General features: G+C 67.4%; 53 protein-coding genes (1 of these 53 cut by a window edge). 34 read left to right on the top strand and 19 right to left on the bottom strand.

The genetic code is table 11. The features are described from left to right. The 6 genes from MKD38_RS27180 to MKD38_RS27155 form a co-directional block, all read left to right on the top strand. Positions 1 to 240, top strand: partial view of a DUF2917 domain-containing protein gene (locus MKD38_RS27180; protein WP_252681957.1) — the 3' portion only. It extends 108 nt beyond the left edge of the window; the window shows 240 of its 348 coding nt (coding positions 109–348); the start codon falls outside the window, past its left edge; it ends in the stop codon at positions 238 to 240. A 265-nt stretch (positions 241 to 505) separates the two neighbouring features. Next, entirely contained in the window at positions 506 to 3,796 is a 3,291-nt protein-coding gene (gene icmF / locus MKD38_RS27175) for a fused isobutyryl-CoA mutase/GTPase IcmF (RefSeq protein WP_252681955.1), read from the top strand. A 157-nt stretch (positions 3,797 to 3,953) separates the two neighbouring features. After that, positions 3,954 to 4,391: an HIT family protein gene (locus MKD38_RS27170; RefSeq protein WP_252681953.1), complete on the top strand. Its 438-nt coding sequence runs from the start codon at positions 3,954 to 3,956 to the stop codon at positions 4,389 to 4,391. Continuing rightward, positions 4,388 to 5,290, top strand: a complete 903-nt coding sequence (locus tag MKD38_RS27165; protein ID WP_256506557.1) for a 3-hydroxybutyryl-CoA dehydrogenase — start codon at positions 4,388 to 4,390, stop codon at positions 5,288 to 5,290. Before MKD38_RS27170 ends, MKD38_RS27165 begins: the two co-directional genes overlap by 4 nt. 207 nt (positions 5,291 to 5,497) lie before the next feature. After that, complete coding sequence (locus MKD38_RS27160) at positions 5,498 to 6,517, top strand: virulence RhuM family protein (protein WP_252681949.1); 1,020 nt, start codon at positions 5,498 to 5,500, stop codon at positions 6,515 to 6,517. 128 nt (positions 6,518 to 6,645) lie between these two features. Then, positions 6,646 to 6,996 carry a hypothetical protein gene (locus MKD38_RS27155; RefSeq protein ID WP_183292621.1) on the top strand — a complete coding sequence of 117 codons (351 nt, stop codon included), beginning with the start codon at positions 6,646 to 6,648 and terminating at the stop codon, positions 6,994 to 6,996. A gap of 40 nt (positions 6,997 to 7,036) precedes the next feature. Here the strand turns inward: MKD38_RS27155 and MKD38_RS27150 are convergent, their stop codons facing one another. Continuing rightward, positions 7,037 to 7,459: a DUF3293 domain-containing protein gene (locus tag MKD38_RS27150; protein ID WP_252681947.1), complete on the bottom strand. Its 423-nt coding sequence runs from the start codon at positions 7,457 to 7,459 to the stop codon at positions 7,037 to 7,039. A gap of 1 nt (position 7,460) precedes the next feature. Further along, positions 7,461 to 8,129 carry a Crp/Fnr family transcriptional regulator gene (locus tag MKD38_RS27145; protein ID WP_252681945.1) on the bottom strand — a complete coding sequence of 223 codons (669 nt, stop codon included), beginning with the start codon at positions 8,127 to 8,129 and terminating at the stop codon, positions 7,461 to 7,463. Positions 8,130 to 8,366: 237 nt separating this feature from the next. Here MKD38_RS27145 and MKD38_RS27140 point away from each other — a divergent pair, with 237 nt between their 5' ends. The 7 genes from MKD38_RS27140 (at position 8,367) to MKD38_RS27110 (ending at position 17,027) form a co-directional block, all read left to right on the top strand. Next, a complete protein-coding gene (locus tag MKD38_RS27140) occupies positions 8,367 to 10,325 on the top strand; it encodes an AMP-dependent synthetase/ligase (RefSeq protein WP_252681943.1) in 1,959 nt (652 codons plus the stop codon). A gap of 22 nt (positions 10,326 to 10,347) precedes the next feature. After that, positions 10,348 to 11,310 carry an ABC transporter ATP-binding protein gene (locus tag MKD38_RS27135; RefSeq protein WP_252681941.1) on the top strand — a complete coding sequence of 321 codons (963 nt, stop codon included), beginning with the start codon at positions 10,348 to 10,350 and terminating at the stop codon, positions 11,308 to 11,310. An 11-nt stretch (positions 11,311 to 11,321) separates the two neighbouring features. Further along, entirely contained in the window at positions 11,322 to 12,236 is a 915-nt protein-coding gene (locus MKD38_RS27130) for a branched-chain amino acid ABC transporter permease (protein WP_252681939.1), read from the top strand. Positions 12,237 to 12,260: 24 nt separating this feature from the next. Continuing rightward, positions 12,261 to 13,337: a branched-chain amino acid ABC transporter permease gene (locus tag MKD38_RS27125; protein WP_252681937.1), complete on the top strand. Its 1,077-nt coding sequence runs from the start codon at positions 12,261 to 12,263 to the stop codon at positions 13,335 to 13,337. A gap of 94 nt (positions 13,338 to 13,431) precedes the next feature. After that, the gene (locus MKD38_RS27120) at positions 13,432 to 14,769 is read left to right on the top strand and encodes an ABC transporter substrate-binding protein (RefSeq protein WP_111521793.1); all 1,338 of its coding nucleotides are present in this window, start codon (positions 13,432 to 13,434) and stop codon (positions 14,767 to 14,769) included. A gap of 108 nt (positions 14,770 to 14,877) precedes the next feature. Next, a complete protein-coding gene (locus MKD38_RS27115; RefSeq protein ID WP_018003769.1) occupies positions 14,878 to 15,693 on the top strand; it encodes an ABC transporter ATP-binding protein in 816 nt (271 codons plus the stop codon). 83 nt (positions 15,694 to 15,776) lie between these two features. Next, entirely contained in the window at positions 15,777 to 17,027 is a 1,251-nt protein-coding gene (locus MKD38_RS27110; RefSeq protein ID WP_252681935.1) for a phenylacetate--CoA ligase family protein, read from the top strand. A 90-nt stretch (positions 17,028 to 17,117) separates the two neighbouring features. Here MKD38_RS27110 and MKD38_RS27105 read toward each other — a convergent pair whose 3' ends face one another. From MKD38_RS27105 to MKD38_RS27070, 8 genes are all read right to left on the bottom strand, one after another. After that, positions 17,118 to 17,561, bottom strand: coding sequence for a YbaN family protein (locus MKD38_RS27105; protein WP_252681933.1), 444 nt, complete (start codon positions 17,559 to 17,561; stop codon positions 17,118 to 17,120). 42 nt (positions 17,562 to 17,603) lie between these two features. Next, positions 17,604 to 18,581 (bottom strand): NAD(P)H-dependent flavin oxidoreductase, encoded by a 978-nt coding sequence (locus tag MKD38_RS27100; RefSeq protein ID WP_252681931.1) that lies wholly within the window; start codon positions 18,579 to 18,581, stop codon positions 17,604 to 17,606. Between the two features lie 98 nt (positions 18,582 to 18,679). Continuing rightward, positions 18,680 to 20,137 carry a two-component system sensor histidine kinase CreC gene (creC, locus tag MKD38_RS27095; RefSeq protein WP_252681929.1) on the bottom strand — a complete coding sequence of 486 codons (1,458 nt, stop codon included), beginning with the start codon at positions 20,135 to 20,137 and terminating at the stop codon, positions 18,680 to 18,682. Positions 20,138 to 20,146: 9 nt separating this feature from the next. Next, entirely contained in the window at positions 20,147 to 20,839 is a 693-nt protein-coding gene (creB, locus tag MKD38_RS27090; protein WP_305882537.1) for a two-component system response regulator CreB, read from the bottom strand. Positions 20,840 to 20,848: 9 nt separating this feature from the next. After that, entirely contained in the window at positions 20,849 to 21,976 is a 1,128-nt protein-coding gene (locus tag MKD38_RS27085; protein WP_252681925.1) for an NAD(P)/FAD-dependent oxidoreductase, read from the bottom strand. Positions 21,977 to 22,224: 248 nt separating this feature from the next. Next, positions 22,225 to 23,550: a sigma-54-dependent transcriptional regulator gene (locus MKD38_RS27080; RefSeq protein ID WP_252681923.1), complete on the bottom strand. Its 1,326-nt coding sequence runs from the start codon at positions 23,548 to 23,550 to the stop codon at positions 22,225 to 22,227. An 8-nt stretch (positions 23,551 to 23,558) separates the two neighbouring features. After that, entirely contained in the window at positions 23,559 to 25,556 is a 1,998-nt protein-coding gene (locus MKD38_RS27075) for a sensor histidine kinase (RefSeq protein ID WP_252681921.1), read from the bottom strand. A 79-nt stretch (positions 25,557 to 25,635) separates the two neighbouring features. Further along, entirely contained in the window at positions 25,636 to 26,937 is a 1,302-nt protein-coding gene (locus tag MKD38_RS27070) for a dicarboxylate/amino acid:cation symporter (protein WP_252681920.1), read from the bottom strand. A 390-nt stretch (positions 26,938 to 27,327) separates the two neighbouring features. Between MKD38_RS27070 and MKD38_RS27065 the strand changes: the two genes are divergently transcribed. The 5 genes from MKD38_RS27065 (at position 27,328) to MKD38_RS27045 (ending at position 31,487) form a co-directional block, all read left to right on the top strand. After that, on the top strand, positions 27,328 to 27,648 hold the full coding sequence (locus MKD38_RS27065; RefSeq protein ID WP_012351580.1) for a (2Fe-2S) ferredoxin domain-containing protein: 321 nt from the start codon (positions 27,328 to 27,330) through the stop codon (positions 27,646 to 27,648). Between the two features lie 155 nt (positions 27,649 to 27,803). Then, positions 27,804 to 28,445 (top strand): alpha/beta hydrolase, encoded by a 642-nt coding sequence (locus MKD38_RS27060; protein WP_252681918.1) that lies wholly within the window; start codon positions 27,804 to 27,806, stop codon positions 28,443 to 28,445. Between the two features lie 64 nt (positions 28,446 to 28,509). Then, positions 28,510 to 29,709, top strand: a complete 1,200-nt coding sequence (locus tag MKD38_RS27055; protein WP_252681916.1) for a D-alanyl-D-alanine carboxypeptidase family protein — start codon at positions 28,510 to 28,512, stop codon at positions 29,707 to 29,709. A gap of 61 nt (positions 29,710 to 29,770) precedes the next feature. Further along, entirely contained in the window at positions 29,771 to 30,079 is a 309-nt protein-coding gene (locus MKD38_RS27050; protein WP_252681914.1) for a YbeD family protein, read from the top strand. A gap of 211 nt (positions 30,080 to 30,290) precedes the next feature. Then, entirely contained in the window at positions 30,291 to 31,487 is a 1,197-nt protein-coding gene (locus MKD38_RS27045; protein WP_252681912.1) for a class I SAM-dependent rRNA methyltransferase, read from the top strand. Between the two features lie 52 nt (positions 31,488 to 31,539). Here MKD38_RS27045 and MKD38_RS27040 read toward each other — a convergent pair whose 3' ends face one another. The 3 genes from MKD38_RS27040 to MKD38_RS27030 form a co-directional block, all read right to left on the bottom strand. After that, complete coding sequence (locus tag MKD38_RS27040; protein WP_252681910.1) at positions 31,540 to 33,702, bottom strand: ATP-dependent helicase; 2,163 nt, start codon at positions 33,700 to 33,702, stop codon at positions 31,540 to 31,542. A 104-nt stretch (positions 33,703 to 33,806) separates the two neighbouring features. Beyond that, positions 33,807 to 34,340 (bottom strand): TlpA disulfide reductase family protein, encoded by a 534-nt coding sequence (locus MKD38_RS27035; protein ID WP_252681908.1) that lies wholly within the window; start codon positions 34,338 to 34,340, stop codon positions 33,807 to 33,809. 134 nt (positions 34,341 to 34,474) lie between these two features. Continuing rightward, complete coding sequence (locus MKD38_RS27030) at positions 34,475 to 34,987, bottom strand: thioredoxin fold domain-containing protein (protein WP_252681906.1); 513 nt, start codon at positions 34,985 to 34,987, stop codon at positions 34,475 to 34,477. A gap of 131 nt (positions 34,988 to 35,118) precedes the next feature. On the opposite strand from MKD38_RS27030, the gene MKD38_RS27025 reads away from it, so the two are divergent. From MKD38_RS27025 to MKD38_RS27015, 3 genes are all read left to right on the top strand, one after another. Beyond that, positions 35,119 to 35,721 (top strand): hypothetical protein, encoded by a 603-nt coding sequence (locus tag MKD38_RS27025; protein ID WP_252681904.1) that lies wholly within the window; start codon positions 35,119 to 35,121, stop codon positions 35,719 to 35,721. An 80-nt stretch (positions 35,722 to 35,801) separates the two neighbouring features. After that, positions 35,802 to 36,443, top strand: a complete 642-nt coding sequence (locus MKD38_RS27020; RefSeq protein WP_115679238.1) for a LysE family transporter — start codon at positions 35,802 to 35,804, stop codon at positions 36,441 to 36,443. A gap of 77 nt (positions 36,444 to 36,520) precedes the next feature. After that, entirely contained in the window at positions 36,521 to 36,709 is a 189-nt protein-coding gene (locus MKD38_RS27015; RefSeq protein ID WP_252681902.1) for a hypothetical protein, read from the top strand. Here the strand turns inward: MKD38_RS27015 and MKD38_RS27010 are convergent. Continuing rightward, positions 36,691 to 37,413, bottom strand: a complete 723-nt coding sequence (locus MKD38_RS27010) for a GntR family transcriptional regulator (RefSeq protein ID WP_252681900.1) — start codon at positions 37,411 to 37,413, stop codon at positions 36,691 to 36,693. The genes MKD38_RS27015 and MKD38_RS27010 overlap by 19 nt on opposite strands. Positions 37,414 to 37,985: 572 nt before the next feature. On the opposite strand from MKD38_RS27010, the gene zwf reads away from it, so the two are divergent. Beyond that, positions 37,986 to 39,473: a glucose-6-phosphate dehydrogenase gene (gene zwf, locus MKD38_RS27005; protein WP_252681898.1), complete on the top strand. Its 1,488-nt coding sequence runs from the start codon at positions 37,986 to 37,988 to the stop codon at positions 39,471 to 39,473. 13 nt (positions 39,474 to 39,486) lie between these two features. Here the strand turns inward: zwf and MKD38_RS27000 are convergent, their stop codons facing one another. Further along, positions 39,487 to 41,028: a YifB family Mg chelatase-like AAA ATPase gene (locus MKD38_RS27000; protein WP_252681896.1), complete on the bottom strand. Its 1,542-nt coding sequence runs from the start codon at positions 41,026 to 41,028 to the stop codon at positions 39,487 to 39,489. A gap of 91 nt (positions 41,029 to 41,119) precedes the next feature. Beyond that, positions 41,120 to 41,398: an accessory factor UbiK family protein gene (locus MKD38_RS26995; RefSeq protein ID WP_012351595.1), complete on the bottom strand. Its 279-nt coding sequence runs from the start codon at positions 41,396 to 41,398 to the stop codon at positions 41,120 to 41,122. A 389-nt stretch (positions 41,399 to 41,787) separates the two neighbouring features. Between MKD38_RS26995 and MKD38_RS26990 the strand changes: the two genes are divergently transcribed. The 12 genes from MKD38_RS26990 to mnmH all read left to right on the top strand — a co-directional run bounded on the left by MKD38_RS26990 (position 41,788) and on the right by mnmH (position 53,427). Beyond that, on the top strand, positions 41,788 to 42,570 hold the full coding sequence (locus tag MKD38_RS26990; protein WP_111521809.1) for a TorF family putative porin: 783 nt from the start codon (positions 41,788 to 41,790) through the stop codon (positions 42,568 to 42,570). 52 nt (positions 42,571 to 42,622) lie between these two features. Further along, positions 42,623 to 42,961: a P-II family nitrogen regulator gene (locus MKD38_RS26985; RefSeq protein WP_010814843.1), complete on the top strand. Its 339-nt coding sequence runs from the start codon at positions 42,623 to 42,625 to the stop codon at positions 42,959 to 42,961. A 32-nt stretch (positions 42,962 to 42,993) separates the two neighbouring features. Further along, positions 42,994 to 44,553 carry an ammonium transporter gene (gene amt / locus MKD38_RS26980; protein ID WP_252681895.1) on the top strand — a complete coding sequence of 520 codons (1,560 nt, stop codon included), beginning with the start codon at positions 42,994 to 42,996 and terminating at the stop codon, positions 44,551 to 44,553. 557 nt (positions 44,554 to 45,110) lie between these two features. Further along, on the top strand, positions 45,111 to 46,406 hold the full coding sequence (gshA, locus tag MKD38_RS26975) for a glutamate--cysteine ligase (protein WP_252681893.1): 1,296 nt from the start codon (positions 45,111 to 45,113) through the stop codon (positions 46,404 to 46,406). An 8-nt stretch (positions 46,407 to 46,414) separates the two neighbouring features. Then, positions 46,415 to 47,380, top strand: a complete 966-nt coding sequence (gene gshB / locus MKD38_RS26970) for a glutathione synthase (RefSeq protein WP_252681891.1) — start codon at positions 46,415 to 46,417, stop codon at positions 47,378 to 47,380. A gap of 77 nt (positions 47,381 to 47,457) precedes the next feature. Further along, positions 47,458 to 47,913: a PTS sugar transporter subunit IIA gene (locus tag MKD38_RS26965; protein WP_062796549.1), complete on the top strand. Its 456-nt coding sequence runs from the start codon at positions 47,458 to 47,460 to the stop codon at positions 47,911 to 47,913. Then, complete coding sequence (locus MKD38_RS26960) at positions 47,882 to 48,151, top strand: HPr family phosphocarrier protein (RefSeq protein WP_252681889.1); 270 nt, start codon at positions 47,882 to 47,884, stop codon at positions 48,149 to 48,151. The genes MKD38_RS26965 and MKD38_RS26960 overlap by 32 nt, the downstream gene beginning before the upstream one ends. Positions 48,152 to 48,200: 49 nt before the next feature. After that, entirely contained in the window at positions 48,201 to 49,973 is a 1,773-nt protein-coding gene (gene ptsP, locus MKD38_RS26955; protein ID WP_252681887.1) for a phosphoenolpyruvate--protein phosphotransferase, read from the top strand. A gap of 214 nt (positions 49,974 to 50,187) precedes the next feature. Beyond that, a complete protein-coding gene (locus MKD38_RS26950; protein ID WP_252681885.1) occupies positions 50,188 to 50,493 on the top strand; it encodes a (2Fe-2S)-binding protein in 306 nt (101 codons plus the stop codon). 123 nt (positions 50,494 to 50,616) lie between these two features. Then, complete coding sequence (bfr, locus tag MKD38_RS26945; protein ID WP_115686677.1) at positions 50,617 to 51,096, top strand: bacterioferritin; 480 nt, start codon at positions 50,617 to 50,619, stop codon at positions 51,094 to 51,096. Positions 51,097 to 51,277: 181 nt separating this feature from the next. Beyond that, positions 51,278 to 52,321 (top strand): selenide, water dikinase SelD, encoded by a 1,044-nt coding sequence (gene selD / locus MKD38_RS26940; protein ID WP_252681883.1) that lies wholly within the window; start codon positions 51,278 to 51,280, stop codon positions 52,319 to 52,321. After that, the gene (mnmH, locus tag MKD38_RS26935; protein WP_252681881.1) at positions 52,321 to 53,427 is read left to right on the top strand and encodes a tRNA 2-selenouridine(34) synthase MnmH; all 1,107 of its coding nucleotides are present in this window, start codon (positions 52,321 to 52,323) and stop codon (positions 53,425 to 53,427) included. The genes selD and mnmH overlap by 1 nt, the downstream gene beginning before the upstream one ends. Positions 53,428 to 53,434: 7 nt before the next feature. Here mnmH and MKD38_RS26930 read toward each other — a convergent pair whose 3' ends face one another. From MKD38_RS26930 to MKD38_RS26920, 3 genes are all read right to left on the bottom strand, one after another. Next, a complete protein-coding gene (locus MKD38_RS26930) occupies positions 53,435 to 54,352 on the bottom strand; it encodes a T6SS immunity protein Tli4 family protein (protein ID WP_252681879.1) in 918 nt (305 codons plus the stop codon). Between the two features lie 89 nt (positions 54,353 to 54,441). Continuing rightward, entirely contained in the window at positions 54,442 to 56,103 is a 1,662-nt protein-coding gene (locus tag MKD38_RS26925) for an esterase/lipase family protein (RefSeq protein ID WP_252681878.1), read from the bottom strand. Between the two features lie 7 nt (positions 56,104 to 56,110). Next, positions 56,111 to 56,860, bottom strand: a 750-nt coding sequence (locus MKD38_RS26920; RefSeq protein ID WP_252681876.1) for a DUF2345 domain-containing protein, incomplete at its 5' end; no start/stop codon positions are given.

Here is a 56,860-nt window from a genome sequence, read left to right as displayed (position 1 = left end):
GTGGAAGGCAACCCCAACGATATCTGGCTGGAACCGGGCCAGGAACTGGCGCTGCCCGAGGGCTATCGGGTCTGGCTGTCCGGCGATGGCGCGGACGCACGTTTCACGCTGGCGCAGACGCCGGCACCGTGGTCGATGCAGCGGCTGGCCGCGTGGCTGCGCGCGCTGCGGCATCGGGTGGACGAGCACAGCACCGATGCCTTCGGCGAGTGCCCGCGGATCGGGGCGCTGTGCCGGTGAATCGGCCGGCAGTCGATCCCGATGCGCCGCAAAGGCCACCGACATGGTGGCCTTTTGTTTGCCCGTAGCCCGCGGACACCTACTCTATAAGGACGCCGGCGCCCCGCCGTCCGGGTTCCGCCCCATTGATTTACGTTAACGTCAACGTCATACAATCGATCCGCCCCAACCCCGGGGCGCAGTCCGCGCGTTTCCAGCCAAGCCGGCACAGAGCGGCGCCGGCGGACGCCGCGGTCGCCGCCAACACCCCGACACGGTGGAGACAATGACCGACCTTTCCGATGTCCATGATGTGCGCCGCGGCGCGCCCCAGCCCAAGCCGGTGCAGCCGGGCACAGGGCCGGCCAACAAGGTACGCTTCGTCACCGCCGCATCGCTGTTCGACGGCCACGACGCCTCGATCAACATCATGCGCCGCATCCTGCAGTCGCATGGCTGCGAGGTGGTCCACCTCGGCCACAACCGCTCGGTCGAAGAGATCGTGACCGCGGCGCTGCAGGAAGACGCGCAAGGCATCGCGATCTCCAGCTACCAGGGCGGCCATGTCGAGTACTTCAAGTACATGGTCGACCTGCTGCGCGACAAGGGCGGCGAGCACGTGCAGGTCTTCGGCGGGGGCGGCGGCGTGATCGTGCCCGACGAGATCCGCGAGCTGCAGGCCTACGGCGTGGCCCGCATCTACAGCCCCGAGGACGGCCAGCGCATGGGCCTGGCCGGCATGATCGCCGACATGGTGCAGCGCTGCGACCTCGACCTGAGCCGCTATGCCCCCACCTCGCTCGAGCCCCTCGCCGCCGGCGACCGCCGCGCGCTGGCGCAGCTGATCACCGCGCTCGAAAACGGCAAGGCCGATGCGGCGCTGGTGGCGGCGATGCATGCGCAGGCGCAGCAGGCATCGATTCCCGTGCTGGGCATCACCGGCACCGGCGGCGCCGGCAAGTCGTCGCTGACCGACGAGCTGATCCGCCGCTTCCGGCTGGACCAGCAGGATGCGCTGTCGATCGCCGTGATCTCGATCGACCCGTCGCGGCGCAAGTCGGGCGGCGCGCTGCTGGGCGACCGCATCCGCATGAACGCGATCAACCACCCGAACATCTTCATGCGCTCGATGGCGACGCGCGAGGCGGGCTCCGAGATCTCGCAGGCGCTGCCTGACGCGATCGCCGCGTGCAAGGTCGCGGGCTTCGACCTGGTGATCGTCGAGACCTCCGGCATCGGCCAGGGCGACGCCGCCATCGTGCCGCACGTCGACCTGTCGCTGTACGTGATGACGCCCGAGTTCGGCGCTGCCAGCCAGCTCGAGAAGATCGACATGCTGGACTTCGCCGACTTCGTCGCCATCAACAAGTTCGACCGCAAGGGCGCGCAGGATGCCTGGCGCGACGTCGCCAAGCAGGTGCAGCGCAACCGCGAGCAATGGCACGGCAAGCCGGAAGACATGCCGGTCTATGGCACGCAGGCGTCGCGCTTCAATGACGATGGCGTCACCATGCTGTACCAAGGCCTGCGCGAGGCGCTGGCAGAACGCGGGCTGCAGTTGCAGCCCGGCATGCTGCCGGCGCTGGCCGGCCGCATCTCCACCGGCCAGAACGTGATCGTGCCGCCGGCACGCAGCCGCTACCTGGCCGAGCTGGCCGACACCGTGCGCGCCTACCACCGCCGCGTCGCCGAGCAGAGCCGCATCGCGCGCGAGCGCCAGCAGCTGCGCGAATCCAGCCGCATGCTGCGGGCCGCGCAGGGCGATGGCGCCGCGCTGGACGCGCTGGCCGCGGAGCGCGACAGCGCGCTGGGCCAGGTCGAACGCAAGCTGCTGGCAATGTGGCCGCAGATGCGCGAAGCCTACAGCGGCGACGAATACGTGGTGAAGATCCGCGACAAGGAAATCCGCACCGGCCTGGTCACGACGACGCTGTCGGGCACCAAGGTGCGCAAGGTGGTGCTGCCGCGCTTCGAGGACGACGGCGAGGTGCTGAAGTGGCTGATGCGCGAGAACGTGCCGGGCAGCTTCCCGTACACCGCCGGCGTGTTCGCCTTCAAGCGCGAGAACGAAGATCCCACGCGCATGTTCGCCGGCGAAGGCGATGCCTTCCGCACCAACCGGCGCTTCAAGCTGGTGTCCCAGGGCATGGAGGCCAAGCGCCTGTCGACCGCATTCGACTCGGTCACGCTGTATGGCGAAGACCCGCACGTGCGCCCCGATATCTACGGCAAGGTCGGCAACTCGGGCGTGTCGATCGCCACGCTTGACGACATGAAGGTGCTTTACGACGGCTTCGACCTGACCAGCCCGAGCACCTCGGTGTCGATGACCATCAACGGCCCGGCGCCGACCATCCTGGCGATGTTCATGAACACCGCCATCGACCAGCAGCTCGACAAGTTCCGCGCCGACAACGGCCGCGATCCCACCGCCGACGAAGAGGCCAAGATCCGCGCCTGGGTGCTGCAGAACGTGCGCGGCACGGTGCAGGCCGATATCCTCAAGGAAGACCAGGGCCAGAACACCTGCATCTTCTCCACCGAGTTCTCGCTCAAGGTGATGGGCGACATCCAGGAGTACTTCGTGCACCACCAGGTGCGCAACTTCTACTCGGTGTCGATCTCGGGCTACCACATCGCCGAGGCCGGCGCCAACCCGATCTCGCAGCTTGCGTTCACGCTGTCCAACGGCTTCACCTATGTGGAGGCCTACCTGGCGCGCGGCATGCATATCGACGATTTCGCGCCCAACCTGTCGTTCTTCTTCTCCAACGGCATGGACCCCGAGTACAGCGTGCTGGGCCGCGTCGCGCGCCGCATCTGGGCCGTGACCATGCGCGACAAGTACGGCGCCAACGAGCGCAGCCAGAAGCTCAAGTACCACATCCAGACCTCGGGCCGCTCGCTACATGCGCAGGAGATCGACTTCAACGATATCCGCACCACGCTGCAGGCGCTGATCGCGATCTACGACAACTGCAATTCGCTGCACACCAACGCCTACGACGAGGCCATCACCACGCCCACCGGCGAATCGGTGCGCCGCGCGCTGGCGATCCAGCTGATCATCAACCGCGAATGGGGCGTGGCCAGGTGCGAGAACCCCAACCAGGGCAGCTTCCTGATCGAGGAGCTGACCGACCTGGTGGAAGAGGCGGTGCTGCAGGAGTTCGAGCGCATCGCCGAGCGCGGCGGCGTGCTGGGCGCGATGGAGACCGGCTACCAGCGCGGCAAGATCCAGGAGGAATCGCTCTACTACGAGCAGCTCAAGCACGACGGCACGCTGCCGCTGATCGGCGTGAACACCTTCCGCAATCCGGATGGCGACCCGGTGCCGCAGAAGCTGGAGCTGGCGCGTTCCAGCGAGGCCGAGAAGCAGAGCCAGCTCGACCGGCTGCAGGCATTCCAGCAGGCGCATGCCGACGAAGCCCCGGCGATGCTGCAGCGGCTGCGCCAGGCGGTGATCGACAACCAGAACGTGTTCGCGGTGCTGATGGACGCGGTGCGGGTTTGCTCGCTGGGCCAGATCACGCATGCGCTGTTCGAGGTCGGCGGGCAGTATCGGCGCAATATGTAGAGCCCGATCCACGCGCTGACCGGTAATCGCGCAGGGCGGCCGCGGTGAAGGGCCGCCCTGCGTTACACTCGGATGCTGCGCCGCACCGTCATCGCAGGCAAGCCGACAACCCGGCGCCCGGCGGCAACAAATCCCGAGACCACCGCAACACAAGACCATGGACACCCAGTACAGCCCGAACAACATCTTTGCCAAGATCCTGCGCGGCGAAATGCCGTGCATCAAGGTGTACGAGGACGACGACACCATTGCCTTCATGGACATCATGCCGCAGGCCGACGGCCATACGCTGGTGGTGCCCAAGGAAGCCGCGGTCAACCTGTTCGACCTGTCGGAGCGCGGCGCCCAGGCCGCCATCGTCGCCACCCAGCGCGTGGCGCGCGCGGTGCGCGCGGCCTTCAACCCCGACGGCATCTCGATCGGCCAGTTCAACGGCGCCGCGGCGGGCCAGACCGTGCCGCACGTCCATTTCCACATCGTGCCCCGCTACAACGACCAGTCGCTGCGCGGCCACGCGCGCGACATGCAGGAGCCGGAAGTGCTCCAGGGACATGCCGAGCGCATCATCGCTGCGCTGCGCGAGCTGGCGCCCTGAACCACGCATTCAAGCATTCAACCAAGCAAGCAGAGGAAGACAAGATGGCAATCAAGACTGTAGGCATCGTCGGTGCCGGCACCATGGGCAATGGCATCGCGCAGGCCTGCGCGGTCGTGGGACTGAAGGTGGTGATGGTCGACATCAGCGACGCCGCGGTACAGAAGGGCGTAGCCACCGTGGCGGGCAGCCTGGACCGGCTGATCAAGAAGGAAAAGCTGACCGAGGCGCAGAAGGCCGACGCGCTGGCGCGGATCAAAGGCAGCACGTCGTATGACGATCTCAAGGCCACCGACATCGTGATCGAGGCCGCCACCGAGAACTACGACCTCAAGGTCAAGATCCTCAAGCAGATCGACGGCATCGTCGGCGACAACGTCATCATCGCGTCCAACACCTCGTCGATCTCGATCACCAAGCTGGCCGCCGTGACCACGCGCGCCGACCGCTTTATCGGCATGCACTTCTTCAACCCGGTGCCGGTGATGGCGCTGGTCGAACTGATCCGCGGCCTGCAGACCAGCGACGCCACCCACGCGGCCGTGGAGGAACTGGCCAAGGCACTGGGCAAGTATCCGATCACCGTCAGGAACAGCCCGGGCTTCGTCGTCAACCGCATCCTGTGCCCGATGATCAACGAGGCCTTCTGCGTGCTGGGCGAAGGCCTGGCCTCGCCGGAAGAAATCGACGAAGGCATGAAGCTCGGTTGCAATCATCCGATCGGGCCGCTGGCGCTGGCCGACATGATCGGGCTGGACACCATGCTGGCGGTGATGGAAGTGCTGTACACCGAGTTCGCCGATCCGAAGTACCGTCCGGCGATGCTGATGCGCGAGATGGTGGCCGCGGGCTACCTTGGGCGCAAGACGGGGCGCGGGGTGTACGTGTATAGCAAGTAAGTCGGACCGGGACCGGCCCGTGCAATGGGCTGGTCGGGTCTGAGCGAGGCCGGCGGCTGGGTTTTGGGTCAGCGCCGGCCTTTTTCGTTTGTGCTGCCGTTCGACACGGTATCGGCACACTCTGCAACAAACCGGGCGATCCCTTCGGGTAGTCTATGGGGTCGTTCGCGATGACGCGATCAAGAAACTGGTAGAGGAATCCCGCCTATGCGTACTGGCGAACTCATCTTGTACACCACCGAGGACGGGGGGGCGCGGATCCGGCTGCGGGCCGAAGGTGGGACGGTCTGGCTGTCGCAGCTTGAGATGGCGGATCTATTTCAAACGTCTGTTCCCAATATCAATATGCACGTCAAGAACGTGCTTGAAGAGGCCGAGCTAAGCGAGTCAGCAACGATTAAGGAATCCTTAATAGTTCGTCAGGAAGGCACCCGGCAGGTACGGCGCGCGGTCAAGCTCTACAACCTCGACATGATCCTGGCAGTAGGCTATCGGGTTCGCTCCCATCGTGGCACCCAGTTTCGCCAATGGGCCACCACCCACCTGCGCGAATTCCTGGTCAAGGGCTTCGTCATGGATGACGAACGGCTCAAGGACCCCGGCGGCTGGGATTATTTCGATGAACTGATCCAACGCATCCGGGACATCCGGGCGTCCGAAAAGCGGTTCTACCAGAAGATTCGCGATATCTATGCGACGGCCGTCGATTACGACGGCACTACCGAACAGGCGCAGCGCTTTTTCGCCAGGACCCAGAACAAGATGCTGTGGGCCATTACCGGCCATACCGCCGCGGAGCTGATTGCAGCCCGATCCGATTCGAGTCAGCCGAATATGGGGCTTACGAGCTGGAAGGGCGGCAGGGTGCGGCGGAGCGATGTGGGCGTTGCCAAGAATTATCTGCAGCAGCCGGAAGTCGACGCGCTCAACCGCATTGTGGTGATGTATCTCGACTACGCCGAAAGCATGGCCCTGCGTCGCAAGACGATGACCATGCAGGAATGGGCGGACAAGCTGGATGCGTTCCTGGCGTTCAACGAACGCGAGGTCCTGACGCATGCCGGCAAGGTCTCAGCGGAAGTGGCAGAGCGCCTGGCGCTCGAGCGCTATACCGAATTCGAGGCAAAACGGCGCGACGCCGAGCGCCTCGCCGCCGACGCCGAGGATGTCGCGGCGCTGGAACGACTCGAGCAGCAGCTTGAGGGTACCGTGGTCAAAAAACCGTGACCATCGCCTTTTCCCCAGGCTCGCCGTAATCCCGCTTACACCGCGTTATATACCGAAACAATCCGCCGCATCTGGTAACAGGAATGCGCGGTAGAGTGCACCCATTCCGTTTACGACAACACCGCATCATGGCTCATCCGGTTCTCTTTGCAGCGCTGCTCGCTGGCGTCATGTCTTTGCTGGCGGCGCGTTCGGCGATGGCGCATGTCGACGTGGGGGTGCATATCGGCACCCCGGTCTATGCCGCGCCGGCGCCGGTGTATGTGGCGCCGCCGCCTCCCGTGGTGTACGCACCGCGCTATCACGGCTGGCATGGCGATCGCTACTGGGACGGCCGGCGCTGGTATGGGCGGCATGAATGGCGCGGCCGGCATCACCATTACCGGCACCATCACCACCGGCATCACCACTATCGCCACCACGGCCATGGTCATCGTGGCCATCATGGTCACCATGGCCATCGGGGCCACGGGCACTGATCGTCCTGACGGTCGGCGTTGACCGGTCCAGCCGCCGCGGTTAGCGCAACAGCACCAGTCGCGGCACCGCGTCGGCGCCGCTCCACACGACGGCGTTCTGCTGGTATGCCTGGCCCAGCGCCCGCGCCTCGGCCAGCGACAGTCCGGGCACCAGGAAGCTCGGTTCGGCCGGCCAGCCGTTGTCGGGATGCTCGCCGGCGGCTTCGATCGCGCGCAGCCCCAGTGCGCCGAGATCCTGTGCCAGTGCCTGTTGCCGGCGCGCGTTGGCGGCATCGTCGCAGCGCTGGCTGAAGGGATTGGCCGCGGTAATGAAGGCGCTGCAGTCCACCCCCAGCGCCCGGTGCAGCGCGGCCAGCGCGGCGCTGGGCTGGTCGATGCGCAAGGTCATCGGCATGTCGCCCAGCACCCGGTAGTGCGTTTCGCGATACGCCCGCAGGGTCTCGGCGTCGATGGCGCTGGCCACCTTACTCCCCGTACTGCCGCAGTCCGTCGAGGTCCAGCACCTCGATCACGCCGTAGTCCACCCGCACCAGCCCCTGCTGTTCCAGCACCTTCAGCGCCTGGTTGGCGCGCTGGCGCGAGATGCCCGCGAGCAGGCCGATTTCTTCCTGCGAGATTTCCAGCGTCTTGCCGATGCCCGGATACAGGTGCTCGTTGAACAGTGACGACACCGCGCGCGCCACGCGCGAATCGATGTCGAGCAGCCGTTCATATTCCACCGCCGCAATGAACTGTCCCAGGCGCTCGTTGAACTGCGTCAGCAGGAAGCGCGAGAACGGCAGGCTGGTATCCAGCAGCCACTGAAAAGTGTCGCGCGGCAGGAAGGCGATGGTCGAGCGGCGCAGCGCCATCACGTCGTACTTGCGGATCTCCGACTTCAGCACCGCGCCTTCGCCGAACCAGCCGCCGGTGGGCACGCCGGTGAAGGTGACCGACTTGCCCGACGGCGACACCGTGGTGATCTTGACGATTCCTTCGAGCACGCCCAGCCAGTGTTCGGCCTTGTCGCCCTTGTGGCAGACGTAGTCGCCCTGGCTGTACTCGTGCACGAACATGGCGCGGCGCACGCGCTCGCGCTGCTCCGGACTCAGGTCTGCTGCCCACACGCAGCGGTCGACAAAATCGTTGAGCATGGCCTGCGGAAGCTCCGGTAGGGATTAACCCGGAATTGTCACCGGCGTGACAACCGGGGTGGGAGGCATGGGCTATCTTACGATCACCACGGAGCCGGGAAGTGCCGCAAAACAAGGCACGACGGGCTTGATGCGCTGCGGCATGACTGCCGCCAGGCAAAACAAGCCAAGTATAACCACCGGACCGACGCTTGACACCGGGCGTGGACCCCCACGCCGGAGGGACAGGAGACAGCGATGCAGGAATCGTCGGCGACGACCTTCCCGCGATGGCTGCTGGCGCACGCCCAGCAGCGGCCGGAGCATCCGGCCTACCGCGAGAAGGATCTCGGCATCTGGCAGACATACAGCTGGGCCCAGGCGGCACAGCAGGTGAGGGCGCTGGCATGTGGTCTGGCCGCGCTTGGCTTCAAACGCGGCATGAACCTGGCAGTGGTGGGCGACAACCGTCCGCGCCTGTACTGGGCCATGACCGCGGCGCAGGCCTTGGGTGGCGTGCCGGTGCCGCTGTACCAGGACGCCATCGCCAACGAGATGGTCTACGTGCTCAACGATGCGGAGATCGAGTTCGCCATCGTCGAGGACCAGGAGCAGGTCGACAAGCTGCTCGAGGTCGAGGCGCAGCTGGCCGAGTCCGGCCGCGCCGTGCGCCACGTCATCTTCGAAGACCCGCGCGGCCTGCTCGACTACGACCATCCCTCGCTGATGTCGTACGAGCGCCTGCAGGAACTGGGGCGCGAGTTCGACCAGGCCCACCCGGGCTTCTATGACGAGGCCATTGCCGCCGGGCAGCCCGACGACACCGCGATCATCCTCTATACGTCCGGCACCACCGGCAAGCCCAAGGGCGTGTGCCATTCGCACCATGGCCTGATCGGCTCGGCGCGCAACGGCTGCGCCTTCGACAAGCTCAACGCCGACGACGACGTGCTGTCCTACCTGCCGATGGCGTGGGTCGGCGACAACCTGTTCTCGTATGCGCAGGCGATGGTGGCGGGCTTTACGGTGAACTGCCCGGAATCGCGCGAAACGGTGATGACCGACCTGCGCGAGATCGGCCCCACCTACTACTTCGCGCCGCCGCGCATCTACGAGGGGCTGCTGACGCAGGTGATGATCCGCATGGATGACGCCGGTTGGCTCAAGCGCAAGCTGTTCCACTGGGCCATGGACGTCGCGCGCCGCTGCGGCACCGATATCCTCGACGGCCAGCCGGTGCCGCTGTTGGAGCGCGCGCGCTACGCCCTGGGCGAAGCGCTGGTCTACGGCCCGCTGCGCAATGTGCTGGGCATGAGCCGCATCCGCGTGGGCTATACCGCGGGCGAGGCGATCGGTCCGGACCTGTTCCGCTTCTACCGCTCGATCGGCGTGAACCTGAAGCAGTTCTACGGCCAGACCGAGACCTGTGCCTATGTGTGCCTGCAGCCCGACGGCAAGGTCAAGTTCGATTCCGTGGGACCGGCCGCGCCGGGCATGGAGATCCGCATCGCCGACAACGGCGAGGTGCTGGTGCGCGGCGTGGGCCTGCTCAAGTCCTACTACAAGCGCGACGATGCCACGCGCGAGGCCATCAACGACGAGGGCTACTTCATGACCGGCGATGCCGGCGTGATCGACGCCGACGGCCACCTGAAGATCATCGACCGCGCCAAGGACGTGGGCAAGCTGGCCGATGGCTCGATGTTCGCGCCCAAGTACATCGAGAACAAGCTCAAGTTCTTCCCGTACATCAAGGAGGCGGTGGCGTTCGGCAACGGCCGCGACCAGGTCTGCGCCTTCATCAACATCGACTTCGAGGCGGTCGGCAACTGGGCCGAGCGCCGCCACCTGCCATATGCCGGCTACGTCGACCTGGCCGCGCAGCCGGACGTGCTGGAGATGATCGGCGAGTGCGTGAACCAGGTGAACGCGGACCTTGCCAACGACCCGATGCTGGCGGGGTCGCAGGTGGCGCGCTTCCTGGTGCTGCACAAGGAGCTGGACCCGGACGACGACGAACTGACCCGCACGCGCAAGGTACGGCGCGGCTTTATCGCGGAAAAGTACGGCGTGCTGGTCGACGCGCTCTATGCGGGCAAGTCCGAGCAGTTCATCGAGACGCGCGTCAAGTTCGAAGACGGGCGCGAGGGCAGCGTGTCGGCCACGCTGAAGCTGGTGGATGCCAGGCGGCTGCCGATAGCGGCGCGCGCGGCATAAGAGCACAGGTGGAGGCAGCAACATGACACAAGTGGCCTGGCAAGGCGCCGGCAAGCGCGAATGGACCGCGGCGGCACGCACCGATGCGAGCGGCGCCGGCGGTGGCGGTGCGATGGCGCCGGCGGGACCGTTGCCCCCGGCGGGGCTGGCGGATGACAGCGAGGTGCATCCCGGTACGCGCCATGCGCAGCGCACCGGCGCGCAGGCGCGCACCGGCGGCGAGGTGATCCTCGACCTGCAGCACATCTCGCTGTCGTTCGGCGGGGTCAAGGCGCTGACCGATATCTCGTTCGATGTGTGCGAGCACGAGGTGCGCGCCATCATCGGCCCGAACGGCGCCGGCAAGAGTTCGATGCTGAACGTGATCAACGGCGTCTACCACCCGCAGCATGGACGCATCGTGTTCCGCGGCGAGGAGCGCAAGCAGATGCACCCGACCGCCGCGGCGCGCCAGGGCATTGCGCGCACGTTCCAGAACATCGCGCTGTTCAAGGGCATGACGGTGCTGGACAACATCATGACCGGACGCAACACGCAGTTCCGTACCTCGTGGTTCGCGCACGCGCTGTGGTGGGGGCCGGCGCGCAACGAGGAGATGCGGCACCGGCAGAAGGTGGAGGAGGTGATCGACTTCCTGGAAATCCAGTCGATCCGCAAGACCCCGGTGGGGCGCCTGCCGTACGGCCTGCAGAAGCGCGTCGAGCTGGCGCGCGCGCTCGCCGCCGAGCCGTCGATGCTGTTGCTCGACGAGCCGATGGCCGGCATGAACGTGGAAGAGAAGCAGGACATGTGCCGCTTCATCCTCGATGTGAACCGCCAGTTCGGCACCACCATCGTGCTGATCGAGCACGACATGGGCGTGGTGATGGATATCTCCGACCGCGTGGTGGTGCTGGACTATGGCAAGAAGATCGGCGACGGCACGCCGGAAGAGGTCAAGGGCAACCCTGACGTGATCAAGGCATACCTGGGCACTTCGCACTGAGGGTCTGAACCATGACGTTCTTCTTTGAAATCCTGCTCGGCGGCCTGCTGTCCGGCCTGATGTACTCGCTGGTGGCGCTGGGCTTCGTGCTGATCTACAAGGCTTCGGGCGTGTTCAACTTTGCCCAGGGCGCGATGGTCTACTTTGCCGCGCTGGCGGTGGTGGGGCTGATGGACAAGGGCATGCCGATGTGGGCGGCGGTGATCGGCGCCTTCGTGGTGATGATCCTGGTGGGCATGAGCACCGAGCGCTTCGTGCTGCGCAAGCTGGTCAACCAGCCGCCGATCACGCTGTTCATGGCAACCATCGGGCTGTCGTTCTTCCTGGAAGGGCTGGGACCGCTCTTGTTCGGCAATGAAGTGCGCCCGATCAACCTTGGCATCGTCGACGAGCCGATCGAGTCGATCCTGACCAACTTCAACATCGTCATCTCCAAGTTCGACCTGGCCGCCGCTGCCATCGCCGGCGCGCTGGTGGGCTCGCTGGCGCTGTTCTTCCAGTACACCAAGGTCGGCCGCGCGCTGCGCGCGGTGGCGGACGACCACCAGGCCGCGCTGTCGCTGGGCATCCCGCTGCAGAACATCTGGGCCATCGTCTGGGGCGTGGCGGGCTTCGTTGCGCTGGTGGCGGGCATGCTGTGGGGCTCGCGCAATGGCGTGCAGTTCGCGCTGACGCTGACCGCGCTGAAGGCGCTGCCGGTGCTGATCCTGGGCGGCTTTACCTCGGTGCCCGGCGCCATCGTCGGCGGGCTGATCATCGGCGCCTCGGAGAAGCTGGCCGAGATCTATATCCCGCCGGTGTTCCAGTCGATGTTCGGCGGCAACTTCGGCGGCATCGAAGGGTGGTTCCCGTATGTGTTTGCGCTGTTGTTCCTGCTGGTGAGGCCAGAGGGGCTGTTTGGCGAAAAACATATCGATCGCGTCTGACCGACTTCGCACAGGAGAGTTGCCATGTTTTATCGTGAAGCCGGCCAGTTCAAGACCAGCTACGTTACCGACAGCCAGATCTTCCCGATCCGCCAGGACCGCATCGGCTTTGCGGTGCTGATGGCGATCGCCTTCGTGGCGATCCCGTTCACCGGCTCGGAATACTGGTTCTCGGCCATCCTGATCCCATTCCTGATCTTTTCGCTGGCGGCGCTGGGGCTGAATATCCTGACCGGCTATGCCGGCCAGCTGTCGCTGGGCACCGCGGCCTTCATGGCGGTGGGCGCGTATGCGGCCTACAACTTCCAGCTGCGCATCGAAGGCATTCCGGTGCTGCTGTCGTTCCTGCTGGCCGGGCTGTCGGCGGCGCTGGTTGGGGTGGCGTTCGGCCTGCCGTCGCTGCGCATCAAGGGGTTCTACCTGGCGGTGGCGACGCTCGCGGCACAGTTCTTCGTGGTGTGGGCACTGACCAAGTTCCCCTGGTTCTCCAACAACAGCTCGTCGGGCGTGATCACGGCGCAGCGGCTCGACCTGTTCGGCTATGCCATCGACACCCCGGTGAAGAAGTACCTGTTCGTGCTGGCCATCGTCACGGTGCTGGCGCTGGCGGCCAAGAATATGGTGCGCTCGGCCACCGGCCGCGCCTGGATGTCGGTGCGCGACATGGACGTGGCGGCGGAAGTCATCGGCATCCCGCTGATGCGCACCAAGCTGCTGGCGTTCGCGGTCAGCTCGTTCTACTGCGGCGTGGCCGGCGCGCTGTATGCGTTCTGCTACCTGGGTTCGGTCGAGCCGGACGGGTTCTCGCTGGACCTGTCGTTCCGCGTGCTGTTCATGATCATCATCGGCGGCGTGGGCAGCATCATGGGCTCGTTCCTGGGGGCCGCCTTCATCCTGCTGTTGCCGATCTTCCTGGACAACGTGCTGCCGCCGCTGGCATCGCTGCTGCACCTGCCCTTTACCAATGCCACCGTGTCGCACATCCAGCTGATGGTGTTCGGCGGGCTGATCATCTTCTTCCTGATCGTCGAGCCGCACGGGCTGGCCCGGCTGTGGCAGATCGCCAAGGAGAAGCTGAGGCTGTGGCCGTTCCCGCACTGACGGAGCGGGGTCTTATTGTCTGAACGCAGGTCCTGAGTGAAGTACTGAAGCCTACGCATAACGAAACGCCCCACCGAGGGCGAAGGAGACTGTCATGACCAACCTGATCCGTAACGTGCAACGCGCCGCCCTGGTGGTCAGCGCCGCGGCTGCACTGCTGGCGCCGGCGGTGCCGGCACTGGCGCAAAGCAACGAGCAGTTCATCGCGCTGCCGAGCTATCGCGTGGGCCCCTATGGCGCCAACGGGCAGTCCTGGTATGGCGGCTTCATCGACTACCTCAACTACGTCAACCTGAAGGATGGCGGCGTCAACGGCGTCAAGCTGAGCTGGGAAGAGTGCGAGACCGAGTACAACAACGCCAAGGGCGTCGAGTGCTATGAACGCCTGAAGTCCAAGAACGCCACCACCAAGGGCACGGCCTACCACGCCATGTCCACCGGCATTTCCTATGCGCTGGTCGACAAGACCGCGGCCGACAAGGTGCCGCTGGTGATGATGGGCTACGGCCGCACCGACGCGGTCGATGGCTCGGTGTTCCCGTACGCATTCCCGCTGGTGACCACGTACCAGATGCAGGTCTCGGCCATCGTCAAGTACCTGGCCAGCAAGAGCGGCGGCTCGCTGGCCGGCAAGAAGATCGTCTACCTGTACCACGACTCCGCCTATGGCAAGGAGCCGATCGTGGCGCTGCAGGCCGAGGCGCGGCTGGGCAAGTTCAACCTGGTCGAGATCCCGGTGGCGCACCCGGGCAACGAGCAGGGCGCGCAATGGCTGAAGATCCGCCAGGAGAACCCTGACTACGTGATCTTCTGGGGCTGGGGCGTGATGAACCAGACCGCGCTGAAGGCGGCGCAGAAGGTGGGCTTCTCGCGCGAGAAGATGATCGGCTCCTGGTGGGCGGGCTCCGAGGAAGACACGGTGCCGGCCGGCGATGCCTCCAAGGGCTACATGAGCGCCACCTGGAACGTGGCCGGCAAGAGCGTGCCGCTGATCGCCGATATCGAGAAGGTGGTGTACGGCGCCGGCAAGGGCAATATGCAGGACAAGAACAAGGTCGGTTCGGTGCTGTACAACCGCGGCGTGTCGGCGGCGGTGGTGACGGTGGAAGCGGTGCGCGTGGCCCAGGCCAAGTTCGGCAAGGGCAAGCCCATGACCGGCGAGCAGATGCGCTGGGCCTTCGAGAACCTGAATCTGACCAATGCCCGCCTGCAGCAACTGGGCGCCACCGGCCTGCTGCCGGAGATCAAGACCAGCTGCGAGAACCACGAGGGCTCGGGCAAGGTGAAGATCCAGCAGTGGGACGGCAGCAAGTGGGTGGTGGTGTCGGACTGGATCGAGGGCAACAAGAGCCTGATCCACCCGCTGTTCAAGGCCACCGCGGCGCAGTACGCGAAGGAGAAGGGCATTACGCCGGGGTGCTCGAAGAGCTGAGGTCGGACCAATCCCGATTGGTTTCCCCCTCTCCCGCTTGCGGGAGAGGGGAGCAAACCACCGCACTGTGAAGCCCCGAATTACCGCCACACCACCACGAGCCGCACCATGAGCCTCCTGTCCGTCAACAATATCGAAGTCATCTACGATCACGTGATCCTGGTGCTCAAGGGCGTCTCGCTCGAAGTGCCGGAGGGCAAGATCGTGGCGCTGCTGGGCGCCAACGGCGCGGGCAAGACCACCACGCTCAAGGCCATCTCCAACCTGCTGCAGGCCGAGCGCGGCGATGTCACCAAGGGTTCGATCGAGTACCGCGGCGACCGCGTCGATCAGCTCACGCCCAACGACCTGGTGCGCCGCGGCGTGATCCAGGTGATGGAAGGGCGCCACTGCTTCGCGCACCTGACCATCGAGGAAAACCTGCTCACCGGCGCCTACACGCGCGGCCTGTCGCGCGGCCAGACCCGCGACGAGCTGGAAAAGATCTACGAATACTTCCCGCGCCTGAAGACGCGCCGCAAGTCGCAGGCGGGCTATACCTCCGGCGGCGAGCAGCAGATGTGCGCGATCGGCCGGGCCATGATGGCCAAGCCCGCGATGATCCTGCTCGACGAGCCGTCGATGGGGCTGGCGCCGCAGATCGTCGAGGAGATCTTCGAGATCGTGCGCGGCCTGAATTCGCGCGAGAACGTCAGCTTCCTGCTGGCCGAGCAGAACACCATGGTGGCGCTGCGCTATGCCGACTACGGCTACATCCTCGAGAACGGCCGCGTGGTGATGGACGGCGACGCCGAGTCGCTGCGCACCAACGAGGACGTCAAGGAGTTCTACCTGGGCGTGGCCGCCAACGACGCCGACGGCCCCGGCCGCAAGTCGTTCCGCGACGTCAAAAGTTACCGCCGCCGCAAGCGCTGGCTCGCCTAAAAGCGACCGTTTTTCACCCGGCTTGTCACCACGCGCACCTCGGCGCGGGGCAGGCCGCATCCCCTTCCCTGACGCACAGCACCATGCCAGAACACTTCGATCCGCTCGAAACCCGCGCGCCGGAAGTCCGCGAGCAGGCGCTCCTTGCCGCCCTGGCACGCCAGGTGGCCCACGCGCGCGACCAGGCGCCATACTTTGCCGAGCTGCTGGGCGGCGTCGATCCGCGCCTGCTGACCTCGCGCGCGGCGCTGGCCGAACTGCCGGTGACGCGCAAGTCGGATCTGACCGCGCGCCAGCGCGCGCTGCCGCCGCTGGGCGGGCTCAACGCGACGCCGCTGGGCAAGCTGCGCCACGTGTTCCAGTCGCCCGGCCCGATCCACGAGCCCGACGGCCACGACCCCGACTGGTGGCGCACCGCGCGCGCCATGCACGCCGCGGGCTTTCGCGCCGGCGACCTGGTCTACAACACCTTCTCCTACCACTTCACCCCGGCCGGCATGATGATGGAAAGCGGCGCCCACCGCCTGGGCTGCTGCGTGTTCCCGGCCGGCGTCGGCCAGACCGACTCGCAGGTGCAGGCGCTGGCGAGCCTGCAGCCGGCCGCCTATGCCGGCACGCCGTCGTTCCTCAAGCTGCTGCTGGAGCGCGGCGACGAGCTCGGCACGCCCTGCACCAGCCTGGCCAAGGCGCTGGTGTCGGGCGAGGCCCTGCCGCCGTCGCTGCGCAACTGGTTCCGGGATCGCGGGGTGCGCGTGCAGCAGATGTACGGCACCGCCGATGTCGGCCTGATCGCCTATGAAACCGAAGGCGGCGACGGCTGGGTGGTGGACGAGGGCGTGCTGGTCGAGATCGTCGAGCCCGGCGGCTCGCGCCCCATGCCCGAAGGCGAGACCGGCGAGGTGGTGGTGACGGTGCTGGGCAACGGCGACTACCCGCTGATCCGCTTCGGCACCGGCGACCTGTCGGCGGTGGTGCCGGCGTCGTCGCAGCGGCCCAGCCCGTGCGGCCGCACCAATATCCGCCTCAAGGGCTGGCTCGGCCGCGCCGACCAGGCCACCAAGGTCAAGGGCATGTTCGTGCATCCCGGCCAGGTGGCCGACGTGCTGCGGCGCCATCCGGAAATCCGCGCAGCGCGGCTGGTGGTGACGGGCGATCCGGGCGCCGACGTGATGACGCTGCGCTGCGAGGCGACGCGTGAGGATGCCGAGCTGCAGCGCGCGGTGGCGGAGTCGCTGCGCGAGGTGATGCGGCTGCGAGGCGAAGTGGCGTTCGTGGCGGCGGGGTCGTTGCCGCAGGATGGGCGGCTGATCGAGGATGCGCGCAAGTACGATTGACGGTTTGCTCCCCTCTCCCGCCTGCGGGAGAGGGGCGGGGGTGAGCGCCGGAGCATCAACGAAGCAAGGGCGTCGATAGTCCGGAAAGCCTCATGTCTTCCCACCCCCAGCCGGCCGCGTCGGCAACCGCACCATCCACACACTCACCCCCACCGCGCAAGCCAGCAATGCCGCCGACACCAGCGGCCGCCCGCGCAGCAGCCACGCCGTGGTCCCCATCGACAGCCACATCATCGACAGCGCCAGGCATTTCGCCTTGAACGGGATGCTGCGATGCCGCTGCCAGTCGCTGACCAGCGGCCCGAAGCGCGGATGCCCCAGCAGCCATTCGTGGAAGCGCCGCGAACCGCGCGCGAAGCAGGCCGCGGCCAGCAGCACGAACGGCGTGGTCGGCAGCACCGGCAGGAAGATGCCGAGCACGCCGAGCAGCAGGCAGAGCCCGCCCAGCGCCACCCAGACGGCGCGCAGCACGCGCTGGCGGTGGCTCGGCACGGCTTCGGGATCGCGCGAAAGGTCAGGGTTGGAAGGGGGCAAGGGTCGAACAAAGGGCCGCAAGGCGGCCCGGTGATGGATCGGTCAGCGCGCAATCCCCAGCCGCGCCTTGGCGGCATCGTACTCCGCCTTCATGCGCGCGACGATCTCGCCGGCGCTGGGAATGTCGTGGATCTGCCCCACGCCCTGGCCGGCGCCCCAGATATCCTTCCATGCCTTGGCCTTGGAGCTGCCGCTGGCAAAGTCCATCTTGCTCTTGTCGGCCACCGGCAGGTTGTCGGGGTCCAGGCCTGCGTTGCTGATGCTTTCGCGGATGTAGTTGCCGTGCACGCCGGTGAACAGGTTGGTGTAGACGATATCGGCGGCGGCCGAGCTGGTGATCGACTGCTTGTACGTCTCTGCCGCATGCGCCTCCTGCGAGGCGATGAAGCGCGTGCCGACGTAGGCGAAGTCGGCGCCCATGGCCTGCGCGGCCAGCACGGCTTCGCCGGTGGCGATCGAGCCCGACAGCGCGATCGGGCCGTCGAAGATCTTGCGCACCTCGCCCACCAGCGCGAACGGCGACAGCATGCCGGCATGGCCGCCGGCGCCCGCGGCGACCAGGATCAGGCCATCGACGCCGGATTCGATCGCCTTCTCGGCATGGCGCATGCTGATCACGTCATGCAGCACGATGCCGCCGTAGCTGTGCACGGCGTCGATCAGTTCCTTGGGCGGCGCGCGCAGCGAGGTGATGAAGATCGGCACCTTGTGTTCGACGCAGACCTTGATGTCATGCTCGAGGCGCGCGTTGGAGGCGTGCACGATCTGGTTGACCGCGACCGGACCCACCGGTGCGCCGGGGTTGGCAGCCTTGAAGGCGGCCAGTTCGTCCCCGATCTTGGTCAGCCATTCGTCGAGCAGCTCGGCCGGGCGCGCATTGAGCGCCGGGAAAGAGCCGACGATGCCGGCCTTGCACTGCGCCAGCACCAGTTCCGGGTAGCTGACGATGAACATGGGCGAGGCAATCACGGGCAGGGCCAGGTTCTGCAGGGCCTGGGGCAGTTGCTTGGCGGCGGGCATGGTGTCTCCTGAACTACTGGCGGGCACGTTGGCGTGCCCTAAATGAACGGTCGTTCGATTATAGGGAGTTTCAGCGCGGTCACGTTAAAAGCCCCAGTCTATGCCGCTCCGGCCGGCGTGGGGCGCCAGGCCGCCGGCAGCACCAGCTCGGCCAGCGCGCCGCCGCCCGGGCGGTTGGCCAGCGTCACGTCGCCATGATGCAACGTTGCGACCTCGCGCGCAAAGCACAGGCCCAGGCCGGTGCTCTTGTCCGCACCGTGCGGACGCGGCAGCGAGTAGAAGCGCTCGAACACGCGCGGCAGCGCGTAGTCGGGAATGCCGGGCCCCTGGTCGGCCACGGCAATGGCCAGGGCGTCGCCGCGGCGCTCCAGGAGCACCGTGACCGCGGTGCCCGGCGGGGCGAAGTCGATGGCGTTGTCGAGCAGGTTGGCGATGGCCTGGCGCAGCAGGAACGGGTCTCCGGCGACGTGGCCAGGGCCGGCCCCGGCGGCGCACTGCAGCGCGACGCCGCGCTGCAGTGCGCGCGGCTCCAGTTCGGCGCACAGCTGCGCCAGCAGCGGCGCCAGCGGCACCGGCTCGCGCACTTCCAGGCGCTGGCGCTGTTCCACCTCGGCCAGCGCCAGCAGCTTGCGGATCATGGTTTCCAGCCGTCCCGACTGGGTGCGGATATTGGCGACGAAGCGCTGGCGGTCGGGCGCCGGCATCTCTTCCTGCAGCAGCTCCGCCGCGCCGCCGATGGCGGCCAGCGGGCTCTTCATCTCGTGCGTCAGCGTGTGGATGTAGTGCTCGACATACTGCTTGTCTTCCAGCCGCTCGCGCATGCCCTGCACCGCGCGCCCCAGCTCGGCCAGCTCGCCCGCGCCGCGCAGCGGCATCTCGGCGCGCTCGCCGGCCGCCACCGCGCGCGCGTAGCCGCGCAGGCGGCTCAGGCCATGCACCAGCCACAGTGTGCAGGCCAGCCCGATCACGCAGGCGGTGCCGATCAGCAGGCCGCCGTAGAGCAGGATCTTGCGCTGGCTGCGCGCGATGAACGGCGCCATCGCCGCATTGGGCTTGGCCACGGTCAGCACGCCGATGATGCGCTCGCCATCGCGCACCGGCGCGGCCACGTGCATCACGGTGCTGGCCTCGTCGGCGGGGTCGGCGCGGGTGCTGCGCGCGCCGTACTTGCCGCGCAGCGTCAGGTAGACGTCATTCCAGCGCGAGTAGTCGCGGCCCACGTCGGTGCCGGTGGAGTCGAAGCGCACGATGCCGCTGGCATCGGTGACGTAGACGCGATAGCCGATGCTGTCCTTGTGCAGCCCCGAGACCTCGGCATTGACCGGCACCTCGCGCAGCGCCGCCATATGCCGCGCGAAAGCGCCGTCGGCGATGCGGCCCGCCTTGAGGTCGTCGGCGGCCAGCGCGGCCAGCACGTGCGCGGTATCGATCAGCGTGTCTTCCATGGCCTGGCGCACGCCCGGCTTGACCTCCTGCACGAACACGCGCAGCGTCAGCACCGTGGCCAGGCCCACGATCAGGAAAAAGCCGAAGAAAATGCGCAGGCCGATATGCATGGCGCGCGCTCAGGGCTCCAGCGAATAACCCATGCCGCGATGGGTGCGGATGCGCTCGGCGCCCTCGGCAGACACCTCGCGCAGCTTGGCGCGCAGGGTCTTGATATGGGTGTCGACGGTGCGGTCGCTGGAATCGAGCGCGCCCGCCCACACCCCGTCCATCAGCTGCGCGCGCGAGTAGATGCGGCCCGGATGCGCCACCAGCAGGGCCAGCAGCAGGTATTCGTAGCGCGTCAGCGTCAGCCAGTGGCCGTGGTAGGCCAGGCGCGCGCCGTCCTGGTCGTGGGTGAAACCGGCGGCCTCGCCTTGCTTTGCCGCGGCGGCGCCGCGCGCCCGGCGCAGGATGGCGCGCACGCGCGCGGCCAGCTCGCGCGGCGAGAACGGCTTGACCACGTAGTCGTCGGCGCCGATCTCCAGCCCGACGATGCGGTCGATTTCTTCATGGCGAGCGGTCAGGAAGATCACCGGCGCATCGCTGAAGGTGCGCAGCGTGCGGCAGACCTCGAAGCCGCTCAGGTCCGGCAGCCCCACGTCCAGGATCACCAGGTCGGCTTGCGCGGCGCGCAGGCACGCGAGCGCGTCGCCGCCCAGCGTGCAGTGCTCGGCCAGCATGCCGTCGGTGCGCAGGGCATAGAGAATGGTGTCGGCGATGGCCTGCTCGTCTTCCACCACCAGGATGCGCGGTTGTTCCATGCCCGGCATTCTAGCCCTTCAGGCGCTGGCCGCCGCGCGCTCCGCCGCGGCAGCCGGTTCCGCGCCGCGCCGGTGGAAATAGATCTGCTCCGCGGCCCGCCGCAGCGGCGGCGAATACAGCATCAGGTCGAACGGCCAGTCGCACTGGAAGCGCTCGAACATCCAGCGCAGCGCGCGCTTGGCGCGAAAGCGTGGCGCGCTGGCGCTGGCCACGGCTTCCGGCGCGGGCCCGCCGCGCAGCAAATGCGCGGCCACCGCTTCGCCGACCGACTCGCCGTGGGCAAAGGCATAGTGGATGCCGCCCGCGGTCAGCGGCGACACGATGCCCGCGGCATCGCCGGTCAGGATCGCGCCGTCGCGCGCCAGCGGCAACACCGGGCCGCCGCACGGGATCAGCCCCGCGCGCGTCGCCGCCGGCTGCGTCAGCTGCGGCAGGCCGGCGCGCTCGCGCACGTGCGCCAGCAGTCCGTCCAGGTCCGGTGCGCGGCCGCGCCGCGGGAGGTAGCGCAGCGCCAGCCCGGCCTGCACGCCGGTGGGGTTCTGCGCAATCCAGCCGATATAGCCGGGCGCGAAGCGGCGCGTGATGAAGCAGTGCAGCGCGTCCGGCTCTGGCAGTGCCAGTCCGGGGAATTCATATTCCACGCCATACAGGAAGCTGTGCACGCGCCCGAGCCCGGCGCATTGCGCCACGCGTGACTGCGCGCCATCGGCGCCGACCAGATAGCGCGTATGGCCCACGCCGGTGACATGCCAGCCGCCGTGGCGCGGCACCGCGCCGACGAAGGCCTGGCCCAGCCGCAGCTCGACCCGGTGGCGCACCAATTCGGCGGCCAGCCAGCGCATCAGGCGCGGCGTGTCGGTGGTATGGAAGTAGTAGCCGGGCGCGCTCAGGCTCAGGCTGCGCAGCCGCGGCGAGTACAGCTTCACCTGCTCGACGCGATGCACGCAATCGGCCGGCGCCTGGCCCAGCCAGGTCTGCTCGATCGCTTCCCTGACCAGGATGCCGGTGGTGTGGAGCTTGTCGCCCGGATCGGTCTTGCGTTCCAGTACCAGCACGCGCAGGCCGGCGCGCGCGGCAGCCAGGGCGCAGGCGGCGCCGGCAAAGCTGGCGCCGGCGATGACGAGGTCGTAGTCGAAGGAGGGCATGGCAGTTTCCGGAGAGCGAAGGGCTCCAGTCTGGCCAGCCGGGGTGAGGGCAATGTGTGGCGGGTGTGAAGCAGCGAAGCGGCGCTGAACCCGACCAACCCCGCAAAAAAACGCCCCGCATGCGCGGGGCCATCAATTACCACGAAGACTGATACACACGGCGGGCACCTGCCAATGCCGCAGCCGCACACGAAGCATAGGCCGCCAATGTGACGGCGCCGTGGCAGCGCGATGAACCGCGCATGACATCACAGCCCGTAGCGCTTGATCTTGTCGTAGAGCGTGGCCTTGCCCACCTGCAGCAGGTCCGCCGCCTGGCTGACCGCGCCGCCGGTGCGCGCCAGCGCGTCGGCAATCACGGCGCGCTCGAAGTGCTCCATGCGCTCGCGCAGCGGCGCGCCCTCGTCGGGGCCCGCTGCCTGCGCGCCGGCCTGGCCGCCCTCGGGCACGCCCAGCACCATGCGGTCGGCGGCATTGCGCAGCTCGCGCACGTTGCCCGGCCACGGGCGCTGGGCCAGCGCCTGGCGCTGCGCCTCGGACAGGATCGGCGCGGGCCGCTGGTAGCGCACCGCCGACACCAGCGAAAAATGCTCGAACAGCGGCACGATGTCCTCGCGCCGCTCGCGCAGCGGCGGCAGCGCGATGGTGACGACATTGAGCCGGTAATACAGGTCTTCGCGGAAGGTGCCTTGCGCCACCAGCGCGTCCATGTCGCCCTTGGCCGCGGCGACGATGCGCACGTCGATCTTCACCGAGGCATTCGACCCCAGCCGCTCCAGCGAGCCCTCCTGCAGCACGCGCAGCAGCTTGACCTGCAGCGCCAGCGGCATGCTCTCGATCTCGTCGAGGAACAGCGTGCCGCCCGAGGCATGCTCGAGCTTGCCGATGCGGCGCTTGCCGGCACCGGTGAAGGCGCCGGCCTCGTGCCCGAACATCTCGCTTTCGAAGATGGCCTCGGGCACCGCGCCGCAGTTCAGCGCGATAAAGGGCCCCTCGGCGCGCCCGGACAGCGCGTGCAGGCTGCGCGCGACCAGTTCCTTGCCGGTGCCGGTCTCGCCGTTGATCATCACCGGCACGTCGGTGGGCGCGACATTGGCCACCAGCGCGCGCACCTGCTCGATCGCAGGCGAGCGGCCGATGATGCGCGTGCCGGCGGCGGGCCCGGCCAGTTCGCGGCGCAGTGCCTGGTTTTCCAGCTCCAGCGCGCGCCGTTCGAGCGCGCGGCGCACGGTGTCGGTAAGGCGGTCGGCACCGAACGGCTTTTCGATGAAGTCATAGGCGCCTTCGCGCATCGCCTGCACCGCCATGGTGATGTCGCCGTGGCCGGTCACCAGGATCACCGGTACGCCGGGCGCGGCGTTGCGGCAGTGCTGCAGCAGGTCCAGCCCGCTGGCGCCGGGCAGGCGCACGTCGGTCACCACCACGCCGGCAAAGGCGCCGTGCAGGTGCGGGAGCGCGGCCTCGGCCGAGGGCAGCGCCAGCACGCGGAAGCCGGCCAGCTCCAGGCTTTGCGCGGTGGCCTGCCGCACCAGCGGCTCGTCTTCGACAAACAGGACACGCAGACCGTCTTGCATGGCAGTACTCATGGTGACGCGGAAACCGATGGCGCGGGATCAATGGCGGGCGCGCGCGCCAGCACCAGCGTAAACTGCGCGCCGCCGCCGGCGACGTTGGCGACGCTGAGCTGGCCGCCGAACTCGCGCACGATCGACGACGAGATCGCCAGCCCGAGCCCCAGGCCCTGGCCGGTTTCCTTGGTGGTGAAAAAAGGTTCGAACAGGCGCGGCAGCGCTTCCGGCGCGATGCCGGTGCCGTTGTCGCGCACGACGATGGTGACGGCGTGCTCGCCGGCCTGCACGTCGAGATCGATGCGACCCTGCGCCGGCGCGGCCGCGGCGATGGCATCGAGCGCATTGCCGAGCAGGTTCAGCAGCACCTGCTCCAGCTTCAGTTCGTCGGCGCGCACGGCCAGGCCAGGCACCGCATCCAGGCCAGCGAGGTGGATCGTGACCGCGCCCAGCCGCGGCGCCAGCAGCGCCAGCACGTGGTCGACTGCCGCGCGCAGCGCCACCGGCCGCTGCACCGGGCGCGCCTTGCCGGCAAACAGCTTGAGCTGGCCGGTGATCTTGCCCATGCGCTCGGTCAGGTCGGCGATCGCCGTAAGGTTGCCCTCGGCCGCGGCCAGCTGGCCGCGCGCCAGCAGCACGCGGGTGTTGTCCGAGAACGTGCGCAGCGCCGCCAGCGGCTGGTTCAGCTCATGCGTGATGCCGGCCGCCATCTGCCCGAGCGCGGCCAGCTTGCTGGCCTGCACCAGCTCGTCCTGGGCCGCGCGCAGCTCGTTTTCGGCGCGGGTGCGCTCGGCCACTTCGTCTTCAAGCTTTTCGTTGATCGCCATCAGGTCGGCGGTGCGGGCCTCGACGCGGCGCTCCAGTTGATCGTAGGCGGCTTCCAGCAAGCGGCGGCTGTACTGCATGTCGCGCGCGCGCTGGCGGCGCTGGCGCCAGTTGACCAGCAGCAGGCAGATGCAGGCATAGGCCAGCGCCGCGGCCACGGTGGCGTTGCGCGCGTTGGCCAGCACCGGCTCCAGCGGCGCCATCACCTGCATGGTCCAGCCGGCCGGGCCCACGGTGCGGTTCAGTTCCAGGTAGCGGTCGGCGCGTTCGGCGCCGTCCGGCGCGAAGGTGGTGCGGCCGGCGGCGGCCTCGTCGCGCACGCGCACCAGGCGCGCGCCGTGCGTGAGCGTGGTGTCGGCCAGCCAGCGCGTAACCGGCGACGCCAGCGGCTCCAGCGGCAGCGGCGTCACCGCGCGGCCGTGGTACTGGCGGGTTCGTTCCATCTCCGCGCGCAGCGCCGGCGGCAGCGGGCGCAGCGTGCGGTATTGCCACGCCGACACCGACGACAGGAAGATCACGCCGTGGTCGTCGCTGACCATCAGCGGCTCGGCGCCGCTGCCGGCGCGCTGGAACCACTCCAGGTTGAGCTTGACCACGGTCACGCCGATGACCTTGCCGCCGGACTCGATCGGCTGTGCGATGTAGTAGCCGGGCTCGTCGCTGGTGATGCCGATGGCGTAGAAGCGCCCCATCTGGCCGCCCGCGGCGGTCTGGAAGTAGGGGCGGAAGCGGTAGTCGGTGCCGACGAAGCTGCCGGGCTGGCCGTGGTTGCTGGCCGCCAGCGCGATGCCGTTGGCCGCGATCACGTAGGTGGCCGACGCATGCGCGCGCCGGTTGACCTCGGCCAGGTACTGGTTGGCGGCGGCGACGCGCTGCGCATCGTCGGGGGCGGCTAGCAGCCCGCGCACGAACGGATGCAGCGACACCAGCGCGGGCAGGAACTCGTAGCGGTCGAGGGTGCTTTCCAGGGTGGCGGCGTAGCGGTCGGCGCGCGTCGCGGTGCCTTGCTGCAGGCTGGCCAGGCCGCGCTGGACCGAGACCAGCCAGGTCAGCGCGCACAGCAGCAGCAGGCCCGCGGCAAGGGCGACGGCAAAGCCCCACCAGCGCCCGCTGCCGGCCGCGGGCGCGTGCACCGGGCGGGTGGCGGCAGGGTCATGCACGGCGAGAAAGTCGTCGGAGTGTGGCATCGGCGCGCGCGAGGGGTGTCGCGCCGATGATACCCGCAGGCGCGAAGCCGGGGCAGCCGCCCGCGCAGGGGTTGCCGGTTCAGGCGGCGCGCTGGCCGGCTTCGCCAAGCGCGTCGGCATCGTCGCCGGCGCCGTGCTGCAGCACGCGCGCCAGGCGCTTGCGGTCCAGCTCGCGTTCCCACGCCGACACCACCACCGTGGCCACGCCGTTGCCGATGATGTTGGTCAGCGCGCGGCACTCGCTCATGAAGCGGTCGATGCCCAGGATCAGCACCATGCCCGCCACCGGGATGGTCGGCACCACCGCCAGCGTCGCCGCCAGCGTGATGAAGCCCGAGCCGGTCACGCCGCTGGCGCCCTTGGAGGTGATCATCGCCACCGCCAGGATGGTCAGCTGCTGCATCAGCGTCAGCTCGATGCCGGTGGCCTGGGCGATGAAGATCACCGCCATCGTCATGTAGATGTTGGTGCCATCGAGGTTGAACGAGTAGCCGGTCGGCACCACCAGGCCCACCACCGACTTGGAGCAGCCCAGCTTCTCCAGCTTTTCCATCATGTGCGGCAGCGCGGCTTCGGACGAGCTGGTGCCGAGCACGATCAGCAGCTCTTCCTTGATGTACGAGATAAAGCGCACGATGCTGAAGCCGGTCATGCGCGCGATCGTACCCAGCACCACCAGCACGAACACGATGGCGGTGAAGTAGAAGGTGCCGATCAGCTTGAGCAGCGGCACCAGCGAGCCCAGGCCGTACTTGCCGATGGTGAACGCCATCGCGCCGAAGGCGCCGATCGGGGCCACCTTGGTGATCACGTGGACGATATGGAAGAACACCTTCGAGACCTGCTCGATCAGCTGCACCACGATGCGGGCGCGTTCGCCCAGCACGGCCAGCGCGGCGCCGAAGAACAGCGACACCAGCAGGATCTGCAGGATGTCGCCGTTGGCGAAGGCGCTGAACACGGTGTCGGGGATGATGTGCATCAGGAACTCGACCGTGCTCTGGCCGTGCGCCTTTGACACGTACTGGGCGATGGCCTTGGTGTCGAGCGTGGCGGGATCGATGTTGAAGCCCACGCCCGGCTTGAGCAGGTGCGCGGCGCCCAGGCCGATCAGCAGCGCGAAGGTCGACACCACCTCGAAGTACAGCAGCGCCTTGCCGCCGACGCGGCCGACCTTCTTCATGTCGCTCATGCCGGCAATGCCGGTCACCACGGTACAGAAGATGATCGGGCCGATGATCATCTTGATCAGCTTGATGAAGCCATCGCCCAGCGGCTTCATGGCGACGCCGGTGTCGGGCCAGAAGTGGCCGAGCAGGATGCCGACGCAGATGGCGAACAGGACCTGCACGTACAGGATCTTGTAGAAGGGTTTCCTCATGATGTCGTCCTCGGTGTTGACCGTACCCGGGCGGGTCCGCGCGGGCGCGCGCCGTCACGCTTGCGGCGCGTTCAGGGGCGGGAATTCGCAACCGGCATGCCAGTCCAACCGGTATTGCTAACTGGTTGATTCACAAGGAAAGGCTGTCCGCGACCGGGCGCCGGGCCTCCGGGATTCCGGAATCCCGGACGGCGCGGATCCGGCGATCCGGAATGGCGGGCGGGCACAGGGTGCGCGAGGCGCCACCTGGCAGGGGCCCGGGCTGCATGGCGGTGCGCGCAAAGCTGCCGCATATCGCGGCCCGGCGCTCGCAACGCCGTATAATTCTGAGCTTCCGTTCAATGCCGTCCGGGCCGTGCCGCCGTCCGGGGCCGTCATCACACCGTACGCATGCGCAGCTACTACCAGCACCACGTCTTTTTCTGCCTGAACCAGCGCGAGGCCGGCGAGAACTGCTGCGCCAATTACAACGCCAAGGCCATGCAGGAATACGCCAAGAAGCGCTGCAAGGAACTGGGCATCGCCGGCGGCGAAGGCCGCGTGCGCATCAACAAGGCGGGCTGCCTGAACCGCTGTGAACTCGGCCCGGTGCTGGTGGTCTACCCCGAGGCCATCTGGTACACCTATGTCGACGAGCATGACATCGATGAAATCATCGACAGCCATCTGCTCAAGGGCAAGCCGGTCGAGCGGCTGATGGTGGATCGCTGAACGAGAACGAAGTCCGCGGCGCTACCGATGCCGCAGCGCCGATGCCAGACCCCGCCGCCCGCACGCCGGACGGTTTTTTCATTTTTTGCCCCGGGATTTCCCGCCAGAGTTTCCCACCTGAGCCAGCCGGCCTCCTGATTGCCCCAGACCGCCCTATGAACGCGCATACCCAGGTAATTTCCATCGCCGGCCCCGTCGGCGCGATCGACGTGTCGGTGGACCTGCCGCAAGGCGAGCTCCGAGGCCTGGCGCTGGTGGCACATCCGCATCCGCTGTTTGGCGGCACCAAGGACAACAAGGTCGCGCAGACGCTGGCACGCGCCTTCGTGCAGCTGGGCTATGCCACCGTGCGCCCCAACTTCCGCGGTGTCGGCGCGACCGCCGGCGAGCATGACAACGGCATCGGCGAACAGGACGACCTGCTCGCCGTGGCGGCCTGGATGCGCCAGCAGACCGCGTGGTCGGCGCAGGCCGCGACGCTGCCGCTGGTGCTGGGCGGGTTCTCGTTCGGCAGCTTCGTCAGCACCCATGTGGCGCGGCGCCTGGCCGAGGCCGGCACGCCGGTGCAGCGCCTGGTGCTGGTTGGCACCGCCGCCAGCCGCTGGGAAGTCGCGCAGGTGCCGGCCGACACCATCGTCATCCATGGCGAACAGGACGACACCGTGCCGCTGGCCAGCGTGTTCGACTGGGCCCGCCCGCAGGAGCTGCCGGTGATCGTGATCCCCGGCGCCGACCATTTCTTTCACCGCAAGCTGCACCTGATCAAGCAGCTCGTCGTCAATGCGTGGGACCGGTAAGGCCGGCACGCCCGCCATCCCGGAATTTCCCACGCCACCTTTTTACCGTCGGAAAAACAGAAACATGCTGAATCGAGCCACGACACGCCTTTCGTCCGCCTTTGCTCCCGCCGCCATCGCCGCCGCCATCGTGCTGGCTACCGCGCCCGCCGCCGTGCTGGCGCAGGGCGTGCCGATGCCGCAGGTCGCAGCCAAGTCGTGGATGCTGTATGACGTCACCAGCGGCCAGGCACTGGCCTCGCAGAATGCCGATGCGCGCATCGAGCCGGCCTCGCTGACCAAGCTGATGACCGCCTACCTGGCGTTCGAGGCACTCAAGGAAAAGCGCCTGACGCTGGACCAGGCGGTGGTGCCGACCAATCTGGTGCTCAAGGTCAAAAGCGATGAGTCACGCATGTTCATCGAGCCCAACAAGCCGGTCACGGTGCAAGACCTGCTGCTGGGCCTGATCGTGCAGTCGGGCAACGACGCCGCGCTGGCGCTGGCCGAGGCCGTCGGCGGCTCGGAAGAGGGCTTCGTCGCGATGATGAACCGCGAGGCCCAGCGCATGGGCATGAAGAACACCCACTTCACCAATACCGACGGCATCCCCGACCCTAACCACTACACCACCGCGGTCGACCTGGCGACGCTGACCACGCGCCTGATCAAGGACTTCCCCGAGTACTACAGCATGTACTCGCAGAAGGAGTTCACCTATAACAAGATCAGGCAGCCCAACCGCAACCGCCTGCTGTACATCGACTCGACCGTCGACGGCGTCAAGACCGGCCACACCAAGTCCGCCGGCTATTGCCTGATCTCTTCGGCCAAGCGGCCGCTGGCCAACGTGCCGGACGGCTCGCGCCGCCTGATTTCGATCGTGATCGGCACCACCACCGAACAGGTGCGCACCCAGGAAAGCCTGAAGATCCTCAACTACGGCTTCCAGTTCTTCGACGCGCTGCGCCTGTACGACAAGGGCCAGGTGCTGGCCACGCCGGACATCTACAAGGGCAAGAGCGGCACGGTCAAGATCGGCGTGCAGAACGAGACCTTCGTCACCGTGCCCAAGGGTACCGGCGGGCGCCTGAAGCCGGTGCTGGAGCGCCAGGAACTGCTGATCGCGCCGATCTCGGCGGGCCAGCAGGTGGGCATGGTCAAGTTGATGGACGGCACCAGCAAGGTGGCCGAATTCCCGGTGGTGGCGCTGGAAGAGGTGCCCGAGGCCGGCTTCTTCGGCCGCCTGTGGGACACCATCCGCCTGTGGTTCAAGCGCAAGTGACCTGAATGCGCGCGAGCCGGTGCGCCCCGCGGCGCGCCGGCCTGGCGCCGGAGAATCCGAGATGACGACCGACAACCAAGGCAGCGGCAACAAGCCCGGCGCGATCCCGCCGGAGCAGTCGCTGATCGAATACCCGAGCCATTTCCCGATCAAGGTGATGGGCGCGATGCAGGACGGCTTCGCCGAAGCCATCGTCGCGCTGGTGCAAGAGTTCGACCCCGACTTCCACGCCGGCAAGATGGAAATGCGCCCGTCGAGCAAGGGCAACTACCTGGGCCTGACCGTGACGGTGTGGGTCACCAGCCGCGAGCAGCTCGACGACCTGTACCGGGCGCTGACTTCGCATCCGATGGTGAAGGTGGTGCTGTAGCGCGCCGGCGTTTCTTTCCCGCTCTGTTTGCTCCCCTCTCCCGCGCGCGGGAGAGGGGCCGGGGGAGAGGGCAGGCGCGCGCATACCGACGCGCTTCACTTCGTCTGAAGCTCCTGCCCTCTCCCCCAACCCCTCTCCCGCAGGCGGGAGAGGGTAGCCTTCCGCAGCCCTGGCAACGTGTCCGCTGCGGCATGCCAATTCCCATACCAACATGAACACCATCACCCTGAAACCCGGCAAGGAAAAATCCCTGCTGCGCCGCCACCCGTGGATCTATGCCACCGGCATCGCCACCACCGAAGGCCGCTGCGAGCCGGGCGCCACCGTGATCGTGCGCGCCGCCGACGGCCGCTTCCTGGCCAAGGCCGCCTACAGCCCCGAATCGCAGATCCGCGCGCGCGTGTGGACCTTCGACGAGAACGAGCCGGTCGACCACGCCCTGTTCAAGCGCCGCGTGGCCGCGGCCATTGCCTACCGGCGCCAGTGGGTGCAAGACAGCGACGCGGTGCGGCTGATCTTCGGCGAATCGGACCGGCTGCCCGGCCTGATCGTCGACTACTACGGCAACGGCGCCGCGGGCCAGCTGGTGTGCCAGTTCAACTCGGCGGGCGTCGAGCAATGGAAGACCGCGATCGTGCAGGCGCTGGTCAAGGAAACCGGCTGCCCCAACGTCTATGAGCGCTCCGACGCCGCGGTGCGCCAGCGCGAGGGCCTGGAGCTGGTGACCGGCGTGCTCGCCGGCGCCGAGCCCGACCCGGCGCTGTCAGTGACCGAGCACGGCGTGCGCTATTACGTCGACGTGCGCAACGGCCACAAGACCGGCTTCTATGTCGACCAGCGCGACAACCGCAAGCTGGTCGGTGACCTCGCCGAAGGGCGCGAGGTGCTCAACTGCTTCTGCTATACCGGCGGCTTCTCGCTGGCCGCGCTGCGCGGCGGCGCCAAGGCGGTGACGTCGATCGATTCATCCGGCGAGGCGCTGAAGATCGCCGCGGGCAACGTCGCGCTGAACGGTTTCGATCCGGAGCGCGCGACCTGGCTCGACGCCGACGTGTTCAAGTCGCTGCGCGAATTCCGCGCCGAGGGCCGCCACTTCGACCTGATCGTGCTGGACCCGCCCAAGTTCGCGCCGTCGGCCCAGCATATCGACCGCGCCGCGCGCGCCTACAAGGAAATCAACCTGGTCGGCACGCAGTTGCTGCGCCCGGGCGGGCTGCTGTTCACGTACTCTTGCTCGGGCGCGATCAGCATGGAGCTGTTCCAGAAGATCGTGGCCGGCGCGGTGACCGATGCGCGCGCGGATGCGCGCATCCTGCGCAGGCTGTCGGCGGGAACCGATCATCCGATGCTGGCGGCGTTCCCGGAAGGGGAGTATTTGAAGGGGTTGCTGCTGGAGAAGGTGGCGTAACGCTGCGATCCGGAGCTGCGACAGCCTTTGCACACCGGGGGAACGTTGAACCTCACCGCCACATATTCCGCATCCGACTGGCCAGGTCCACCGGCGCCAGCGCGGGTTTGACCGCGCCTTCCCCCGGCATCGGCGGCGGCGGCCACGAGCGGCTGTAGAAGTTTGGCATCACCCGGTTCGGCAAGAACCGCGTGCGCGACGCATAGACATGCCGGTCACCGAAGCCCACCTGCTGGTGCACATAGAACCGCTGCGGCACGATGACATCGAGGTGGTCCCTGGCCCGCGTCATCGCCACATACAGCAGCCGCCGCTCTTCCTCGATCTCTTCGGTGGTGCCGGTGGCCAGGTCGCTCGGCATGCAGCCGTCGACGGCATTGAGCACATAGACCGCCTTCCACTCCTGGCCCTTGGCCGAATGGATGGTCGACAGGATCAGGTAGTCCTCATCGCGCGAGGGTACGCCGGATTCATCGCTGGAGGCACTGGGCGGGTCCAGCGTCAGCTCGGTCAGGAAGCGCTCGCGCGCGCCATAGGTGGCGGCGATGCGCTCCAGCTGCTGCAGGTCGGCCTGGCGCGCGGGGGCATCGTCGTGCAGGCGTTCCAGGTGCGGCGTATACCAGGCCAGCACCTGCTCGAATTCGGACGGCCATGGCGAGGTCGGCGCCATCAGCGCGCGCGCCAGCCCCAGCAGATCGGCCCACGCCGGCGCGGCGGCCGGCGGCGGCTCGAATTCCTGCAGCGAGAACAGCGGCTCGGTCGCCAGCGCCATGGCATCGAGCACGCGCGCCGCGGTCTTGGGGCCGATGCCGGGCAGCAGTTGCAGCGTGCGGAAGCCCGCCATGCGGTCGCGCGGGTTCTCCAGCCAGCGCACCACCGCCAGCACGTCCTTGACGTGGGTCGATTCCAGGAACTTGAGGCCGCCGAATTTCACGAACGGGATATTGCGCCGCGCCAGCTCGATCTCGACCTGCGCGCTGTGGTCGGCGGCGCGGAACAGCACCGCCTGCGCCATCAGCGCCAGGCCGGCCTCGCGCCGCGTCAGCACCTGCTCGACCACGAAACGGGCCTGGTCGGCCTCGTCGTTGACCACGATCACGCCGGGTTTCTCGGCTGACTGGCGCTCGGACCACAGGTCCTTGGTATAGCGTTCGGCGGCGAGGCCGATCACCGCGTTGGCGGCCTGCAGGATAGGCTGGGTCGAGCGGTAGTTCTGCGACAGCGTGACCTGCTGCGCCGCCGGCGTGAACTGCGCGGGGAAATCCAGGATATTGCGCACCGTGGCGCCGCGGAAGGCGTAGATCGACTGCGCGTCGTCGCCGACCACGGTCAGGCCGCGGCCATCGGGCCGCAGCGCCAGCAGGATCGAGGCCTGCAGCGCGTTGGTGTCCTGGTATTCGTCGACCAGGATATGGTCGAAGCGCGCGCCCATGTCGTGCGCGATGGCGGGCTCGGCCATGGCCTGCGCCCAGTACAGCAGCAGGTCGTCGTAGTCGAGCACGTGCTGTTTCTGCTTGGCCTCGACATAGCCGGCGAACAGCGTGCGCAGCGCGTCGGCCCACATCGCATAGCGTGGGAACTGCTGCCTGAGCACGTCTTCCAGCGGCGCCTGGGTGTTGACCACGCGCGAATAGATGGACAGGCAGGTTTCCTTCTTCGGGAAGCGGCTGGCGGTCTCGGACAGGCCCAGGTCGTGGCGCACCACGTGCATCAGGTCGGCGGAATCGCCGCGGTCGCTGATGGTGAAGGCGGGCGACAGGCCCAGGGTCTCGGCATATTCGCGCAGCAGCCGCGCGCCGATGGCGTGGAAGGTGCCGGACCACTGCAGCGCCGCGCGCCCGGCGCCGGTGCTGGTGCCGAGCGCCTGGTCGACGATGCGCTCGACGCGCCGGCCCATCTCGGCGGCGGCGCGGCGCGAGAACGTCAGCAGCAGGATGCGGCGCGGATCGGCGCCGCCCAGCACCAGGTGCGCGACCCGGTGCGCCAGCGTATTGGTCTTGCCCGAGCCGGCGCCGGCGATGATCAGCAGCGGCGCCTCGCTGCCGTGCTCGACCGCGGCGCGCTGCTCCGGGTTGAGCCGGGACAGGTAGGCGGGGAGCGCTTCGGCTACAGGCGCGGCAGCTTCAGGGGATGCGGCGGTGGGGGCAAGGTCCAGGGTCACGGGCGGGGCGGGCAGGAAAGGCTCGGAAATGGCTGGCGCCAACTGTATATCCATACAGCCCGCCGGCGCAACCCGCCGCGCGCAGGATCGCGTCAGGAAAGAAAAAAGGTGCTCGATGAGCACCTTTTGTCGTCTGATCGCAGCGCGGGGCGCCGCCGTTACGCTGACTTTGCCAGGGCGCCGTCGAGCAGCTTGTGCAGCGCGTCCCACTCGGGCTCGCCGACATAGCGCTTCAGGATGCGGCCTTCCTTGTCGATCACGAAGGTGGTCGGCGTCAGGCCCACATTGCCGAAGGCCTTGGCCGCGCTGCCGTCGCTGTCCATCGCCACCTTGAACGGCAGCCCGCGGGTCTTGGCGAAGTTCATCACGTACATGGGCGGGTCGTAGTTCATTGCCACCGCGACGAACTCCAGCCCCTTGCCCTTGAACTGCTCGTAGGTCTTGACCATGTCCGGCATCTCCTTGATGCAGGTGGCGCAACTGGTGGCCCAGAAGTTGACCAGGTAGACCTTGCCCTTGAGGTCGGCGGTGCTGACCTTTTCGCCGGACAGCAGCGTGAAGGTGGCGGCCGGCGCGGTACCTGAAGGCAACAGCGCGCGGTAGCCGAACCAGCCCAGCAGCGCCAGCACCACCACGGCGGCGACGATGGGCCAGGGCTTGCGGGAGGTCTTGGAGGCGGGGGAAGTGGTCATGGGAATCCGGCCGGAGCCGCTTCGTTAATGCTGGAAGGACCGGGCTGGGCCGGTCAGCAGTGGGACATTCTAATGCGGCTGGCGTTCGCGCGCTGTGCGGTACCGCCTTGCGGTCATGTGCTGGAACCCTTCCGTCACTTGCGCGCGGCGACGGCGGCGCGCGCCTGCGCCAGCGCCTGTTCCAGGTAGGCGCCGTAGAAGTCGGGCTGCATGCCGCGCAGCGGGCTGGCGGCGGCGCGGCCCTGGTGGTCCAGGAACAGCACCGTGGGCGCCACCCTGACCTGGTGCGCGCGGGCCCAGGCGCGCGCGGTGGTCTGGCTGCCGTCGGCATCGCGCAGCGGGGTGTCGGCGGTCATGTCGAGTTCGCGCACGGCGATTTCGCCGGCGGCCGCCTGCGGGCCCAGGTAGTTGCGGCGCACCGCGTCGCAGTAACTGCAGCCCGGCATCGACACCAGCACCACCAGCGGCTCGCCGCGGCGCGCGGCGTCGGCGCCGTGGGCAGCGAGGTCGGTGGCCGGCGGCAGGTGCGGCGGGCTGGCGGCGGACACGCCGGCCACGCCGGCCACGACAGCCAGCAGCGCGCCCGCGGCCAGCCAGTGCAGGCAGGAGCGAGAGGTGGCAGCTCGGGCGAGGCGGGAGGCAGGCATGGCGGATGTGGGGCGGAGGAGGCGGCGCGGCAAGCACTGGCGCGCCGCTTCCGGGATAATACCGGTTTCCGCGCGCCGGCGATCGCGCCCGCGCGCGCCGTCCCGAGCCTGTGCTTCCGCCCCGTTTTCCCATGCGTCCCGTGCCGCCCCCGCCGAGCCCTGCTGCCGCGTCCCGCTGGTCCCTGACATGCTGCGCCGCGCTGCTTGCGCTGGCCCTGTGCGCCTGTTCGCCGCGCTATGACTGGCGCACCATCCAGTCCGGCGAGGGTGGCTACGCCGCGCTCTATCCCGGCAAGCCCACCAGCGCCGCGCGCGACGTGACCATTGCCGGGCGTAAGCTGCCGATGACGATGGAGGCCGCGCGCATCGACGACACGCTCTTCGCCGTGGGCGTGGTGACCCTGCCCGCCGACGACGAAGCGCTGCGGCGCGAGGCCCTGGCGGCGATGCAGGCCGGCCTGCTGGCCAACCTGGGCACGCTGTCGGGCGAGCCGCGCACTCGGCCGGTCACCATCATGAGCGCGGACCGGCCGGGCCGCCCGCTGGCCGGGCTGGAGCTGCAAGCCAGCGGCGTGTCGCCGCAGGACCAGTCGCCGCGCCGGCTTAGCGCGCGGCTGGTGGCGGTGGGCACGCGCGCCTTCCAGGCGGTGGTGCTGGAATCCGGCGAGGCCGCGCGCGACGCGCGCCAGGCCGAGCAGGTGGAGCAGTTCCTGGGCGGGTTCCACCCGCTCTGAGGCGCCGCGGCGTCGCAGCGAATCACGATGCCGGGGGGCGATGCGCCGCCCCGCATGTTGCAGTCATAGGAGAGTCGAAAATGCGTTGGGAAGTCTGGTTGGCCTATTTCGCCGCGTGCTGGGTGATCGCGGTGTCGCCGGGATCGGGCGCGGTGCTGTCGATGAGCCATGGCCTGTCGTACGGGCTGCGCCGGACCACCACCACCATCTTCGGCCTGCAGGCCGGGCTGGTGATCGTGCTGCTGGTGGCCGGCGGCGGGCTGGGCGCGCTGCTGCTGGCCTCGGAGCAGGCCTTCATGGTGGTCAAGACCATCGGCGCGCTGTACCTGATCTACCTCGGCATCCAGCAATGGCGCGCGCGCGTGGAAGCCGATGCGGCGCAGGACGGCGGCCCGGTGCGCGTGGCCGTGATGAGCCGGCGCCGGCGCTTCGCCACCGGCCTGCTGACCAACGTGACCAACCCCAAGGGCATCATCTTCATGGTCGCGGTGCTGCCGCAGTTCATCGATCCGAACCGGCCGCTGGCGCTGCAGCTGGCGATCCTGGCGGCCACCATGTGCTGCGTCGACCTGGTGGTGATGCATGGCTACGCGCTGCTGGCGTCGCGCATGCAGGGGCTGTTCCGCAATGCCCGCGCGGTGCTGTGGCAGAACCGGTTTTTCGGCAGCGTGCTGATGGCGGTGGGCGCGGCGCTGTTCTTCGTGCGCCGCCAGCACGCCTGACCGGCGCGGCATCCGCACTGGCGCGCCTGGGTGGGGTTTGCTTCAATGAGGGAGTAACCCCGCCACGGAGTCCCCGCATGCCTGCCTCGCTGAACCCGTTCGCCGGTGCGCGCCTGCAGCCGCGCCATACCGTGCCCCCGGTGGAAGAGCCCGCGCCACCGGGCGTGCCGCCCGACCTGCCGCTGTCGCCCGAGGACGACCCGCCCCCGCCACCGGTGGAACCGCCGGTGACCAACGCCGCCGGGCGCTATTGCTTCAGTTCGTAGAAGTCGTTCAGGCAATACGCGTCGGTCAGCTCGACCGGCTTGTCGCCATGGGTGTAGCCGGTGCGGCGGATATGCAGCAGCGGCTCGCCCGGCTCGATGCCCAGGCGCGCGGCCAGCTCTGCCGTGGCGACGACCGCGCGCAGCGTCTCGGTGACGCGCAGCACCGGCTTGCCGATCCGCTCCAGGTAGGCGTAGAGCGATTCGCCGATGGCGCTGGCGTCGGGCACCACGGCCAGCGCCAGCGTGGTCACATCCATCCAGTAGATCTGTCCGTCAGCCTTGCGCAGCCGCGTCAGCCTGACGATCTCGTCGCCCTCGGCCAGGGCCAGTTCCGCGCTTTCCTGCGCCGTGGCGCGGCGGCGCTCGAACCCCACCAGCTCGCTCGCCGGCGTCATGCCGCGCCGGCGCGCCAGCTCGCTGAAGTTGTCCAGCCGCGCTGGCCTGGGCTCGGCGCGCGGGGCGATAAAGGTGCCCGCGCCGCGGTTGCGCGTGATGGTGCCTTCCTCGGCCAGCACCTGCAGCGCGTGCCGCGCGGTGACCCGTGAAATCCCCAGCGAATCGACCAGCGTGCGTTCCGACGGCAGCGCATCGCCCGCCCGCCATTGCCCCGCCTGGATGGCCGCGGTGAGCTTGCGCGCTACCTGCAGGTAGATCGGCGTGGCGTCGGCCTCGTCGGGCCGCAGCGCCTGCAGCCTTTGATCCATGCGACTCGTCATAGGTACCAAAGCCTGATGTCTGTGATACCACTTTAGGACTTTTAATCGCCTTGCGGGGAATCCTGTGCAGAGGGTGACGCACGTGCCATGCGCACGGTATCCGTCAATTGGTACTGCATAGGGGCGCGTGCCCTCACGGCCTCTGCAGCCGTGCGAGTGCTGACGGGACCCCACGGTTTGCGCACCTCTCTGTGCGGACCCGAACTTTCATCCCAGGCCTGGCTGTGATATTGCCGTAGCGTCCTCGTTGAATACCAGTTCAATACATCGTTGTTGAAGTGGCTCGTACCGGTATCCCTTGTTGACGCGAACCGTTCATCGTTACGCTGAACCGGACAGGAGTCGCGTGCCCCCGACCGCTTGGGCCGGCCGTGTTCGATGGCACGGATGATGCGGATGGTCCGATGGCGTTTGCCGCTGTGCCGGCCGGCCAGCCGCAATACCTGCGCAACGTGACCGAGACATGCTGATTCGGCAGACTGCACGAACAACGCAAACAATGCCGGCTAGCCCCGCCCCCGGCCAACCTCATCCGCCCATCGGCACGCAAGGAGCCCGTCATGCCAACCACCCGCACCGTCTCCGCCTTCGGCACTGCCGACGCCCGGCCGCTCGACCTCGTCATCTTCGGCGGCGCCGGCGACCTGTCGGCGCGCAAGCTGCTGCCCTCGCTCTACATGTGCCACCGCGACGGCAACCTGCCCGACGGCACCCGCATCATTGGCGTGGGACGGCACCGCTGGGATCGCGAGGCCTTTGTCAATTTTGCCGACGAAAGCGCACAACCGTTTGTCGATGCGCGCTATATCGAACCTGCCAAATGGCAGGACTTCCTGCAACGGCTGGACTTCGTCCATCTCGATGCCGCGCAGGCGGCAGACTATCCCGCGCTGGCCGCGCAGCTGCGCAGCGACGCGCTGCGGATCTACTACATGGCGATGCCGCCGGGGCTGTTCGCCGCCACCTGCGACAACCTCGCCGGCCATGGCCTGATTGCCGACGATACCCGGCTGGTGCTGGAAAAACCGCTGGGCGTGGACCTGGCCTCGGCCATCGACATCGGCGAGGTGGTCAGCCGCTACTTCAGCGAGGACCGCACCTACCGGATCGACCACTACCTCGGCAAGGAGACCGTGCAGAACCTGATGGCGCTGCGCTTCGGCAATTCGATCTTCGAGCCGCTGTGGCGCACGCCGTTCGTGCGCAGCGTGCAGATCACCGTGGCCGAGACCGTGGGCGTGGGCACGCGCGGCGGCTTCTACGACGAGGCCGGCGCCATGCGCGACATGGTGCAGAACCACCTGCTGCAACTGGTCAGCATCCTGGCGATGGAACCGCCGGCATCGCTCAACTCCGACGCGGTGCGCGATGAAAAGCTCAAGGTGCTGCGCTCGCTGCGGCCGATGTCGCCCGAGGACGTGCGCCGCAACACCGTGCGCGGCCAGTACACCGCCGGCGCCATCGGCGGCGAGCTGGTGCGCGGCTACCTGCAGGAAGAGGGCATTCCGCCCGACAGCCGCACCGAGACCTTTGTCGCGATGCGGGCCGAGCTTGGCACCTGGCGCTGGAACCAGGTGCCGTTCTACCTGCGCACCGGCAAGCGCATGCAGGAGCGCGTGACCGAGGTGGTGATCCACTTTGCCGAGGTACCGCATTCGATCTTCGACCCGGGCAGCACGCTGCAGCCCAACCGCATGGTGATCCGGCTGCAGCCGGAAGAATCGGTGCGGCTGACGCTGATGGTGAAGCAGCCAGGCGAGGGCATGAAGCTCAAGCCGCTGAGCCTGGCGCTGAACCTGGACTCGGCCTTCACCACGCGCCGCGCCGAGGCCTACGAGCGCCTGCTGCTCGATGTCATCCGCGGCCGCCTGGCGCTGTTCGTGCGGCGCGACGAACTGCAGGCCGCCTGGACCTGGGTCGACCCGATCCTGGAGGCATGGCGCGCGCAGGACGAGGGCCCGCGGCCCTATACCGCCGGCACCTGGGGGCCGGCGGCTTCGTCGGCGTTCATGGCGCGCGAGGGCGTGCAGTGGTCGGAAGAGGCCTGAGGCGCGGATCGCCCTAGCCCGCCATCCGCAACGCGCGCCGATACTGGATCGCCTCGCCCACATGCGCGGCGTTCAGCAAGTCGGCCCCCGCCAGGTCGGCAATCGTGCGCGCCACCTTCAGCACGCGGAAGTACGAGCGCGCCGACCAGGCCAGCCGCGTCATCGCGCCGCGCAGCAAGGCCTGCGCCTGCGGGTCCATGGCGCAGTGCTGCTCGATCTCGCGCCCGCCCAGTTCATTGTTGGGCTTGCCCTGCCGCGCCAGCTGCCGTTCACGCGCGGCCAGCACGCGCGCGCGCACCGCGGCGCTGGCTTCGCCGGGCGGGCCGTCGAGCATTTCGCCCTGGTCCTGCGCGGGCACTTCGACCTGCAGGTCGATGCGGTCGAGCATCGGGCCGGAGATCCGCGACTGGTAGCGCCGCACCTGGTCGGGCGTGCAGCGGCACGGCCGGTCGGGGTGGCCGAGGTAGCCGCACGGGCACGGGTTCATCGCCGCCACGAACTGGAAGCAGGCGGGGAAGTCGGCGTGGCCGTTGGCGCGGGCGATGGTGATGCGGCCCGATTCCAGCGGCTCGCGCAGGACTTCGAGCACGCGGCGGTCGAACTCGGGCAGCTCGTCCAGGAACAGCACGCCGTGGTGCGCGAGCGAGATCTCGCCCGGGCGCGGATTGCCGCCGCCGCCGACCATGGCCGGGCCCGACGCGGTGTGGTGCGGGGCGCGGCACGGCCGCACGCCCCAGGCCTCGGCGCGAAAGCCGCCCGGGGTCAGGCTCGTCACGGCGGCGGCTTCCAGCGCCTGCTGCAGCGACATCGGCGGCAGCAACCCGGGCAGGCGCTGCGCCAGCATCGACTTGCCGGTGCCGGGCGGGCCCACCAGCAGCACCGAGTGTTGTCCGGCAGCGGCCACTTCCATGGCGCGGCGCGCCTGCGCCTGGCCGCGCACGTCGCGCATGTCGGGGCCGCGCTCGGCGGCGGCGGGCAGCAAGGCCGGCATGGCGCGGGGCAGCCGCGCCTCGGTCACGGGACCGAGGTGGTCGCAGGCCTGGCGCAGCGTGGCGGCCGCATGCACGGCCAGGTCTTCGATCAGCGCGGCTTCGGCGCCGTTGCCCGCGGCGACCAGGAAGGCGCGCGGCGTCTCGCCCGCGCCGGCGCGGGCGGCATTGTCGCGCGCCAGCCCCATCGCCATGGCCAGCGCGCCGCGCACCGGATGCAGTTCACCGGACAGCGACAGCTCGGCGGCAAATTCATGCGCGTCGAGCGCATCGGCCGGAATCTGCCCGCTGGCGGCCAGGATGCCCAGCGCGATGGCCAGGTCGAAGCGGCCGGACTCCTTGGGCAGGTCGGCCGGGGCCAGGTTGACGGTGATGCGGCGGTTGGGAAACTCGTAGCCGCTGTTGAGGATGGCGGCGCGCACGCGCTCGCGGCTTTCGCGCACGCCGGTGTCGGCCAGGCCGACGATGGTGAAGGCTGGCAGGCCGTTGGCCAGGTGGGTCTCGACCCGCACCGGCGGCGCGGCGATGCCGGTCAGGGCCCGGCTGCGTAGGACGGCAAGGCTCATGGCATCGAACCGCACGGAACTGTTAACGAAAAAGGCCGCCAGGACTGGCGGCCTTCAGGCAGGCTGGGGGATGGCGGCGGAACCGGCGTGCTCACGCGCCCCCGGTCGAGTCCACCGAGCCGGCGCCGGGCGGGATGCCGGCGCGGCGCTCCAGCTCGGCCACGCGGCTTTCCAGTTCTTCCAGGCGGGCGCGGGTGCGCGCCAGCACCTGCGACTGGACATCGAATTCCTCGCGCGTGACCAGGTCCAGCCGGGCAAAGCCCTGGGTCATCATGCTGCGCACGTTTTTCTCGATGTCCCTTGCCGGCGAATTGCGCAGCGCCTCGCTGACCTTGTTCTGCAGGTCGTTGAAGAGGTCGGTCGGTTTCATGGTTTCTCCTTTGCGCACCTGACTGGTGCCAATCCGGTTAGGCATCTGGCGTATGGCGCGCTTTCGCACAGGAATTGGGCGCCCTGAATGCGGGCGCTTCCCATACGCGCGGGCCGTACGCAGCCACCGTCAGACCTCGATTATCGCCCCAGCGGCACGCCGGCGAAAGCACCGGCGCCGCGCCGTTCACACCTTTTAACCCGATCTGGCGTCGCCGCGGGGCGGATTCAAGGCTGCCCGCGATGCTGGCCGGCGCGCGTCGCAGCGCAGGGACCGCCGCTTTCCGTGGGGTGGCACGGCAGTTGCAGTAGTGAGGGCGAGCTGCCTCAAAGCTTTACCGGAATCCAACTAAACGAAATCCGAGCCATCAGCAAAAGGAGAAAAACCCCATGAAGAAGTTGGCCCTTGCAGTCAGCGCGATGGTCCTGGCCAGTGCCGCCGGCGGCGCCCTGGCGCAGAGCACCGACGCCGCGGCCCCGGCTGCCGCGCCGGCCTCGCCGCATACGTTCACGGCCAACGTGTCGCTGGTCACGGACTACCGCTACCGCGGCATCAGCCAGACCAACCTGCGCCCGGCGATCCAGGGTGGTTTCGACTACGCGCACGAAAGCGGCTTCTACCTGGGCAACTGGAACTCCAGCATCAGCTGGCTGGAAGACGCCAACCCGGCGGTGTCGGCGCCGGTCGAGATGGACTTCTACGGCGGCTTCAAGAACACCTTCAAAGTCGCCGGCACCGAATTCGCCTATGACCTGGGCGTCCTCGAGTACTACTACCCGGGCGGCTACAACAACCCGCGGCCGTACACCACCGAGCTGTATGCCGGGGTTGGCTGGGGCCCGGTGTTCCTGAAGTACTCGCACTCGGTCACCAACCTGTTTGGCTGGGCCGACAGCAAGAACAGCTACTACGTCGACCTGAGCGCCAACGTGCCGCTGAACTTCTGGGACCTGACGCTGAACGCGCACGTCGGCTACCAGGGCGTGAAGCACAACAGCGATGCCTCGTACACCGACTGGAAGATCGGCCTGACCAAGGACCTGGGCAAGGGCTTTGCGCTGGCGGTCGCCTATGTCGACACCAACGCCAAGGAAGTGGCCTACACCAGCGCCAACCGCGGCCGCTACCTGGGCAAGGCCGCGGCCTGGGCCTCGATCACCAAGACTTTCTAACTCTGACGCAGCCCGGGCGGGCTGATGCCGGTCCGCTCCCAGGAGAATCCTGATGAAACTCATCATCGCAGTCATCAAGCCGTTCAAGCTCGACGAGGTGCGCGAAGCGCTGTCGGACGTGGGCGTGTCCGGCATCACCGTGACCGAAGTGAAAGGCTTCGGCCGCCAGAAGGGCCATACCGAGCTGTACCGCGGCGCCGAATACATCGTCGACTTCCTGCCCAAGGTGAAGATCGAGGTGGCGGTGCCCGACGACGTGGTCGAGCGCGCCATCGAGGCGGTCGAGAAATCGGCCCGCACCGGCAAGATCGGCGACGGCAAGATCTTCGTGGCCCCGATCGAGCAGGTCATCCGCATCCGCACCGGCGAAACCGGCGGCGATGCCCTGTGACCCAAGACAGCATAGAGACAAAGGTGAATTCCATGAAAACCTGGATCAAGCGATTCCTGACGGCGGGCGCGATGGCGCTGGCCATCGGCACGGCCGGCGTCGGCATGTCAAGCCCGGCCGCCGCGCAGGACAAGCCGGCCGCCGAGGCTTCGGCCGCCGCCCCTTCCGCGCCGGCCGCCGCAGCGGCTGCGGCAGCCCCGGCTGCGGCGCCCGCTGTGGCGCCTGCAGCGGCGCCTGCCGCGGCTGCACCGGCTGAAGCCGCCGCCGCGCCGGCGGCGCCCGTGCCCAACAAGGGCGACACCGCCTGGCTGCTGGTCTCGACCGCGTTCGTGATCCTGATGACGCTGCCTGGCCTGGCGCTGTTCTACGGCGGCCTGGTGCGCTCCAAGAACATGCTGTCGGTGCTGATGCAGTGTCTGGTGATCTTCTCGCTGGTGGCGCTGCTGTGGGCCATCTACGGCTACAGCTTTGCCTTCACCGAGGGCAATGCCTTCTTCGGCGGCACCGACCGGCTCTTCATGAAGGGGCTGACGGTCGACGCCGTGGCCGCCACCTTCAGCAAGGGCGTGGTGCTGCCCGAACTGGGCTACTTTGCCTTCCAGTGCGCATTCGCCTGCATCACCTGCGGCCTGATCATCGGCGCCTTCGCCGAGCGCGCGCGCTTCTCGGCGGTGCTGGTGTTCGTGGTGCTGTGGTTCACCTTCGCCTACCTGCCGATCGCCCACATGGTGTGGTTCTGGCCGGGTCCCGACGCCTACACCGACGCCGCCGCCGGCACCGCGGCAACGGCCAAGGCCGGCTGGCTGTTCCAGAAGGGCGCGCTGGACTTTGCCGGCGGCACCGTGGTCCACATCAATGCAGCGGTGGCCGGCCTGGTGGGGGCCTTCATGTTCGGCAAGCGCATCGGCTTCGGCCGCGAGGCGATCCGTCCGCACAGCCTGACCTTCACTATGGTGGGTGCCTCGCTGCTGTGGTTCGGCTGGTTCGGCTTCAACGCCGGTTCGGCGCTGGAAGCCAACGGCTCGGCCGCGCTGGCCTTCGTCAACACGCTGCTGGCGACCTGCGCCGCGGTGCTGTCGTGGACCTTCGGCGAGTGGATCGGCAAGGGCAAGCCGTCGATGCTGGGCGGTGCCTCGGGCGCGGTCGCGGGCCTGGTGGCGATCACCCCGGCCGCGGGCTTCGTCGGTCCGATGGGCTCGATCGTGATGGGCCTGGTGGCCGGCCTGCTGTGCCTGTGGGGCGTGACCGGACTGAAGCGCATGCTGGGCATGGACGACTCGCTGGACGTGTTCGGCGTGCATGGCGTGGGCGGTATCGTCGGCGCGCTGCTGACCGGCGTGTTCGCCGCGCCCAGCCTGGGCGGCACCGGCATCTACGACTACGTCGCCAACAAGGTGGCGGATGACTACTCGATCGCCGGCCAGCTGTGGGTGCAGTTCGAAGGCGTGCTGACCACCGTGGTGTGGTCCGGCGTGGTGGCCTTCGTCGCCTTCAAGCTGGTGGACATGCTGATCGGGCTGCGCGTGCCGGAAGACGAAGAGCGCGAAGGCCTGGATATCACCTCGCATGGCGAGACCGCCTACGAAGGCTGAGCGCAAAGGTGTTGTGCTGGAGAGCTGATTGGGAATCTGCTCTCAGGAGTTTTGCCCGGCTGCGTGCCGGGCTTTTTTACTTTGTTGCGTTGAGCGGGGTTGCAGACATTTGCCTGCGGCCAACAGACGTCGCACGCGCGGACAGGCCCATCACGACGCTCATCCCAATTGTCAGTGAAACCGGCTAGCCCAGTGCCGGCGCGGGCAAGCCGGCAATCCCGTGCGCCGCGCGCGGGCTTTTCGCAAAGTGCTTAACTCCGATCTTAAAAAGCTTCAATTGTCTTTAATGTGCGGCGCACATACATTGCCACTGAGGCAGTTTCCTCCACCTGCAGAACGCTCCCCGTATCTGTCAGGCCATTTAAAAGCGCGGCATCGCCGCGCTTTTTTTTGCCCGGACGCGGTCGCCGGCGCGGCCTCTTTATTTCGCGCCGCCCATCCCCATATGGTTATCCCTTATGCCAGGCGCTGCATATCCTTATAAAGGGTGTGCCAGCGCCTGGTTGGCCGTTCCTCTACAATCGGGGCGAACGATTAAGACGATCTATAGGATGGATATGGTCCCGCATCTCATCACCGCGCTGAACGGTCCGCTGCTCGAACTGGAAAAGAAGATCCTGGACGCGACGCCGTCCATCGAGCGCTGGTTCAGGCTGGAATGGCAGGAGCATACGCCCCCGTTCTATTGCTCGGTGGACCTGCGCAACGCCGGCTTCAAGCTGGCGCCGGTCGATACCAACCTGTTCCCGGGCGGCTTCAACAACCTGGCCCCCGAGATGCTGCCGCTGGCGGTGCAGGCGGCGATGGCGGCGATCGAGAAGATCTGCCCGGATGCCAAGAACCTGCTGCTGATCCCGGAGCGCCACACCCGCAATATGTTCTACCTGCAGAACGTGGCGCGGCTGTCGCTGATCATGCGCCAGGCCGGGCTGAACGTGCGCCTGGGCTCGCTTTCCGAGGAAATCACCGAACCGACCCCGATCGAGCTGCCCGACGGCCAGACCCTGGTGGTCGAGCCGCTGGCGCGCCTGGGCACCAAGAGCCGCCGGCTGGGCCTGAAGGACTTCGACCCCTGTTCGATCCTGCTCAACAACGACCTGTCGGCCGGCATTCCGCCGATCCTGGAAAACATCAACGAGCAGTACCTGCTGCCGCCGCTGCACGCCGGCTGGTCCACGCGTCGCAAGAGCAGCCACTTTTCCGCCTATGACGAGGTGGCGAAGAAGTTCGCCAAGCTGATCGACATCGACCCGTGGATGGTCAACCCGTACTTCGCCCGTACCACCGGCGTGAATTTCCACGAGCGCGTGGGCGAGGAGGAACTGGCCGACGCGGTCGAGGGCGTGCTGAAGAAGATCGCCAAGAAGTACCGCGAGTACGGCATCAAGGAAACGCCGTACGTGGTGGTCAAGGCCGATGCCGGCACCTATGGCATGGGCATCATGACCGTGCGCGACCCGTCCGAGATCAAGGGCCTGAACCGGAAAGAGCGCAACAAGATGAGCGTGGTCAAGGAGGGTCTGGAGGTCAGCGACGTCATCATCCAGGAGGGCGTGCACACCTTCGAGAAGGTCAACGAGGCGGTGGCCGAGCCGGTGGTGTACATGATCGACCGCTATGTGGTGGGCGGCTTCTACCGCGTGCACACCGGCCGCGGCAACGACGAGAACCTGAACGCGCCGGGCATGCATTTCGTGCCGCTGGCGTTCGCCCCCAACGGCATCCCGGACAGCCACGCCAAGCCGGGCGCGGCGGTGCCGAACCGCTTCTACATGTATGGCGTGGTGGCGCGGCTGGCCTTGCTGGCGGCATCGCTGGAGCTCGAGAAGACCGACCCCAACCCGATCATCTGAACGCCACCATGCGCATCCTCTTCATCACCGATCCGCTGGAGACCTTCAAGACCTACAAGGACTCCACCTACGCCATGATGGCCGAGGCCGCCGCGCGCGGCCACGAGTTGTACTGGTGCCTGCAGCCGCAGCTGGCGCTGTCCGGGCGCACGGTCGAGACCGTGGCCACGCGCCTGCACCTCACCGGTGAGGATGGCGCGGGACACGGCGACTGGTACCGCGAAGGCAACAGCGCGCTCGAGCCGCTGTCGGCCTTCGATGCGGTGCTGATGCGCAAGGACCCGCCCTTCGACATGGAGTACGTAACCAGCACCTGGCTGCTGGAACTGGCCGAGGCCCAGGGCGCGCGCGTCTTCAACAAGCCGCGGGCGATCCGCGATCATTCCGAAAAGCTGGCGATTGCGCAGTACCCGGAATTCATCACGCCGACGCTGGTCACGCGCGACCTGGCGCGCATCCGCGATTTCCACGCCGAGCACCGCGACATCATCGTCAAGCCGCTCGACGGCATGGGCGGCATGGGCGTGTTCCGGGTCGGCGCGGACGGCATGAACCTGGCCGCGATCGTCGAGACGCTGGGCCAGGACGGCGCCCGCTCGCTGATGGTGCAGCGCTATATCCCGGCGATCAAGGACGGCGACAAGCGCGTGCTGCTGATCGGCGGCGTGCCGGTGCCGTATTCGCTGGCGCGCGTGCCGATGGCCGGCGAAGTGCGCGGCAACCTCGCCGCGGGCGGCACTGGCCGCGCCCAGGAGCTGAGCCGGCGCGACCGCGAGATCGCCGAGGCGCTGGCGCCGGGGCTGTGGGGGCAGGGCCTGCTGCTGGTCGGCCTGGACGTCATCGGCGACTACCTGACCGAGATCAATGTGACGAGCCCGACCTGTTTCCAGGAGATCACCCAGCAGACCGGCTTCCATGTCGCGGCGATGTTCATCGACGCGCTGGAACACGCCGTCAGCGCTGCCGGCAGCTAGGCGCCACCGGCCCCGACGGGCAGCGGGAGCGCGGGGGGCGCCTGCTACAATCGGGGCAATCCAACGGATTCACCATCATGGCAGGCATCCTGATCATCGCGCACACCCCGCTGGCGTCAGCCTTGCGCGATTGCGCCGCCCACGTCTACTGTGGCCAGCCGCAGCGGCTGGAAGCCATCGACGTCCTTCCCGATGCCGATCCCGCCGCCGTGCTGGCCGAGGCCAGGCGCCGGCTGGATGCCATCTGCGAAGACAACGGCGCGCTGGTCCTGACCGACATCTTCGGCGCCACCCCCGCCAATATCGCCGCGCGCCTGGCCGAGCCGGGCCGCGTGCGCGTGCTGGCCGGCGTCAACCTTCCCATGCTGGTCCGTGCCATCTGCTACCGGGCCGAGAAGCTCGACCAGCTTGCCACCAAGGCGCTGGCCGGCGGCTCGCAGGGCGTGCTGCAGGTCGGCACCACCACCGTCCAGAATCAAACCGCCAATCATCCCGACAAATATGCTGCAGAGGGACACCACCATCATCAATAAACTCGGACTGCACGCACGCGCGTCCGCCAAGCTGACCCAGCTCGCCGGCAACTTCGTCAGCCAGGTCAAGATGTCCCGCAACGGACGCCAGGTGGATGCCAAGAGCATCATGGGCGTGATGATGCTGGCCGCCGGGATCGGCTCGACCATCACCATCGAAACCGACGGTCCCGACGAGCAGGAAGCGATGGACGCGCTGCTGGCACTGATCGCCAACCGCTTTGGTGAAGGGGAGTGAGGCCGGCGGCCTTGACCCGAATTGATAAACGTTCCTGACGGAGCGGTACATGCCTTTCGCCTTGCACGGCATCCCGGTCTCGCGCGGCGTCGCCATCGGCCGCGCGCACCTGCTTGCGCCCGCGGCGCTGGACGTGTCGCACTACCTGGTCGATGAAGAGCAGCTCGACGCCGAGGTGGAAAGGCTGCGCGCCGCACGCGCCGCGGTGCGCGCCGAACTGGCCGCACTCAAGCGCGACCTGCCGCGCGACGCGCCCGAGGAGATGGGCGCCTTCCTCGACGTGCACGCGATGATCCTCGACGACGAGGCGCTGGCGCGCGAGCCCGAGGCGCTGATCCGGGGCCGGCGCTACAACGCCGAGTGGGCCCTGACCACGCGCCTCGAAGAGCTGATGCGCCAGTTCGACGAGATCGAGGACGAATACCTGCGCGAGCGCAAGGCCGACATCCAGCAGGTGGTGGAGCGCATCCTGAAGGCGCTGGCCGGCGCGCCGGTGCTGGTGCCGGCGCCGGTGCCCGCGCTGGCCGCCGACGGCGAGCCCGCGCCCGGCGTGATCGTGGTGGCCCACGATATCGCGCCCGCCGACATGCTGCAGTTCCGCCACACCGTGTTCCACGGCTTCGTCACCGACCTGGGCGGGCGCACCTCGCATACCGCCATCGTCGCGCGCAGCCTCGACATCCCGGCCGCGGTCGGCGTGCAGAGCGCGAGCGAGCTGATCCGCCAGGATGACTGGATCATCATCGACGGCGACGCCGGCCTGGTGATCGTCGACCCCACCGCCATCATCCTCGAGGAATACCGCCACCGGCAAAGCGAGCGCGTGCTGGAGAAGAAGCGCCTGCAGCGCCTGCGCCATACGCCGGCGGTGACGCTGGACGGCATCGAGATCGAGCTGCTCGCCAATATCGAGATGGCAGAGGATGCCGGCGCCGCGCTGGCCGCCGGCGCGGTCGGCGTCGGCCTGTTCCGCTCCGAGTTCCTGTTCATGAACCGGCGCGACGAGCTGCCGGGCGAGGAAGAGCAGTTCCAGGCGTACCGCGGCGCGGTCGACGCCATGCACGGGCTGCCGGTGACCATCCGCACCATCGATATCGGCGCCGACAAGCCTCTCGACGCCCGCGGCGACGGCCGCGCCGATGACTTCGAGACCGCGCTGAACCCTGCGCTGGGCCTGCGCGCGATCCGCTGGTCGCTGTCGGAGCCCGGCATGTTCCTGACCCAGCTGCGCGCGTTGCTGCGCGCCTCGGCCTTCGGCCCGGTGCGGCTGCTGGTGCCGATGCTGGCGCATGCCAGCGAGATCGACCAGACCCTGGCACTGATCGCCAAGGCCAAGCGCCAGCTGGACGAGCGCGGCGAACCCTACGACCCCGGCATGAAGGTCGGGGCCATGATCGAGATCCCGGCGGCGGTGCTGCTGCTGCCGCTGTTCCTGCGCAAGATGGATTTCCTGTCCATCGGCACCAACGACCTGATCCAGTACACGCTGGCGATCGACCGCGCCGACAACGCCGTGGCGCACCTGTTCGACCCGCTGCATCCGGCGGTGCTGCAACTGGTGGCGCGCACCATCCGCGAAGCCAACCGCGCCGGCGTGCCGGTGGCGGTGTGCGGCGAGATGGCGGGCGATCCGTCGATGACGCGGCTGCTGCTGGGCATGGGGCTGCGCGAATTCTCCATGCACCCGGCGCAACTGCTGCGCGTCAAGCAGCAAATCCTGCACGCCAGCTGCGAGCGGCTGGAACCGCTGGTCGACCAGCTGCTGCAGGCTTACGATCCCGAAGAACAGGCCGGGGTCCTGCGGCAGATCGCACGACCCTGACGGCGTCAGGGTTTTCCGAGCCGAAGAGGCGGCTGGCGCGGCACTTCCCTAGGCAGGAAAGTGCGGCGCCAGCCGCCTTCTTTTTACGTCCTGTGACGTCTTCCCGACCTTACGCGATGTGGCTTAATGGGAATTGTTATCATTATTGATCTCTGATATTCTGACGTTCATTCGCAGGGACATGCCGGTGTCCCGCGCCCCAACGGAGGGACTTGTGTACGTCTGCATCTGCAACCAGATCACCGATCGTGAGATCCACGGTGCCGCGCACCTGGGCATCGAAACCCTCGACGAACTGGCCGAAACGCTCGGCGTCGGCACGTGCTGCGGCCGCTGCCGCGAGTGTGCACAGCAGGTGTTGCAGGAAGGCGTGGCCGCGGTACGCAATGTCACGGTGGCGACCCTCGCCAACATCCAGGTTGTGGAGATTTCTTCCTGTTCCGCTTCGGGCCCATGTACCATAATGGACACTCGGGACCCGGCAGTCGCGAACGACCAGCGCAAGGCGCTGGTGGCCTGAACGCGCCCATGAACTGAAAGTTCAGTTCACGGCGCGTTTTTGCGCATTCCTTTTTTCTGACTGCACGGCGCCATTGGCGCCGTTTCGTATTTTTGCGCGGGCCCGATGCAACAGGAGCCGCCAATGAAAGGTGACAAGAAGGTCATCCAGCATCTGAACGCCCAGCTCAAGAACGAGCTGACCGCGATCAACCAGTATTTCCTGCACGCCCGCATGTATCGCCACTGGGGCCTGAAGAAGCTCGGCGAGGTGGAGTACAAGGAATCGATCGGCGAAATGAAGCACGCCGACCGCCTGATCGAGCGCATCCTGATGCTGGACGGCCTGCCCAACCTGCAGGACCTGCACAAGCTGCTGCTCGGCGAAGACACGCCCGAGATGCTCAAGTGCGACCTGAAGCTGGAACAGACCGCGCACACCACCGTCAAGGAAGGCATTGCCTACTGTGAATCGGTCGGCGATTACGTCAGCCGCGAAATTCTGGTCGATATCCTCACCGATACCGAGGAACATATCGAATACCTGGAAACGCAGCTGGACCTGATCGATAAGGTCGGGCTGCAGAACTACCTGCAGTCGCAGATGGAGCCGGGCGAGCAATAAGCCGTCTCCGGCGAGGCCGCTCCGACGGGCGGTCCGCCCCAGCGCGCGGCGCCGATCGGTGCCGCCTGGTTGCTCGCCTGCAGGCAGTAACCCTTCTCATTCCAATTCCTCTCTTCATCCAGGCGTTGCCGGCGGGGCCAAGGCTCCTGACCCGCCGGTACGCCGCGCGGAGCCCACGCCCATGACCAGTCCCATCCGCCTGACGCAGTACAGCCACGGTGCAGGCTGCGGCTGCAAGATTTCCCCCAAGATGCTCGACGTGATCCTGGCCGGCAGCGGCGCGCAGCACCTTGACCCGCGCCTGTGGGTCGGCAATGCCTCGCGCGATGACGCGGCGGTGTATGCGCTGGACGGCGCCGATGGCCCGCGCGGCGTGGTGTCCACCACCGACTTCTTCATGCCCATCGTCGACGATCCGTTCGACTTCGGCCGCATCGCCGCTACCAATGCGATCAGCGACATCTACGCCATGGGCGGCGACCCGCTGATGGCCATCGCCATCCTGGGCTGGCCGGTCAACGTGCTGCCGCCCGAGGTGGCGCGCGAAGTGGTGGCGGGCGGGCGCCGCGCCTGCGACGACGCCGGCATTCCGCTGGCGGGCGGTCATTCGATCGACGCGCCCGAGCCCATCTTCGGCATGGCGGTGACGGGGTTGGTCGAGCGCGCGCACATGAAGCGCAATGACACCGCCACGCCCGGCTGCCGGCTTTATCTGACCAAGCCGCTCGGCATCGGCGTGCTGACCACGGCCGAGAAAAAAGGGCTGCTGCGCGACGACAACCGTCATCTGGCGCGCGACTGGATGTGCGTGCTGAACCGGCCCGGCAGCGCCTTCGGGCGCTTGCCCGGCGTGCGGGCGATGACCGACGTCACCGGCTTCGGCCTGCTCGGCCACCTGGTCGAAATGGCCGACGGCAGCGGCCTGACCGCACGCATCGACTATGCCGCGGTGCCGGTGCTGGATGACGTGGCCGACTACATCGGCCAGGGCTGCGTGCCAGGCGGCACCCAGCGCAACTTCGACAGCTACGGCCACCGCATCGCGCCGCTTACCGAGGCGCAACGCGCGCTGCTGTGCGACCCCCAGACCAGCGGCGGCCTGCTGGTCGCCGTCGAGCCCGCCGGCGAAGCCGAGTTCCTGGCCGAATGCCAGCGCCTGGGGCTGGCGCTCGGGCCGATCGGCGAGATGGTGGCCCGCGCCGCACTGGCCGTACAGATCCGCTGATGCGTCCAGATACCGCCGACTTCCGCAAACTGTTCCTCAGTGGCGTCGCCATGCTGGACGTGCGCGCGCCGCTGGAGTTCGCGCGCGGGGCCTTCCCCGGCGCGGTCAACCTGCCGCTGATGGACGACGCCGAGCGCCACGAGGTCGGCCTGTGCTATGCGCAGAAGGGCCAGCAGGCGGCGATCGAACTCGGCCACCAGCTCGTGTCCGGCCAGCGCAAGGTGGCGCGCATCGCCGCCTGGGCGGAGTTTGCGCGCGCCCATCCGGACGGCTACCTTTATTGCTTCCGCGGCGGCTTGCGCTCGCAGCTGGTGCAGCAGTGGCTGCGCGACGCGGGGGTCGACTATCCGCGCGTGACCGGCGGCTACAAGGCGATGCGCGGTTTCCTGATCGAAACCATCGATACCGCGGCGACTACGCAGCCGTGGTTCGTGGTGGGCGGGCTGACTGGCAGCGGCAAGACCGACGTGCTGGCCGACGTGCCCGCGTCGATCGACCTTGAGGGCCACGCGCGCCACCGCGGCTCTGCCTTCGGCCGCCGCGCGCTGCCGCAGCCGCCGCAGATCGACTTCGAAAACGCCCTCGCCATCGACGTACTGCGTCATCTCGACGCCGGCTGGCGCGCGCTGGTGGTGGAAGACGAAGGCCGCTTCATCGGCAGCCGCGACGTGCCGCAGGCGCTGTCGCAGCGCATGCAGGCCAGTCCGCTGGTATGGCTGGAAGCGCCGTTCGACACCCGCGTCGAACGCGTGCTGCGCGACTACGTGCAGGGACTGGCGGCGGAATTCATCGACACCAAGGGCAGCGCGGAAGGCTTCGATGCCTACGCCACCCGCCTGCGCGAAGCCATGGCCGCGATCGCGCCGCGGCTTGGCGGCGCCCGCTACGGCGAGCTGTCTGCGCTGCTGGACCAGGCGCTCGCGCGCCAGGCCGAGTGCGGCGAGGTAGCGCTGCACCGCGGCTGGATCGAAGTGCTGCTGCGCGATTACTACGACCCGATGTATGACTACCAGCGCGCCCAGCGCGAGGCGCGCATCGTCTTCCGCGGCGACCGCGATGCCGTGACGGACTGGCTGCTGGCGCACACGGCGCGGCAAGGGGAATAGGGCGGCGCTAGACTGCGCCCGGACGCAGCCGGATGGAGTCGATGATGGCATCCCATAGCTGCAGCGCCTCATCATCGGACTGGAATGCGGGCTGATATGGTGTCTGCGGGGTGTCCACCGGCTGCTCGAGTACGCGCAGCCCGGCCACCACGTTTTGCTCGGACAAGGACCTGTTTTTTCCCTGCGATTCCCAGGCGAATACATAGACACGCTGGCCTTTCCCCGTCGCGGCGGAGGCGAACTCTTCGGCAGGAATCGCTCCGACATTGCGCTCACGCTTGCGCAATACCTTCAGGCCGGCGAGCGGGCCGGATACTGCCTTGGCCAGGAAGTTATCAACGCGTTCGAGCAACCGGTCTTCCTCGGCGCCGGTGCTGGCGTCAAAGCTGATGAAGGCGTTGGGGTGTTGGGGCAGCGTGATGCCCACCTGCACGCTCTCGGAACGGTAGTCGTTGCCGGCGATAAAGCCCTGGTCGATGCAGAAGCCGGGGCCGGTGGGGATTTCGTTGTCGGAGCGGGAGCGGATGTTGGCGGCGAGCGTGTTCAGGAACGCGACCGCCATGGCCTGCCTGCTAGCCGAGATGTCCCCGCTGTACTTGAACGCTTGCCATGGGCTGGTAGTTGCCAGATAAGCTTCCTCATACATCAGTATGGTGCGCCGTGGGCTGCTCCAGGAAAGCAAGCTTGTCGAGCCATTGCCATGATCGATACGGCGCACCAGCATGCTTCCGGCCGTGTCATGGCTCATTGACTGCAAAGCAATGGCGCGTTTGTCTACTTTGTCTTGAAGCGATGGGGCGTTGATGCCTGGTAAGCGCTCGATTTCGGTGCCCCACAATTTGTACGCGGCACGGACTTCCGCTTGTGGCGGCAAGTCGACAAGGTAGCGCCCAAAGCAGTGAGTTTTCCATCCCGGTTTATCCATCAGAATATTCCTCGGCGTTTTGGCATGACCGGTGCTTAAGATTACCGTCGCCATACACGCAGCCATAGCAGTTAGGAGAAAGCGGTGCGTCATGATGGTTCGCTAGGATGCCAATTTGCCAACTGGGCAATTTTAATGATGCCAAACAAGCTAGCCCACTGTGATCTCGGGTCGTTATAGCTGCCTTGGTGATCATAGCCCTTGCGGGCAATATTGGCGGCACCACTTCCATCAGAACCGTGTCGGAAGCTCGCCTTTACTCCTGCGAGGGCACCGGCATCACGAGGCGCTTCTCCAGAGTACGCAGAAACAGTACCGTCTCCCTTTCCTGGTGCTACGGTCAGGGTGGGAGCATCGCCCATTGCCGCCTTGCGATAGCTCCCATTGCCATCATCCAACCTCGTCTTGCTTGGTTGACTATTTCCGCGCCAGACAATGTGCTGCCAACTGTGCATCGACTTGCTGCCGTCGGCGCCGTAATGTACATAGGTCTCTGGACAATACGCGCCGGCGATCTCCCGATGAAAATCCTCGATTTTCCCAATGAGCTCATTGAAGCGGTCGCGAGGATCTAGCGGAACAATGCCCGCGTCCTCTGTCAGGTCGAGAAATTTTGAGTTATGGTCCGGCACTAGTCCATACCATGCGGGATTGCAGTAAATCTCTCTGTATGGATCACCTGCGCGCGGGTATGCGGATGCAAAGCCCCCTTCATCTGTGCCAACGTTTCCATCGTTGTCCTGTAGAAACAGCCATGGTTTTCCAGCGTGGTGATCGAAGCTCGGGCAAAGCTCAAGCGCTCCAGCTGAATTTGCCACGACAGCGGTAACCTCCCCAGCATTTGAACCCAGAATCAACTGCTCAGGCCCCTCATAGCCCGCACGCATGTGATGGTAAATCGCCGGCGCCCCTGTCGCCGGCAGCACGCCATGGACCACACCTAGCACCTTCTCATAGCCGACAAGATTCGTGAGCGCGCGCGCCACGAGCCCGCCCATGGAATGCGTAACCAGGATGACCTTGTCGGCTGGTACCGGAGGCTTCTGTTCGCGGTAATGCCTCAGCACTGTGTTTTCAATGTAAAGCCTGACGTCTTCGGCGGACTTCCGGTTGGATTGAAGCCAGTTGTAGCCGGCGCACCAGACATCGAACTCATAGCGTGCTGCTTTCATGAGTTCCGGTTCCGTCAAAGGCGGCTGTCCGGTTTCCTCACCATAGTCACCGGGCGGGCGCAGGCCTTCAGTCGACCACCATCCTTGTAGCGTGCGGTTGGCAACGATGCGGCTGGTGCGCGCCTCCAGTAACCCCATGACCGGGTTATAGGAGGTGCGCAGCACGCTGCCCCAGCCTCGCTTGCGCGCGGTTTCTTTTGCTAGTCCCGATTCCCCGACGTCAATAGAGCCTCCGTCGTCCACAGTCAAATCTTCCGCTTTCAGGATTTGCTGCCGTTGCTTTGGTCCTCGTATGCCCCATGTCGCCAAGGCGGCGACGACGCCGAGTATGTCGGCCAGGTTCAGGCTCATATTCGGTGGCCGCCAGACAGCATCGCCCGTCTTTTTGTTCTTCAGATTGGTTCCCATGATGCCTGGCAGGAACACGATCGGAATCACTGCGGGCAGCTTGGTCTCGATGACCTTGGTTCGCGTGTCCTCGGTGGGTGTCAGGTGCGTGTCAAAGACCGGTCGCCCGTCGATATTGCGCGTGCGCGATATCACGACTTCCGATTCGGACGGACTGCGCTCGTTTTGCATTGCCACCTCAGCCGTTTTGCTCACGTGACTTCCCAAGTACGCGCAACTGAACATGCTCCATCGAAATGCCTCGCTGTTTCGGCAAGCGGCCCTCACTGTCTGTCACAAGCTTGATGCGTGCGCCATCATTCCGGCGCAGTTCAACTTGCACGTTTCGCAGCGGCTCTCCGGTGATTTCGTCCCTCAAAAGGTAGGCGTCATCGAACGGCGTTTGGGGCCACGTATTCATCTCTCTTGAGGCATGGGTCGGCCCTTCGAACTTCCTCTGCGCCGCTTTATAGGTAATCGGGCCGGGACACTCGAAGGTGATATTGCCGCCCTCGATGGTGATGGCAGCCCCGCCAGCCGTCGCAATGCGAATGCGCTTGGCCGCGGCAAAGTCCACATTCATGTTGGCCGAGACAATGGTCAGGTCCTCCCGCGCCGCCAGCTTCAGCAAATCATGCTGCGCCTGGAGATCGATATCGCCCTGACCTGCTGTCAGTTGCAGGCCGACGTTGCCTTCACCGGCCGAAGACAGTCCTGCGGCCACGCCAATCGCCTTTCCCGAATGGATGCGCCCCTGTCCCGCGACGGCGACATTGTTGTCCTGGCCGCTGGCGAGCACGACGCTTTCCCCACTGGCGATTTGCAGGTCTTGCCCCGCCACCATAGCCACGCCAGCCCGGCCGTTGAGGTGGACCATCGGCTCGCTTTGGTGCGGCACCTTGCCCGGCGTGCTGGTATTGCCGGTAGCCGCATCCTCCTTTGCCGCTTG

The sequence above is a fragment of the Cupriavidus sp. WGlv3 genome (assembly GCF_023952475.1).
In the GTDB taxonomy this organism is placed as follows: domain Bacteria; phylum Pseudomonadota; class Gammaproteobacteria; order Burkholderiales; family Burkholderiaceae; genus Cupriavidus; species Cupriavidus phytorum.
The sequence above is the reverse complement of the archived record's forward strand: the minus strand, read 5'-3'. Positions and strand labels throughout refer to the sequence as shown.

Coding starts and splice junctions, on each gene's coding strand:
- icmF (WP_252681955.1), top strand. CDS start 506: ATGACCGACCTTTCCGATGTCCATGATGTGCGCCGCGGCGCGCCCCAG.
- MKD38_RS27170 (WP_252681953.1), top strand. CDS start 3,954: ATGGACACCCAGTACAGCCCGAACAACATCTTTGCCAAGATCCTGCGC.
- MKD38_RS27160 (WP_252681949.1), top strand. CDS start 5,498: ATGCGTACTGGCGAACTCATCTTGTACACCACCGAGGACGGGGGGGCG.
- MKD38_RS27155 (WP_183292621.1), top strand. CDS start 6,646: ATGGCTCATCCGGTTCTCTTTGCAGCGCTGCTCGCTGGCGTCATGTCT.
- MKD38_RS27145 (WP_252681945.1), bottom strand. CDS start 8,129: ATGCTCAACGATTTTGTCGACCGCTGCGTGTGGGCAGCAGACCTGAGT.
- MKD38_RS27140 (WP_252681943.1), top strand. CDS start 8,367: ATGCAGGAATCGTCGGCGACGACCTTCCCGCGATGGCTGCTGGCGCAC.
- MKD38_RS27135 (WP_252681941.1), top strand. CDS start 10,348: ATGACACAAGTGGCCTGGCAAGGCGCCGGCAAGCGCGAATGGACCGCG.
- MKD38_RS27130 (WP_252681939.1), top strand. CDS start 11,322: ATGACGTTCTTCTTTGAAATCCTGCTCGGCGGCCTGCTGTCCGGCCTG.
- MKD38_RS27125 (WP_252681937.1), top strand. CDS start 12,261: ATGTTTTATCGTGAAGCCGGCCAGTTCAAGACCAGCTACGTTACCGAC.
- MKD38_RS27120 (WP_111521793.1), top strand. CDS start 13,432: ATGACCAACCTGATCCGTAACGTGCAACGCGCCGCCCTGGTGGTCAGC.
- MKD38_RS27115 (WP_018003769.1), top strand. CDS start 14,878: ATGAGCCTCCTGTCCGTCAACAATATCGAAGTCATCTACGATCACGTG.
- MKD38_RS27110 (WP_252681935.1), top strand. CDS start 15,777: ATGCCAGAACACTTCGATCCGCTCGAAACCCGCGCGCCGGAAGTCCGC.
- MKD38_RS27100 (WP_252681931.1), bottom strand. CDS start 18,581: ATGCCCGCCGCCAAGCAACTGCCCCAGGCCCTGCAGAACCTGGCCCTG.
- creC (WP_252681929.1), bottom strand. CDS start 20,137: ATGCATATCGGCCTGCGCATTTTCTTCGGCTTTTTCCTGATCGTGGGC.
- creB (WP_305882537.1), bottom strand. CDS start 20,839: ATGCCGGGCATGGAACAACCGCGCATCCTGGTGGTGGAAGACGAGCAG.
- MKD38_RS27085 (WP_252681925.1), bottom strand. CDS start 21,976: ATGCCCTCCTTCGACTACGACCTCGTCATCGCCGGCGCCAGCTTTGCC.
- MKD38_RS27080 (WP_252681923.1), bottom strand. CDS start 23,550: ATGCAAGACGGTCTGCGTGTCCTGTTTGTCGAAGACGAGCCGCTGGTG.
- MKD38_RS27075 (WP_252681921.1), bottom strand. CDS start 25,556: ATGCCACACTCCGACGACTTTCTCGCCGTGCATGACCCTGCCGCCACC.
- MKD38_RS27070 (WP_252681920.1), bottom strand. CDS start 26,937: ATGAGGAAACCCTTCTACAAGATCCTGTACGTGCAGGTCCTGTTCGCC.
- MKD38_RS27065 (WP_012351580.1), top strand. CDS start 27,328: ATGCGCAGCTACTACCAGCACCACGTCTTTTTCTGCCTGAACCAGCGC.
- MKD38_RS27060 (WP_252681918.1), top strand. CDS start 27,804: ATGAACGCGCATACCCAGGTAATTTCCATCGCCGGCCCCGTCGGCGCG.
- MKD38_RS27055 (WP_252681916.1), top strand. CDS start 28,510: ATGCTGAATCGAGCCACGACACGCCTTTCGTCCGCCTTTGCTCCCGCC.
- MKD38_RS27050 (WP_252681914.1), top strand. CDS start 29,771: ATGACGACCGACAACCAAGGCAGCGGCAACAAGCCCGGCGCGATCCCG.
- MKD38_RS27045 (WP_252681912.1), top strand. CDS start 30,291: ATGAACACCATCACCCTGAAACCCGGCAAGGAAAAATCCCTGCTGCGC.
- MKD38_RS27040 (WP_252681910.1), bottom strand. CDS start 33,702: ATGGATATACAGTTGGCGCCAGCCATTTCCGAGCCTTTCCTGCCCGCC.
- MKD38_RS27035 (WP_252681908.1), bottom strand. CDS start 34,340: ATGACCACTTCCCCCGCCTCCAAGACCTCCCGCAAGCCCTGGCCCATC.
- MKD38_RS27030 (WP_252681906.1), bottom strand. CDS start 34,987: ATGCCTGCCTCCCGCCTCGCCCGAGCTGCCACCTCTCGCTCCTGCCTG.
- MKD38_RS27025 (WP_252681904.1), top strand. CDS start 35,119: ATGCGTCCCGTGCCGCCCCCGCCGAGCCCTGCTGCCGCGTCCCGCTGG.
- MKD38_RS27020 (WP_115679238.1), top strand. CDS start 35,802: ATGCGTTGGGAAGTCTGGTTGGCCTATTTCGCCGCGTGCTGGGTGATC.
- MKD38_RS27015 (WP_252681902.1), top strand. CDS start 36,521: ATGCCTGCCTCGCTGAACCCGTTCGCCGGTGCGCGCCTGCAGCCGCGC.
- MKD38_RS27010 (WP_252681900.1), bottom strand. CDS start 37,413: ATGGATCAAAGGCTGCAGGCGCTGCGGCCCGACGAGGCCGACGCCACG.
- zwf (WP_252681898.1), top strand. CDS start 37,986: ATGCCAACCACCCGCACCGTCTCCGCCTTCGGCACTGCCGACGCCCGG.
- MKD38_RS27000 (WP_252681896.1), bottom strand. CDS start 41,028: ATGAGCCTTGCCGTCCTACGCAGCCGGGCCCTGACCGGCATCGCCGCG.
- MKD38_RS26995 (WP_012351595.1), bottom strand. CDS start 41,398: ATGAAACCGACCGACCTCTTCAACGACCTGCAGAACAAGGTCAGCGAG.
- MKD38_RS26990 (WP_111521809.1), top strand. CDS start 41,788: ATGAAGAAGTTGGCCCTTGCAGTCAGCGCGATGGTCCTGGCCAGTGCC.
- MKD38_RS26985 (WP_010814843.1), top strand. CDS start 42,623: ATGAAACTCATCATCGCAGTCATCAAGCCGTTCAAGCTCGACGAGGTG.
- amt (WP_252681895.1), top strand. CDS start 42,994: ATGAAAACCTGGATCAAGCGATTCCTGACGGCGGGCGCGATGGCGCTG.
- gshA (WP_252681893.1), top strand. CDS start 45,111: ATGGTCCCGCATCTCATCACCGCGCTGAACGGTCCGCTGCTCGAACTG.
- gshB (WP_252681891.1), top strand. CDS start 46,415: ATGCGCATCCTCTTCATCACCGATCCGCTGGAGACCTTCAAGACCTAC.
- MKD38_RS26965 (WP_062796549.1), top strand. CDS start 47,458: ATGGCAGGCATCCTGATCATCGCGCACACCCCGCTGGCGTCAGCCTTG.
- MKD38_RS26960 (WP_252681889.1), top strand. CDS start 47,882: ATGCTGCAGAGGGACACCACCATCATCAATAAACTCGGACTGCACGCA.
- ptsP (WP_252681887.1), top strand. CDS start 48,201: ATGCCTTTCGCCTTGCACGGCATCCCGGTCTCGCGCGGCGTCGCCATC.
- bfr (WP_115686677.1), top strand. CDS start 50,617: ATGAAAGGTGACAAGAAGGTCATCCAGCATCTGAACGCCCAGCTCAAG.
- selD (WP_252681883.1), top strand. CDS start 51,278: ATGACCAGTCCCATCCGCCTGACGCAGTACAGCCACGGTGCAGGCTGC.
- mnmH (WP_252681881.1), top strand. CDS start 52,321: ATGCGTCCAGATACCGCCGACTTCCGCAAACTGTTCCTCAGTGGCGTC.
- MKD38_RS26930 (WP_252681879.1), bottom strand. CDS start 54,352: ATGGATAAACCGGGATGGAAAACTCACTGCTTTGGGCGCTACCTTGTC.
- MKD38_RS26925 (WP_252681878.1), bottom strand. CDS start 56,103: ATGCAAAACGAGCGCAGTCCGTCCGAATCGGAAGTCGTGATATCGCGC.